47 protein-coding genes, 2 tRNA genes, 1 pseudogene and 1 riboswitch (2 of these 51 only partly in view) are annotated in these 57,671 nt (G+C 62.6%); of the genes and pseudogenes, 33 read left to right on the top strand and 17 right to left on the bottom strand.

The genetic code is table 11. The annotated features are described in order from the left end of the window. Positions 1-525, bottom strand: partial view of a valine--tRNA ligase gene (gene valS / locus A3M3_RS0117785; protein WP_028267466.1) — the beginning only. Its footprint begins 2,154 nt before the window's first position; only the first 525 of its 2,679 coding nucleotides appear in the window; its start codon is at positions 523-525; its stop codon lies beyond the left edge, outside the window. Positions 526-588: 63 nt separating this feature from the next. Between valS and A3M3_RS0117780 the strand changes: the two genes are divergently transcribed. The 6 genes from A3M3_RS0117780 (at position 589) to ndk (ending at position 7,729) form a co-directional block, all read left to right on the top strand. Beyond that, positions 589-966 carry a DUF488 domain-containing protein gene (locus A3M3_RS0117780; protein WP_028267465.1) on the top strand — a complete coding sequence of 126 codons (378 nt, stop codon included), beginning with the start codon at positions 589-591 and terminating at the stop codon, positions 964-966. A gap of 29 nt (positions 967-995) precedes the next feature. Further along, positions 996-1,754 (top strand): SDR family oxidoreductase, encoded by a 759-nt coding sequence (locus tag A3M3_RS0117775; protein ID WP_028267464.1) that lies wholly within the window; start codon positions 996-998, stop codon positions 1,752-1,754. A gap of 328 nt (positions 1,755-2,082) precedes the next feature. Continuing rightward, positions 2,083-5,436: an isoleucine--tRNA ligase gene (gene ileS / locus A3M3_RS0117770; protein ID WP_028267463.1), complete on the top strand. Its 3,354-nt coding sequence runs from the start codon at positions 2,083-2,085 to the stop codon at positions 5,434-5,436. A 3-nt stretch (positions 5,437-5,439) separates the two neighbouring features. Then, positions 5,440-6,801: a bifunctional folylpolyglutamate synthase/dihydrofolate synthase gene (locus A3M3_RS0117765; protein WP_028267462.1), complete on the top strand. Its 1,362-nt coding sequence runs from the start codon at positions 5,440-5,442 to the stop codon at positions 6,799-6,801. 2 nt (positions 6,802-6,803) lie between these two features. After that, entirely contained in the window at positions 6,804-7,256 is a 453-nt protein-coding gene (locus A3M3_RS0117760; protein WP_028267461.1) for a DUF4233 domain-containing protein, read from the top strand. A gap of 53 nt (positions 7,257-7,309) precedes the next feature. Beyond that, positions 7,310-7,729, top strand: coding sequence for a nucleoside-diphosphate kinase (ndk, locus tag A3M3_RS0117755; RefSeq protein WP_028267460.1), 420 nt, complete (start codon positions 7,310-7,312; stop codon positions 7,727-7,729). Between the two features lie 71 nt (positions 7,730-7,800). Here ndk and A3M3_RS0117750 read toward each other — a convergent pair whose 3' ends face one another. Then, positions 7,801-8,484 (bottom strand): vitamin K epoxide reductase family protein, encoded by a 684-nt coding sequence (locus A3M3_RS0117750; protein WP_028267459.1) that lies wholly within the window; start codon positions 8,482-8,484, stop codon positions 7,801-7,803. Between the two features lie 466 nt (positions 8,485-8,950). Between A3M3_RS0117750 and A3M3_RS0117745 the strand changes: the two genes are divergently transcribed. The 14 genes from A3M3_RS0117745 (at position 8,951) to A3M3_RS0117680 (ending at position 22,654) form a co-directional block, all read left to right on the top strand. Beyond that, positions 8,951-12,100 (top strand): Rne/Rng family ribonuclease, encoded by a 3,150-nt coding sequence (locus tag A3M3_RS0117745; RefSeq protein WP_028267458.1) that lies wholly within the window; start codon positions 8,951-8,953, stop codon positions 12,098-12,100. Between the two features lie 132 nt (positions 12,101-12,232). After that, positions 12,233-12,329: riboswitch (TPP riboswitch) on the top strand. Beyond that, positions 12,321-13,841 carry a bifunctional hydroxymethylpyrimidine kinase/phosphomethylpyrimidine kinase gene (gene thiD, locus A3M3_RS0117740; protein WP_028267457.1) on the top strand — a complete coding sequence of 507 codons (1,521 nt, stop codon included), beginning with the start codon at positions 12,321-12,323 and terminating at the stop codon, positions 13,839-13,841. (Overlaps the previous riboswitch by 9 nt.) Positions 13,842-14,260: 419 nt before the next feature. Beyond that, positions 14,261-14,569 carry a 50S ribosomal protein L21 gene (gene rplU / locus A3M3_RS0117735; protein WP_028267456.1) on the top strand — a complete coding sequence of 103 codons (309 nt, stop codon included), beginning with the start codon at positions 14,261-14,263 and terminating at the stop codon, positions 14,567-14,569. A gap of 60 nt (positions 14,570-14,629) precedes the next feature. Beyond that, entirely contained in the window at positions 14,630-14,893 is a 264-nt protein-coding gene (rpmA, locus tag A3M3_RS0117730; protein ID WP_003803426.1) for a 50S ribosomal protein L27, read from the top strand. 143 nt (positions 14,894-15,036) lie between these two features. Beyond that, entirely contained in the window at positions 15,037-16,626 is a 1,590-nt protein-coding gene (obgE, locus tag A3M3_RS0117725; protein ID WP_028267455.1) for a GTPase ObgE, read from the top strand. Beyond that, complete coding sequence (proB, locus tag A3M3_RS0117720) at positions 16,616-17,806, top strand: glutamate 5-kinase (RefSeq protein ID WP_028267454.1); 1,191 nt, start codon at positions 16,616-16,618, stop codon at positions 17,804-17,806. The genes obgE and proB overlap by 11 nt, the downstream gene beginning before the upstream one ends. Beyond that, entirely contained in the window at positions 17,803-19,173 is a 1,371-nt protein-coding gene (locus A3M3_RS0117715) for a glutamate-5-semialdehyde dehydrogenase (RefSeq protein WP_028267453.1), read from the top strand. Before proB ends, A3M3_RS0117715 begins: the two co-directional genes overlap by 4 nt. A 79-nt stretch (positions 19,174-19,252) precedes the next feature. After that, positions 19,253-19,492, top strand: coding sequence for a hypothetical protein (locus tag A3M3_RS0117710; RefSeq protein WP_028267452.1), 240 nt, complete (start codon positions 19,253-19,255; stop codon positions 19,490-19,492). A 46-nt stretch (positions 19,493-19,538) separates the two neighbouring features. Next, entirely contained in the window at positions 19,539-20,168 is a 630-nt protein-coding gene (gene nadD, locus A3M3_RS0117705) for a nicotinate-nucleotide adenylyltransferase (protein ID WP_269317316.1), read from the top strand. Between the two features lie 7 nt (positions 20,169-20,175). Further along, on the top strand, positions 20,176-21,420 hold the full coding sequence (locus tag A3M3_RS0117700) for a hypothetical protein (RefSeq protein ID WP_028267450.1): 1,245 nt from the start codon (positions 20,176-20,178) through the stop codon (positions 21,418-21,420). Positions 21,421-21,483: 63 nt separating this feature from the next. Further along, on the top strand, positions 21,484-21,882 hold the full coding sequence (gene rsfS, locus A3M3_RS0117695) for a ribosome silencing factor (RefSeq protein ID WP_028267449.1): 399 nt from the start codon (positions 21,484-21,486) through the stop codon (positions 21,880-21,882). A gap of 143 nt (positions 21,883-22,025) precedes the next feature. After that, positions 22,026-22,098, top strand: a tRNA-Ala gene (locus A3M3_RS0117690). A 187-nt stretch (positions 22,099-22,285) separates the two neighbouring features. Beyond that, positions 22,286-22,438 carry a hypothetical protein gene (locus tag A3M3_RS28205; protein ID WP_155854417.1) on the top strand — a complete coding sequence of 51 codons (153 nt, stop codon included), beginning with the start codon at positions 22,286-22,288 and terminating at the stop codon, positions 22,436-22,438. Positions 22,439-22,456: 18 nt separating this feature from the next. Further along, positions 22,457-22,654 (top strand): hypothetical protein, encoded by a 198-nt coding sequence (locus A3M3_RS0117680; RefSeq protein WP_028267448.1) that lies wholly within the window; start codon positions 22,457-22,459, stop codon positions 22,652-22,654. A gap of 372 nt (positions 22,655-23,026) precedes the next feature. Here A3M3_RS0117680 and A3M3_RS29595 read toward each other — a convergent pair. Further along, positions 23,027-23,230, bottom strand: a pseudogene (locus A3M3_RS29595) (recombinase family protein); the annotation flags it as partial. A gap of 423 nt (positions 23,231-23,653) precedes the next feature. Between A3M3_RS29595 and A3M3_RS28200 the strand changes: the two are divergent. From A3M3_RS28200 to A3M3_RS27065, 4 genes are all read left to right on the top strand, one after another. Beyond that, positions 23,654-23,863: a hypothetical protein gene (locus A3M3_RS28200; protein WP_155854416.1), complete on the top strand. Its 210-nt coding sequence runs from the start codon at positions 23,654-23,656 to the stop codon at positions 23,861-23,863. Between the two features lie 510 nt (positions 23,864-24,373). Beyond that, positions 24,374-25,864 carry a hypothetical protein gene (locus A3M3_RS0117660; protein ID WP_028267445.1) on the top strand — a complete coding sequence of 497 codons (1,491 nt, stop codon included), beginning with the start codon at positions 24,374-24,376 and terminating at the stop codon, positions 25,862-25,864. Positions 25,865-25,913: 49 nt separating this feature from the next. After that, a complete protein-coding gene (locus A3M3_RS27070; RefSeq protein WP_028267444.1) occupies positions 25,914-27,092 on the top strand; it encodes a hypothetical protein in 1,179 nt (392 codons plus the stop codon). Further along, complete coding sequence (locus tag A3M3_RS27065; protein WP_028267443.1) at positions 27,089-28,525, top strand: AAA family ATPase; 1,437 nt, start codon at positions 27,089-27,091, stop codon at positions 28,523-28,525. The genes A3M3_RS27070 and A3M3_RS27065 overlap by 4 nt, the downstream gene beginning before the upstream one ends. On the opposite strand, the gene A3M3_RS0117645 is transcribed toward A3M3_RS27065, so the two are convergent. From A3M3_RS0117645 to A3M3_RS25760, 9 genes are all read right to left on the bottom strand, one after another. Then, a complete protein-coding gene (locus tag A3M3_RS0117645) occupies positions 28,526-28,870 on the bottom strand; it encodes a hypothetical protein (RefSeq protein ID WP_197023289.1) in 345 nt (114 codons plus the stop codon). It abuts the gene before it with no gap. 158 nt (positions 28,871-29,028) lie between these two features. Continuing rightward, a complete protein-coding gene (locus A3M3_RS0117640) occupies positions 29,029-32,460 on the bottom strand; it encodes an error-prone DNA polymerase (RefSeq protein ID WP_028267441.1) in 3,432 nt (1,143 codons plus the stop codon). A gap of 40 nt (positions 32,461-32,500) precedes the next feature. Continuing rightward, positions 32,501-34,102, bottom strand: coding sequence for a DNA polymerase Y family protein (locus A3M3_RS0117635; protein WP_028267440.1), 1,602 nt, complete (start codon positions 34,100-34,102; stop codon positions 32,501-32,503). Continuing rightward, the gene (locus A3M3_RS25775; protein WP_051423258.1) at positions 34,099-34,755 is read right to left on the bottom strand and encodes a hypothetical protein; all 657 of its coding nucleotides are present in this window, start codon (positions 34,753-34,755) and stop codon (positions 34,099-34,101) included. The genes A3M3_RS0117635 and A3M3_RS25775 overlap by 4 nt, the downstream gene beginning before the upstream one ends. A 65-nt stretch (positions 34,756-34,820) precedes the next feature. Next, positions 34,821-36,539 carry an ABC transporter permease subunit gene (locus A3M3_RS0117625; RefSeq protein WP_028267439.1) on the bottom strand — a complete coding sequence of 573 codons (1,719 nt, stop codon included), beginning with the start codon at positions 36,537-36,539 and terminating at the stop codon, positions 34,821-34,823. Beyond that, on the bottom strand, positions 36,539-37,933 hold the full coding sequence (locus tag A3M3_RS0117620; RefSeq protein WP_231497300.1) for an ABC transporter substrate-binding protein: 1,395 nt from the start codon (positions 37,931-37,933) through the stop codon (positions 36,539-36,541). The genes A3M3_RS0117625 and A3M3_RS0117620 overlap by 1 nt, the downstream gene beginning before the upstream one ends. Before the next feature lie 221 nt (positions 37,934-38,154). Further along, positions 38,155-38,961 carry an ABC transporter ATP-binding protein gene (locus tag A3M3_RS25770; RefSeq protein ID WP_081736859.1) on the bottom strand — a complete coding sequence of 269 codons (807 nt, stop codon included), beginning with the start codon at positions 38,959-38,961 and terminating at the stop codon, positions 38,155-38,157. Further along, positions 38,958-39,782, bottom strand: a complete 825-nt coding sequence (locus A3M3_RS25765) for an ATP-binding cassette domain-containing protein (RefSeq protein WP_035741999.1) — start codon at positions 39,780-39,782, stop codon at positions 38,958-38,960. The genes A3M3_RS25770 and A3M3_RS25765 overlap by 4 nt, the downstream gene beginning before the upstream one ends. A gap of 101 nt (positions 39,783-39,883) precedes the next feature. Next, on the bottom strand, positions 39,884-40,729 hold the full coding sequence (locus A3M3_RS25760) for a phosphotransferase (RefSeq protein ID WP_155854415.1): 846 nt from the start codon (positions 40,727-40,729) through the stop codon (positions 39,884-39,886). Between the two features lie 358 nt (positions 40,730-41,087). Between A3M3_RS25760 and A3M3_RS0117600 the strand changes: the two genes are divergently transcribed. Continuing rightward, positions 41,088-41,642 carry a hypothetical protein gene (locus A3M3_RS0117600; protein ID WP_028267437.1) on the top strand — a complete coding sequence of 185 codons (555 nt, stop codon included), beginning with the start codon at positions 41,088-41,090 and terminating at the stop codon, positions 41,640-41,642. A 71-nt stretch (positions 41,643-41,713) separates the two neighbouring features. Beyond that, positions 41,714-42,085 (top strand): sec-independent translocase, encoded by a 372-nt coding sequence (locus A3M3_RS0117595; RefSeq protein WP_028267436.1) that lies wholly within the window; start codon positions 41,714-41,716, stop codon positions 42,083-42,085. 4 nt (positions 42,086-42,089) lie between these two features. Here A3M3_RS0117595 and A3M3_RS0117590 read toward each other — a convergent pair whose 3' ends face one another. Then, on the bottom strand, positions 42,090-43,811 hold the full coding sequence (locus tag A3M3_RS0117590) for an amidase (protein ID WP_028267435.1): 1,722 nt from the start codon (positions 43,809-43,811) through the stop codon (positions 42,090-42,092). Continuing rightward, complete coding sequence (locus A3M3_RS0117585; protein WP_028267434.1) at positions 43,808-44,854, bottom strand: agmatine deiminase family protein; 1,047 nt, start codon at positions 44,852-44,854, stop codon at positions 43,808-43,810. Before A3M3_RS0117585 ends, A3M3_RS0117590 begins: the two co-directional genes overlap by 4 nt. Before the next feature lie 137 nt (positions 44,855-44,991). Between A3M3_RS0117585 and A3M3_RS0117580 the strand changes: the two genes are divergently transcribed. Then, complete coding sequence (locus A3M3_RS0117580; protein ID WP_028267433.1) at positions 44,992-45,633, top strand: TetR/AcrR family transcriptional regulator; 642 nt, start codon at positions 44,992-44,994, stop codon at positions 45,631-45,633. Positions 45,634-45,797: 164 nt separating this feature from the next. After that, a complete protein-coding gene (locus A3M3_RS25755; protein WP_081736858.1) occupies positions 45,798-46,697 on the top strand; it encodes a ScbA/BarX family gamma-butyrolactone biosynthesis protein in 900 nt (299 codons plus the stop codon). A 1-nt stretch (position 46,698) separates the two neighbouring features. Here A3M3_RS25755 and A3M3_RS25750 read toward each other — a convergent pair whose 3' ends face one another. After that, positions 46,699-47,355 (bottom strand): ScbR family autoregulator-binding transcription factor, encoded by a 657-nt coding sequence (locus A3M3_RS25750; protein WP_231497298.1) that lies wholly within the window; start codon positions 47,353-47,355, stop codon positions 46,699-46,701. Between the two features lie 33 nt (positions 47,356-47,388). On the opposite strand from A3M3_RS25750, the gene A3M3_RS25745 reads away from it, so the two are divergent. From A3M3_RS25745 to A3M3_RS25740, 3 genes are all read left to right on the top strand, one after another. Further along, on the top strand, positions 47,389-48,339 hold the full coding sequence (locus A3M3_RS25745) for an NAD-dependent epimerase/dehydratase family protein (RefSeq protein WP_081736857.1): 951 nt from the start codon (positions 47,389-47,391) through the stop codon (positions 48,337-48,339). Positions 48,340-48,598: 259 nt separating this feature from the next. After that, positions 48,599-48,671 (top strand) — tRNA-Ala (locus tag A3M3_RS0117560). 282 nt (positions 48,672-48,953) lie between these two features. Beyond that, positions 48,954-51,626, top strand: a complete 2,673-nt coding sequence (locus A3M3_RS25740; protein ID WP_051423252.1) for a cation-translocating P-type ATPase — start codon at positions 48,954-48,956, stop codon at positions 51,624-51,626. Between the two features lie 95 nt (positions 51,627-51,721). Here the strand turns inward: A3M3_RS25740 and A3M3_RS0117550 are convergent, their stop codons facing one another. Together A3M3_RS0117550 and A3M3_RS0117545 are read right to left on the bottom strand one after the other, a co-directional pair. After that, positions 51,722-54,895: a beta-phosphoglucomutase family hydrolase gene (locus A3M3_RS0117550; protein WP_028267432.1), complete on the bottom strand. Its 3,174-nt coding sequence runs from the start codon at positions 54,893-54,895 to the stop codon at positions 51,722-51,724. Positions 54,896-55,035: 140 nt separating this feature from the next. Further along, a complete protein-coding gene (locus tag A3M3_RS0117545) occupies positions 55,036-55,413 on the bottom strand; it encodes a cupin domain-containing protein (protein ID WP_028267431.1) in 378 nt (125 codons plus the stop codon). Positions 55,414-55,626: 213 nt separating this feature from the next. On the opposite strand from A3M3_RS0117545, the gene A3M3_RS0117540 reads away from it, so the two are divergent. Next, positions 55,627-56,766 (top strand): class I SAM-dependent methyltransferase, encoded by a 1,140-nt coding sequence (locus tag A3M3_RS0117540; protein WP_442853122.1) that lies wholly within the window; start codon positions 55,627-55,629, stop codon positions 56,764-56,766. 310 nt (positions 56,767-57,076) lie between these two features. Further along, positions 57,077-57,671, top strand: the 5' portion of a protein-coding gene (locus A3M3_RS0117535; RefSeq protein WP_028267429.1) for an ROK family protein. The gene runs 659 nt beyond the window's last position; the window shows 595 of its 1,254 coding nt (coding positions 1-595); the start codon lies at positions 57,077-57,079; the stop codon falls past the right edge of the window.

The raw sequence follows: 57,671 nt of genomic DNA, 5'->3' as shown, positions 1-57,671 counted from the left end.
CCAATCTACCGACAGGCCGAGGGTCTGGAACAGGTTCTCGAAGACCTTCTCGTCCTCCACGGCGAGTTCCTCGCACAATTCGATGAAGTTCTGGCGGGAGACGACGTCGAAATCCCGCTGGTTCTTCGCTGGCTGTGCCGGCGGGCGGTAGTCGGAGTTGTACGGAATGGCGGGATCGCAGCGGACGCCGTAATAATTCTGGACGCGACGCTCGGTGGGCAGGCCGTTGTCGTCCCAGCCCATCGGGTAGAACACGTTCTTGCCGGTCATGCGCATGTAGCGGGCCTGGACATCCGTCTGCGTGAACGAGAACATGTGGCCCACGTGGAGCGAACCGGATGCGGTTGGCGGGGGAGTATCGATCGAATAGACCTGCTCCCGGGTGGTGTCCGGGTTGAACTTGTAGGTTCCTTCGTCCAGCCAACGCTGCGTAAGGGCAGCCTCGAGGCCCTCAAGGGCCGGCTTGTCGGGAACGTTGATGGGGGCGGTGGCGGGCGTGTCTGTACCCTGCGTTGATTCAGCCATGCGCCAATTGTTTCATGGCCCCCTTTGTTCCGCGGCACGCGGGCATGCAGTAGCATGCGGCTCATGGCGGAACTCAAAGATGTTTTGGTGATCAAGCGCATCTACGACGAGGCGGACGACGGCGACGGTTACCGGGTTCTCGTGGACCGGCTCTGGCCGCGGGGAGTGTCCAAAGAACGCGCCCGTTTGGATCTCTGGCTCAAGGACATCGCCCCGTCGCCGCCGTTGCGGACGGAATTTGCGCACATGCAGGAGCGGTTCGAGCACTTCCGCGAGGCCTACGAAGCTGAACTGGAAAAGAATCCCGCGGTGGAGGAGTTGCTGGAGTTGGCGGCGGGCAAGAAGCGCGTGACGCTGCTCTACGGAGCCAGGGATCCGGAGACCAACCACGCCCGGGTGCTGCTGGAGTTCCTGCTGGGCGCGGGCCAGGCAGACTCATGACCGGCAGCATCCCGCGTTAGGGTGGTGCCATGACTGAGGAAGCACAGACGAAGACCGCAGTAGTGACCGGCGCCAGCACGGGAATCGGCGAGGCCACAGTGCGGGCCCTCACCGCAGACGGCTGGAAGGTATTCGCCGTCGCCCGCCGTGCGGAGCGGCTTGCGGCACTCGGCGCGGAGACCGGCGCCGTGCCGTTCGCAGCAGATATCACCGACGACGACGACGTGGCCGCCTTGCTTTCTGCCGTCACCCAGGCCGGGGGAGCCGACACCCTCATCAACATTGCCGGCGGCGCACGTGGCGCAGACACCGTGGCGAACGCACAGAGCGAAGACTGGGACTGGATGTACCAAGTCAACGTCCTCGGCACCCTGAAGCTGACCCGTGCCTTCCTGCCGATGCTTCGGGCCCACGGCGAGGGAACCGTTCTGAACCTGACCTCGACGGCGGGATTCACCGCTTACGAGGGCGGCGGCGGATACAACGCGGCCAAATTTGCCCAGCACGGAATGACGGGCGCCCTGCGCTTGGAGGAAGCCGAGAACAACATCCGCGTGATCGAGGTGGCGCCCGGACTCGTCCGTACCGAGGAATTCGCGCTTAACCGCCTCGGCGATGCCGATGCGGCCGCCAAGGTGTACGCCGGGGTCGAGAAGCCACTCACCGCGGAGGACGTCGCCGACGTCGTCAAGTACGCGGTCTCGCTGCCGCACCACATCAACCTGGACGAGATCATTATCCGTCCGGTGGCGCAGGCCGCCACCCATAAGCTGATCCGCAAGGGCTAGATTCCCGGCGCCCCACGCTCCATGCTGCCAAGTGGAGCTCGCGGCGCCGCTGCCGCTAGACTTGTGGCACAAGCTTTGACCCGGACATCACCGGTGAGCTTCCGGAAGAACGCCCCCGGCACCGCGGGGTCAGTAGAACCGGACGGGTAAGCCCGTCACAGCAGCAATGAGCGGCCGTCGCCGGAACAGCTCCCTTCACATGGAGCAGCACCAGCGGCGGTAAGTGAGGTGGTACCGCGGTACCGGCGCTGTTGGAATCAACAGCCTGGGGCCGTCCTCGCATCCTGAATGAAACTTCGTGTTCACCGGCTCAACCCAGGATGAAGAGATGACGCATTACCCTAAGGCCTCCACAACGCCGTCCGGCACCTCCGCGGGGGTGTCCGCCTCCGTGAAGTTCCCGGAGATCGAAGAGCGCATCCTCAAGTACTGGGATGAGGACGGCACGTTTCAAGCCAGCATCGACCAACGCAGCGCCGATCTTCCCGGTGGGCACCCCGGCAGCAACGAGTTCGTCTTCTACGACGGTCCTCCCTTCGCCAACGGCCTGCCCCACTACGGCCATCTCCTCACCGGCTACGCCAAGGACCTGGTAGGCCGCTACCAGACCCAGCGCGGCAAGCGCGTCGAGCGACGCTTCGGTTGGGACACCCACGGCCTGCCCGCCGAACTCGAGGCCATGAAGCAACTGGGCATGACGGACAAGACCCAAATCGAAGCGATGGGCATCGACAAGTTCAACGACGCCTGCCGCGCCTCCGTCATGAAGTACGCAGACGAATGGAAGAGCTACGTCAAGCGCCAGGCCCGCTGGGTGGACTTCGACAACGACTACAAGACCCTCAACGTCGACTACATGGAGTCTGTCCTTTGGGCCTTCAAGCAGCTCCACGAGAAGGGCCTCACCTACAACGGCTACCGCGTCCTGCCGTACTGCTGGAAAGACGAGACCCCGCTGTCCAACCATGAGCTGCGCATGGACGACGATGTCTACCAGAACCGCCAGGACCAAACCGTCACAGTGACCTTCCCCATCAAGGCAGGAGAGTCGGAACTTTCCACGTCCCTCGCCGGCGTGCAGGCGCTCGCCTGGACCACGACCCCTTGGACGCTGCCCACCAACCTGGCGCTCGCCGTCGGGCCTGACATCTCCTACGCGGTGGTTCCGGCCGGTCCCAACGGCATCAAGGCCGCCTCTCCGGAGGCTCCGGTGACAGGCAGCTTCCTGTTGGCTGCCGATCTCCTCGGCACCTACGCCAAGGACCTGGGGTACGGTGATGGTGCCGATGGCGTAGCTGCCGCTACTGCCGCCGTCACCGCCAGCTACACGGGCTCCCAGTTGGCCGGCCTGGAGTACGAACCGCTCTGGGACTATTTCTCCGACACCGAGAAATACGGCACGCAGAACGGCTGGCGCTTCCTCGTAGCAGACTACGTCACCACCACCGACGGTACGGGCATCGTCCACCAGGCGCCGGCCTACGGTGAAGACGACCAGAGAGTCTGTGAGGACGCCGGTATCCCCGTGGTGCTTTCGGTCGACGAAGGCGCCAAGTTCCTCTCCCTGTTCGCGCATGGACCCCTTGCCGAAATCTCCGGATTGCAGGTCTTCGATGCCAACAAGCCGATCACCCAGGCCCTCCGCTCCGCCGGACGCTTGGTCCGCCAAGCCAGCTACGAGCACAGCTACCCACACTGCTGGCGCTGCCGCAACCCCTTGATCTACCGTGCCGTGTCCTCCTGGTACGTCGAGGTCACCAAGTTCAAGGACCGTATGTCCGAGCTGAACCAGGAGATCAACTGGATCCCCGGCAACGTCAAGGATGGACAGTTCGGCAAATGGTTGGCCAACGCCCGCGACTGGTCCATCAGCCGCAACCGTTACTGGGGCTCGCCCATCCCTGTGTGGCAGTCCGATGACCCGGAGTACCCGCGCACGGATGTTTACGGCTCGCTCGCCGAGATGCGGGCCGATTTCGGCCGCCTGCCGCTGAACAACGACGGCCAGGTTGACCTGCACCGCCCGTTCATCGACGAACTGACCCGGCCCAACCCGGACGATCCCCGCTCTCCCGAAGAGGGCCAGTCCACGATGCGCCGCGTTGAAGACGTCCTGGACGTCTGGTTCGATTCCGGTTCCATGCCCTACGGCCAGGTGCACTACCCGTTCGAGAACCAGGAATGGTTCGACACGCACAATCCGGCCGACTTCATCGTCGAGTACATCGGGCAGACCCGCGGCTGGTTCTACATGCTGCACATCCTGTCCACGGCCCTCTTCGACCGCCCGGCTTTCCGCAACGTGATCAGCCACGGCATCGTCCTGGGTTCCGACGGGCAGAAGATGTCCAAGAGCCTGCGCAACTACCCGGACGTCTCCGAGGTCCTGGACCGTGACGGTTCCGATGCCATGCGTTGGTTCCTGATGTCCAGCCCCATCCTGCGCGGCGGCAACCTTGTGGTCACCGAGCAGGGAATCCGCGACGGCGTCCGGCAAGTCATCCTGCCGCTATGGAACGTGTACAGCTTCTTCACCCTGTACACCAACGCTTCCGGCGCAGCCGGTGGGCAACCGTCCGGTTACGACGCCAAGCTGCGTTACGACGGCTACACGGACACCCTGGACCAGTACTTGCTGGCGAACACCGGGGACCTCGTTCGCAACATCACCTCCAGCCTGGACGCGTACGACATTTCCGGCGCTTGCGATGAGCTGCGCAGCTATCTGGACATGCTCACCAACTGGTACGTGCGCCGTAGCCGGCAGCGCTTCTTCGACGAGAACACCGACGCCTTCGACGCCCTCTACACGGCACTGGAGGCCGTCTGCCGGGTCTCGGCATCGCTGTTGCCTTTGGTTTCCGAGGAAATCTGGCGCGGCCTCACCGGCGGACGTTCTGTGCACCTGGCCGACTGGCCGGAGGCATCACAGTTCCCTGCGAACCCGGACCTCGTCGAGGCCATGGACCGCGTCCAGCAGATCTGCTCTGCCGGTTCGAGCCTGCGCAAGGCCGCCAACCTTCGCGTTCGCCTGCCGCTGCAGGAACTCACCGTGGTGGCACCCGGCGCGGATGCTCTGGAAGGCTTCGCCGCCGTCGTCGCGGATGAACTGAACTTGCGCTCCGTCCGGCTCCTGGACGCCGCGACGGCCTCGCCGGAGGAATTCGGCATCGAGCAGAAACTCGTGGTCAACGCCCGTGCGGCGGGCCCCCGCCTGGGCAAGAACGTCCAGCAAGCCATCAAGGGATCCAAATCCGGCGACTGGTCTGTGCAAACAATCGACGGCGTTGGGGGAGTCGTTGTTTCCGGCGGCCTTGAGCTGGAACCGCAGGAGTACACCCTGGAAACCGTCGTCGCTGAAGCGGCTGACGGATCCTCGACCGCTGTCGCTGTCCTCCCTCACGGGGGCTTCGTGGTCCTGAACACCGAGGTCACTCCGGAACTGGCCGCTGAAGGCTTGGCGCGCGACATGGTCCGTGCCATCCAGCAAGCCCGCAAGGACGCCGGACTCAATGTCAGCGACCGCATCCACACCACGGTTCTGGCCAGCCATGACGTTGTTGACGCCCTGCGCGCCAATGAAGACCTGGTCAAAACCGAAACCTTGTCCCTCAAGCTCGACCCCGTCGTCTCCGGCGACGCCGCCGAGCCGCAGATCACCGTTACCAAGATCGAGGCCTAGTACATGAGCGACGAATTCTCCGTGGAAAGCGTCTACGCCGAACTCCTGGGCCGCGCCCCGGAAAACAAAATGGAACCGCGGCTGGCACCCCTGTACAGGGCCATGGACGTGCTGGGGGAGCCCAACAAGGCGTTCCCGATTATCCATATCACCGGTACCAACGGCAAGACGTCGACCGCCCGCATGATTGAGGCCGGGCTGCGCGCACACGGCCTGAGCACCGGCCGTTACACCAGTCCGCACTTGACCAAGGTCACCGAGCGAATCAGCATCGATGGCGAGCCGGTGTCGGATGAGACCTTCGTCCGGATCTGGGACGAGATCCACCCGTACCTGGGGATCGTGGACAAGGAACTCGAGGCAGAGGGCCAGCCCCGGCTCACTTACTTCGAGTGCCTGACCATCCTGGGATTTGCGATCTTCGCTGACCAGCCCGTCAATGTGGCCGTGATGGAGGTCGGTTTGGGCGGCATCACCGATGCCACCAACGTGGGCGACGGACAGGTTTCGGTGATCACTCCGATCTCCCTGGACCACACCGATCTCCTAGGGGACACCACGGAGGATATCGCCTACGAGAAAGCCGGAATCATCAAGCCCGGTGGCTTCCTCATCAGCGCCGCCCAACCGGTGGACGCCGCTCAGGTGCTTCTGGAGAAGGCACGCGAAGTCGGTGTGCCGTTCCGCTTTGAAGGCGTCGAATTCGGCGTGGAGTCCCGCACCGTGGCCGTCGGGGGCCAGGTCCTGACCATCCAGGGACTCGCCGGCCGCTACGAGGACCTCATGCTGCCCTTGCACGGCGCCCACCAGGCAGAGAACGCCGCGGTCGCCGTCGCCGCCCTGGAAGCGTTCCTCGGGGGCGGCGAGAAGGAGCTGGATGCCGATGTGCTCCGCGAGGCTTTCGGCAATGTCACCTCGCCGGGCCGTCTTGAAGTGGTGCGCACCGCTCCCACGATCATCGTGGACGCCGCACATAACCCTGATGGCATCCGTGTCTCCGCCGAGGCGATCGAGGAGGCCTTCAGCTTCAGCAAGCTGGTGGTGGTCATCGGGATCCTGAAGGAGAAGAACGCGGAGGAAATCCTGAGGCAGCTCAAGGAGTCCCTGGGTGGACTGGCAGAGGAGTTCTGTTTCACCCAGTCCAACTCACCGCGGGCCATCCCCGCCGCGCAGCTGGCCGATCTCGCCGTCGATCTGGGCTTCGGCGCGGACAACGTGCATATTGCCGAGAAGCTCGACGACGCCATCGAATGGGCCGTGGAAAGGGCTGAAGCCAACGATGACCTGGCGGGCGGCGTGCTCGTCACGGGCTCCATCACGGTGGTGGCCGAAGCGCGCATGCTCCTCGGAAAGACAGGTGCGTGAGCATGGCTAAACTCACCAAAGCGCAGCGGGAATGGCGCCCGGGGATGCCCAAACAGCGCCGGTCCACCAAGGTGATGTTCGCTTCGACCGTGCTCCTCCTGGAAGCGTTCGTCGCGTTCTTCGCCACCTTGGCGGTCTTTGGCCTGAAGCGCGGAGAAGTGCCGCCGGCGCTGATCCTGAGCTTCGGCATCGCTTTGAGCGTCGTGCTGGTCCTGGCCTGTGCTGTCCTCAGCAAGCCGTGGGGCATCGGCACCGGCTGGGCATTGCAGCTGGTGCTGGTTCTCACGGGAATCGCCGAGCCTACGATGTTCGTCGTAGGGGTCCTGTTCGCGGCGTGCTGGTGGTATGGCATCCGGGCCGGCATGAGGATTGACCGCGAAAACGCCCAGCGTGATCGCGAGCAAGCCGAGTGGAACGCCGCGCACGGGGAAGACCCCACCGGGCAGTCCGCCTAAGCCGAACCCCGTAAACTAGCTGGGAAACCCGCACACTCAACATTGGAGCAACCGTGAGCATTGAGCGCACCCTTGTACTGATCAAGCCCGACGGCGTCGCCCGCAACCTGAGCGGCACCATCCTCGCCCGCATCGAGTCCAAGGGGTACTCCCTGGCCGAATTGAAGAAGGTCACCGCCACCCGCGAACTGCTGGAACAGCACTACGAAGAGCACGTCGGCAAGCCGTTCTACGAGCCGCTGCTCGAATTCATGCTGAGCGGCCCGGTTGTCGTGGCCATTTTCGAGGGTCACCGCGTCATTGAAGGCTTCCGTTCGCTCGCCGGTATCACGGACCCGACGACCGCGGCGCCTGGCACCATCCGCGGCGACTTCGGCCGCGACTGGGGTCTGGCCGTGCAGCAGAACCTGGTGCACGGATCCGACTCGGTGGATTCCGCCGAGCGTGAGATCAAGATCTGGTTCGGCGCGTAGTTTCACGCCAAGACCAATGCCGGAAGGGGCCCATGTTCACGCGAACATGGGCCCCTTCCGCTGTGTAGCGCTCAGTAACCGGACGTTCCGATGAAGACATTGATGAAGGCGAAGAAAATGCTCGCAATCACGCCGACGTAGAGCAGCGCGGAAATGATCCAGCCGGATTCGCCCAGGATCTTCGCCAGGCGGGCGGGCGCCGGAATGACACCATGCACCACATTCCTGACGGTCACGAACACGAAAAGCGGAATCATGCAGGCCCACACCACCATGCAGAACGGGCACAGGATGTGGATGACATACAGGGCCTGGGACCAAAGCCAGACGATGAAGATGAAGCCCAGGGTCACGCCGGTCTGCAGCCCGATCCAGTACCAGCGGGCAAATTTGGCCCCTGCAAAGATCGCCATGGCAGTGGTGATGATCACTGCGAAGGCGACAATACCGATGAACATGTTGGGAAAACCGAAGACCGAACTCTGTGGAGTCTTCATGACGCTGCCGCAGGACACCCACGGGTTGACGTCGCAGAGCGTGACGTGGTTGGGGTCGATAAGAACCTGCAGTTTCTCCAGGACAAGTGCGCCGGATGCCAGCCAGGCAACAGCACCCGTGAGGAGCAGGAGCCACGCAAAGGGCCGGTCGCGAAGCATCCGCGGCACGGTCGCCTCGGATGGGTCACTCCCAGCCGAGGTTTTTCCCTCGCGACGGGCATCGTTGTTGGCCAGGTTCGGGCTGGCGGGGCTCGGCATGATGGGTGTCCTTTTCTGGAGAAAGCGGCACAGGGCCGGGGACTGCTCTTGGGAGGATTCTAGCCGCGGCGGCTGGGGGACGCCGCCAGGGAAGCTTGCGGCTCGGAAGCTTTTACAGCGTGGTTCCTCCCGGCAGTCCGGGCGTGTGAGAGAATAAAAATGGCCGGAAGCCGATCCACATGCGGAATCCGGTCCGGTATCTTGTTCCCAAGACCGCCAGTCACAAGCAGGGCATGCCCAGGATCCAATGATTCCGGTAGGCCCGCAGAGGCAATGGACGGCACCTGGTTGTGGCAATAGAACAACGGGTTTGGAGCGAGGCCGGCTTTCCGTGGATGCCGCCCCCCATGCTGGTGCGAACCGGAAAGACCACTACTGACTTCTGTCAACGCCTGCGGGTTTTGACAATATTGCCCCTCTGGGCGCCGGATGTGGCGGTTGCGCAAGGGCAGGAGTGTTGCCACATATGGATATTGAGCAAGTTGTAGCCGCCGCCGAAGATGCGGCGTCCACCGAGACCACAGAAGCACCCAAGAAGGTCACCCGCACCCGCCGCAAGGCGGCGCCGAAGACGGCCGCCGCAGAGGAAGCTCCCGACGCCGGAGCTATCGCAGCGGAAGCGGAGCCGCTTGCCGCGGCCGCGGACACCGTAGAACCCAAGGCCCCTGTCCGGCGCAGCCGGACTCGAAAGAAGGTCGAATCTCCGGAGCCGTTGCCAGGTTTCGCGGAGGGAGGTTCCGCGGAAGCCGCCGAGGCTGCTGCGGTTGTCGAACCTGAAGGAGCAGCAGAGGCCGAAGCTGCTCCCGAAAAGCCGGTCCGCCGTCGTCGGACGCCGAGGGCAAAAGCCGCCGAGGAAACGCCCGCCGAAGAAGCGGCGGCCCCCGCTGAAGCTGCCGAAATACCGGCCAGTGAAACCGTAGCCAGTGAAATACCAGCAGAAGAACCGGCCGCTGAGGCGGAAGCTACAAGCCCGATGGCTTCGCTGTTCCTTGAACCAGGCTCGATCACGTCAATGATCTTCCAAGCACCTGACCTGAGCACCGTGGTCAGGCCTGCCGTTGCCGAAGAGGCACCCGAAGCCGATAGCGGCGAGGACGTTGCGGAAGACAACGAATTGGACGACGCCGGCAGCCGCCGTCGTCGTGGCCGTCGTGGCCGTCGTGGCCGCCGGGGCAACGAGCGCGAGGAAGCCGCGGGCGAAGAAACGTCCGCCGAATCCGAATCCGAAGACGAGACCGAGACCGGAACCGAGGAAACCCTCGAAGAAGGCGTGACGTCGCGTCGTCGTCGGCGCCGTCGCCGGGGCGACCAGGACCTGGAGCTGACAGGCGGTGGAGACGACGATCCCCCCAACACGGTGACCCGGGTCCGCGCCCCGCGCGCACATGTGGAGTCCACCAGCAGCTCCGACCGCGTCACCAGCGTCAAGGGCTCCACCCGCCTTGAGGCCAAAAAGCAGCGCCGCCGCGAGTCCCGCGAAACCGGCCGCCGCCGCCAGGTCATCACCGAAGCCGAGTTCCTGGCGCGGCGCGAGTCCGTCGACCGCCAGATGATCGTTCGCCAGCGCGACGACAGGATCCAGATCGGTGTCCTGGAAGATGGCGTGCTCGCGGAGCACTTCGTGTCCAAGACACAGCAGGATTCCCTGATCGGCAACGTCTACCTGGGCAAGGTCCAGAATGTGCTGCCATCCATGGAAGCTGCATTCGTCGACATCGGACGCGGACGCAATGCCGTGCTGTACGCCGGTGAAGTCAACTGGGATGCGGTCACCTTGGAAGGCAAGCCGCGCCGCATCGAGAACGCCCTGAAATCCGGTGATTCAGTGCTGGTGCAGGTCACCAAGGATCCCGTGGGTCACAAGGGCGCACGCTTGACGAGCCAGATCTCGCTTCCCGGCCGTTACCTCGTATACGTCCCCGGCGGTTCCATGACAGGCATTTCCCGCAAGCTGCCCGACGTCGAGCGCAACCGCCTGAAGAAGATTCTCAAGGATCGCCTCCCGGAGAACGCGGGCGTTATTGTCCGCACTGCCGCCGAGGGTGCTTCCGAGGAAGAGCTGACTCACGATATCAACCGCCTGCGAGCCCAGTGGGAAGGCATCGAAAGCCAGTCCACTTCCACCAAGATCCTCGCTCCCGAACTGCTGTACGGCGAACCGGACCTGACCATCAAAGTGGTCCGCGACGTTTTCAACGAGGACTTTTCCAAACTCATCGTCTCCGGCGACGAAGCATGGGACACGATCGAGGCCTACGTCACCTACGTGGCGCCGGACTTGGTGGGCCGCCTTGAAAAATGGACCTCCGATCAGGATATTTTCTCCGCTTGGCGCGTGGACGAGCAGATCCACAAGGCCTTGGAACGCAAGGTCTTCCTGCCCTCCGGTGGTTCGCTCGTGATCGACCGCACCGAGGCCATGACGGTTGTTGACGTCAACACCGGGAAGTTCACCGGCAGCGGTGGCAACCTTGAGGAAACCGTCACCAAGAACAACCTTGAGGCCGCTGAAGAAGTGGTCCGCCAGTTGCGCTTGCGCGACATCGGCGGAATTATCGTCATCGACTTTATCGACATGGTCCTGGAATCCAACCGCGATCTCGTGTTGCGTCGCTTGGTCGAGTGCCTTGGCCGGGACCGCACGAAGCACCAGGTTGCCGAAGTGACCTCGCTGGGCCTGGTCCAGATGACCCGCAAGCGCATGGGGACCGGCCTGCTTGAGGTCTTTGGAGAACAGTGTGAAACCTGCGCTGGCCGGGGGATTGTCACCCACGACGAGCCCGTGGAACACCGTCGGGCCAACGTAGTGGCCGCGGAGCACCACCACCCGCGCACCGAATCACAGCCGGCCACCCGCCCGGAGCAGCGCAAGCGCCGGCGCGGAAGGAGCGCAGGGCCTGCGGAGCTCCCGATGACCCCTCCTGCAGTGGTCCATACTGCCGAATCGACGGATCCGAGCCGACAGGCGGCAACCCGCGCCGCCCTGGCCACCATCGCAGCTGCGGCCCACGCTGCCCACCTGCACGACGACGAGCTGCACCACGCCGCGGAATCGCCGGCGGAGGGGCGCGGGACTGAAGTCCGGGGCCCTGCGGCCGGGGCGGCTCCCGCCCAGGCACCTGCTGCATCCAGTAGCGAGGAACGTTCGAAGCCGGTGTTGCGCTTTGGTGGCGAGGAAGTGGCGTTGCCCTTCGTTCACCACGAAGAAGAACCAGTGAGTCCCGCGCCTGCCATGAGCTTGGATCTCTTGGCACAGGCGTTTGCGGGCCTCGGCGAGGCTCCCGACACCGAAGCTCCCCATAGCGAAGCCCGCAATACTGAAGCCCGCCAGACTGCGGTGACGGCCCAGGAGGCGCCTCCGGCGACCTCCGTGGCCGGTGTCACTGCAGATTCCTCGGATGCAGGATCGCGTGGCCGCCGAAGCCGCCGTAACCGTAGTGCCAGCCGGGCCCAGGGTGCAGCCAACGCCACCAACGTGGAGCACCACGAGGTGGCCGCAGCTGCCTCCGGCGGGGCCGCGCACGAGGCCAAGGCGCCCGAAGCGGCTCCGGCCAAAGCGACGGCGGCAGCAGAGCCGATCATCCTCGGCGTCGGCGTGCCGAAGTCCGAGCTCTAAGAGCACGCCCTCTCCGAGGCCCCGGCCGTTACCGTTCCTGCGGTAGCCGCCGGGGCTTCGGCGTTCCCGGGCTCTTGACCGGACTTTTCACCGGACTTTTCAGCCTGTATCGCATGATCCGGGTTAAGCTGGGTGACTGACACGGGGTGCCGCGCACCAAGCCGGCTGAGACCAGACCCGTAGAACCTGTCCGGTTAGCACCGGCGAAGGGATGTCTCCTATGACTTCTTCAGCGCATTCAGCTGTTTACCCGCTCAAGGTCATTCAACGTTCCGTTCCCAGGGTCCTCAGCATTGCCGGCTCGGATCCTTCGGGCGGCGCCGGCATCCAAGCCGATCTGAAGAGCATTGCGGCCAACGGCGGTTACGGCATGGCTGCCATCACGGCGCTCACGGTACAGAACACTCAGGGAGTCACCGCGGTCCATGTGCCTCCCGTGGAGTTCCTGCGCCAGCAGCTGGATGCCATTAGCGATGACATCACGGTCGACGCCGTCAAAATCGGCATGCTCGGCGACGCGACCGTCATCGCCGAGGTCCGCCGCTGGCTCGGCGAGGTGCGGCCCGCCGTCGTCGTCCTGGACCCGGTGATGATCGCCACCAGCGGGGACCGGCTTCTGGCGGAGTCCGCTGAAGCTGCGCTTCGGCAACTTCTCCCGCTTGCGGATCTGGTGACCCCCAACCTTCCCGAGCTGGCAATGCTGCTCGGAGAACCGGAGGCAAGCGACTGGGCTACCGCGTTGGAGCAGGGCAAGCGCTTGGCTGCTGCCTGCGGAAACACCGTTCTGGTGAAGGGCGGCCATCTGCAGGGTGCCAGCTGCCCCGACGCCCTGGTCAACACCGGGGGGCTCCTGAGCCAGGACGTGGTGGAAATTCCCGGCGAGCGGGTGGAGACCCGAAATAGCCACGGCACGGGGTGTTCTTTGTCGTCGGCGATGGCCACGGCCATGGCGCGGCTTGGCGATTGGGAATCCGCCCTGCGTGTCGTCAAGCCTTGGCTTCAGGAGGCGCTGGCCCAGTCGGCGGTGTTGGAGGTGGGGAAGGGCAACGGGCCGGTCCACCACTTCCACGCGTACCAGCACTCGCTTCGGCCGGGAGATTTTGCGGTCCGGATGTGGGAGGCCGCCCAAACGGAACTTGCCGCCATTTATGGCCTGGACTTCATCCAGGGCCTGCAGTCCGGCGGGCTCGACGAAGGGCAGTTCACCTACTACTTGGCCCAGGATGCCCTCTATCTCAATGGCTATTCCCGGGTTTTGGCGAGGGCAAGCGCCCTTGCCCCGAGCGAAGCCGAACAGCTGTTCTGGGCCCGCGGCTCGCAAATGTGCCTTGAAGTCGAATCGGAGCTGCACCGGAACTGGCTCAACGGACGTCAGGCAAGCGGAGAACGGGGTCCAGTCACCAAAGCCTACGTGGACCACCTGATGGCGGCGTCGGCGTCGGGCAGCTACCCGGTGCTTCTGGCGGCGATCCTGCCTTGCTACTGGTTGTATGCCGAGGTGGGCCAGCAGCTCCATCACGGCTATCTTGCTGCGGGAGCCTCGGCCGAGCATCCTTACGCGGAGTGGCTGCGAACCTACGCAGACGAGGAATTCGCCGAGGCAACCCGCAAGGCGATCGACATCACAGATGCGGCCGCGCAGGCCGCTTCCCCGGCGGAGCGCACGGCGATGATGGAGGCGTTTTCCGGGTCCTGCCGCTACGAAACCGCGTTTTTCGATGCTCCTCGGCTCCACGGCTGAGCCTGGTTCGTTGCGCCCCAAGACTCGGTGAGGGGCTATTTCGCCGGGCGCTGCAGCGTGTTGGACTGAGGATCCAAGCTTTTCCCGGCCGGCAGGGTATGGTGGACGGGCACGGTAGCGGACGGCGGCATAGCCTGTCTGTGGCAGCCATCACATGGCGGCCTCCGGGCCTGGCCTCATTTGCAGCCGAAGGCGAAACTAGCGTAATCTAGATCTTCGGTGCTTACGCCAACACTTGGGTTATGCCCCTAGAGACTTTTCTGTGAAACTAGCCTTTCATTCGGAACTGTTCGAGGGATGACTCATGGATTCCGTACCGGAGTCCACGGCGTTGAGGCACAGCGTGAACCAGGTCCGTTTTCGGATCGGGGTTCCGCACGCAAATTTAGTAATAAACGTCGAGAGAAGTGAGTGCCCAAGTGGTGTACGCGATTGTCCGCGCAGGCGGCCGCCAAGAAAAGGTTTCCGTTGGAGACTACGTAACCCTGAACCGCGTCCCCGGTGGAGCCGGCAGCACCCTTGAGCTGCCCGCACTGCTCCTGGTGGACGGTGACAAGGTCACCTCCGCCGCTGCGGATCTGGCCAAGGTCAAGGTTACGGCTGAGATCCTCGAAGACCTCCGTGGTCCGAAGATCGTCATCCAGAAGTTCAAGAACAAGACCGGCTACAAGAAGCGCCAGGGTCACCGTCAAGAACTGACCAAGATCAAGATCACCGGTATCAAGTAACCACTGGTTGTTCTTCAGGTTTTCAACAGATTCCCCAGAATTTAAAGGCAGGCATTTCAAATGGCACATAAAAAAGGCGCGAGTTCCACTCGCAACGGTCGTGACTCCAACGCCCAGTACCTCGGCGTAAAGCGCTTCGGTGGCCAGGTCGTTTCCGCAGGCGAAATCATCGTCCGCCAGCGGGGTACCCACTTCCACCCGGGCGCCGGCGTCGGCCGCGGTGGCGACGACACCCTGTTCGCCCTGCAGGCAGGTGCGGTTGAGTTCGGTACTCGCCGTGGCCGTCGCGTAGTGAACATCGTTGCTGCTGCAGCTGCAGAGTAATAACACGTTCTGAACGGGTGGAGCGGGCCGTATGGCCCGCTCCACTTGTCTTTTTAACCGCACTAGAATTTACTAGGGCGCGCGGTGGCGCAAAGCTTGCACCACGCATTTCAAGCAGTACTTTCCACACAGAGGAGAAACACGTGGCGACCTTCGTAGACCGGGTAGTACTTCACGTATCCGGCGGAACAGGCGGCCACGGCTGTGTCTCTGTTAAGCGCGAGAAGTTCAAGCCGCTCGGCGGACCCGACGGCGGTAACGGCGGTAACGGCGGCGACGTCATCCTGCGCGTTGATGCCCAGACCACCACTTTGCTTGATTACCACCACGCACCGCACCGCCACGCAACCAACGGCGGCCCGGGCATGGGTGACTGGCGCGGCGGCAAGAACGGTGAAACCCTGGTGCTTCCGGTTCCGGATGGCACCGTGGTCAAGACCAAGGACGGTGTTGTCCTGGCCGACCTCGTAGGAGAAGGCACCGAATTCATCGCCGCTGCCGGTGGCCAGGGCGGCCTCGGCAACTCCTCCTTGTCTTCGCAGAAACGCCGGGCTCCGGGTTTCGCGCTCCTCGGTATTGAAGGCGATTCCAGCGACATCGTCCTGGAACTGAAGTCCATTGCCGACATCGCGCTGGTCGGCTTCCCCTCGGCAGGCAAGTCCAGCCTCGTCGCAGCGATGTCAGCGGCTCGGCCCAAAATCGCCGACTACCCGTTCACCACCCTGATTCCCAACCTTGGCGTGGTCCAGGCCGGTGACGTCCGATTCACTATTGCCGACGTTCCCGGGCTGATCGAAGGAGCAAGCGAAGGAAAGGGCCTCGGCCATAACTTCCTGCGCCACGTGGAGCGTTGTGCTGCGCTGGTGCACGTGCTGGACTGTGGAACCTTGGAAGCGGAAAGAGACCCGCTCTCTGACCTTGCGATCATCGAGCAAGAGTTGGACAAGTACGCGGTGGACATGAGCTACGCCGGCGTGGACGGCGAAGTGGTCCCCCTGAATGAACGCCCCAAGCTTGTTGTACTCAACAAGGTGGACCTGCCGGATGGCCGGGACATGGCGGAGTTTGTCCGTCCGGAACTGGAACAGCGCGGCTACCGCGTCTTCGAAGTTTCCGCCACGAGCCATGAAGGCCTGCGCCAACTGAGCTACGCCATGGGCGAGATTGTCATGGCCGCCCGCAAGGCCGTTGCCACTGCGCCTCCCAAGGTTGTTGCTCCTGTGCTCCGCCCGCGCGCGGTCAATGAGTCCGGCTTCAAGATCCGCCGCGAGGAAAAGAACCTCGAGCCGCTCTTCCGCGTGTTGGGGGAGAAGCCGGTCCGCTGGGTCAAGCAGACTGATTTCACCAACGAAGAAGCCATCGGCTACTTGGCAGATCGCCTGGCCAAGCTCGGCATTGAAAACGAGTTGTTCAAGATGGGCGCGATTCCGGGTGACACCGTGGTGATCGGCGAAGAGGACGGCGTCGTGTTCGACTGGGAGCCCACCATGATGGCGGGCGCCGAACTCCTGGCAACGCCGCGAGGCACCGACATCCGTGTTGCCGACATCGGCGATCGGCCCACCCGTTCGCAGAAGCGCGACGAGCAGATCGAACGCCGCGAAGCCAAGGCCGCCGCGCGCGCCGAGCTGGAAGCCGAGCGCAAGGCGGGCATCTGGACCGAGTCCGTGAGTGGCCGTCGGCTACCCAGGCCCCTGAAGGAAAGCGGCCTGGAAGCCGAAAATGACGACTAGTACGGCCCGCATCGCTGAAGCCACTGATGGTGACGACGCCGCCGAACGCCAAGCGTTGGCCGGCGCCAAGCGGATCGTGGTCAAGGTGGGTTCGTCCTCGCTGACCAGCATCAAGGGTGGCATCTCGGAGAAGGCGCTGACTGCACTCGTCCACGCTCTGGCCGAGAAGCGCAACTCGGGGACCGAGATCATTCTGGTCTCCTCCGGTGCCATCGCGGCAGGTCTCGCACCGCTCGGCCTTGCCAAACGTCCGAAGGATCTCGCCACACAGCAGGCTGCCGCCAGCGTGGGGCAGGGGCTGTTGATGGCGCGTTACTCGCAGGCTTTTGCCGCGCATGGAGTCACCGTCAGCCAGGTCCTGCTGACCGCGGATGACTTGATGCGGCGCACGCAGCACAGCAACGCGTACCGGGCGTTGGACCGTTTGTTGAACCTCGGCGTGGTGCCGGTCGTGAACGAAAACGACACCGTAGCCACGCACGAAATCCGCTTTGGCGACAATGACCGCTTGGCCGCCTTGGTGGCGCACCTCGTGCGTGCGGACGCGCTGGTCCTGCTTTCCGACGTCGACGCCCTCTACGACGGTCCGCCGTCGTTGGGCGCCAAGCGCATCCCGCTCGTTAGCGGTCCCCAGGACCTCGTCGGCGTGACCATCGGCAAGGCGGGCAAGGCAGGAGTCGGTACCGGTGGCATGACCACCAAGGTGGAGGCTGCGTCCATCGCCGCGGGCTCCGGCATCCACGCCCTTGTGACGTCGACGGCGAATGCCGCAGCCGCCCTCGCGGGCGAAGACGTGGGCACGTGGTTCGCCATCAATGGCAACCGCAAACCCGTCCGTCTGCTCTGGTTGGCCCACCTCGCGTCGGTTCGGGGCCGTTTGGTGCTCGACGACGGCGCTGTCAAGGCTGTGCGCGACCGCCACACTTCGCTGCTGCCCGCCGGGATTTCATCCGTGCAGGGGGACTTTGAGCCCGGCGACCCGGTGGAGATGTTTTCCCACGAGGGCACTGTCATTGCCCGGGGGCTGGTGAACTATTCCTCGGAGGAGCTTCCCCGCATGCTTGGCCGCTCAACCAAGGAGCTCGCCAAGGACCTTGGCAGGGGATATGACCGCGTAGTTGTTCATGTTGACGACCTCGTACTGGTCCAGTCGTCCCGCTCCACTAAACTTGGAGAATGACTGAGGCTCTTACCCCCGATGCTCCCGTGATGACCGACGCCCTGACTTCCGGCCATGCCGCCCAGGCGCCGGAAACCCGGGAGCCGGGAACTGCGCCACTCACCCCCGAGCAGGTCGAAGCTGCCGTGCACTCGATTGCCGACCGCTCGCGACACGCCACGCGCCGTATGGGACACGCGAACCGTGCCTGGAAGGACCGCGCCCTGCGTGCCATTGGCTCCGCCCTGCGGGAACACGAAGCGGAAGTTCTCGCAGCCAACGCCAAGGACGTCGAGGCAGGCCGCATCAACGGAACCTCCGCCGCCATGCTGGACCGATTGACCTTGACCGCGGCGCGTATTGAAGGCCTTGTGGCGGCACTTGAGAACCTCGCGGGCTTGCCTGACCCCGTGGGTAATGTGGTCCGCGGCCAGACGCTTCCGAATGGGCTGCGCCTGCGCCAGGTGAACGTGCCCATGGGAGTGGTCGCAGCGATCTACGAGGCCCGCCCCAACGTTACTGTCGATATCGCGGGACTTGCCTTGAAGAGTGGCAATGCCGTGATCCTGCGCGGCGGCTCGGCTGCTGCGCACACCAACGCGGCCTTGGTGGCGATCCTTCGTGATGCCCTGGAATCCGTGGGGCTGCCTGCCGACGCTGTCCAGACCGTGGACCAGTTCGGCCGCGAGGGCGCTGCTGTCCTGATGCGGGCCCGCGGCAGGGTGGACGTGCTGATTCCCCGCGGTGGACGCGATCTGATCCAGACTGTGGTGAACAACTCTTCTGTGCCCGTTATCGAGACCGGCGAAGGAAATGTTCATATCTTCATCGACGAATCCGCCAGCGAAGAGATGGCTGTCAATATCCTGCTCAACGCCAAGACCCAGCGCCCCAGCGTCTGCAACACGGTAGAGACCCTTTTGGTGCACTCGAAATCCACCGTGCTGCCCGCCGTCGCCGCCGCTCTGCGCTCCGCCGGCGTCACCTTGCATGTCGACCCGCGGATCCAGGCGGCGCTGTCCGGCGCGGTGGAGACGGTGCCGGCCGACGACGTCGATTGGGCCACCGAATACATGGATCTTGACCTCGCCGTAGCTATGGTTGACGACCTCGACGAGGCAGTCGCCCACATTCGGAAATGGTCGACGGGTCACACCGAAGCCATCCTGACGAACAATCTGGCGAACGCCGAGAAGTTCATCGCAGATATCGATTCTGCGGCTGTCATCGTGAACGCTTCGACGCGTTTCACGGATGGTGGCGAGCTCGGCTTGGGTGCCGAGGTGGGCATCTCTACCCAGAAGCTGCACGCACGCGGTCCGATGGGCCTCACTGAGTTGACCACTACCAAGTGGATCGTCCAGGGTGAAGGCCAGATCCGAAGCTAGCAACGCTGTAACATAGAACAGAAGTCCTGAACGGTGGGAGGATCCGCCGTCGAAATCCTTTGAACCGCTAGGGGAGAAAATGCAGTTTCAGCAGATCGCCATTTCCGTTCTCACCCAAGGGGGCGAGAGCGGAGCTGAAGCACCGGCTCCGTTGTGGGCTGAACCTTGGGTCTTCGGTGTCTCCATGTTCTGCATCTTGCTGGTGCTGATGTTCGTGGCAGTTTCCTACACGAATCTCGGCAACCGCCACGACGCCGTTGAAGAGCACTCGGATCCGCACCGCCAGCACCCGGCGAAGCACCCAGGGCTGGGTCACTAACATTTCCGCCGCAAAACCTTTCGAGGAAACGGGGCGCCGGCTTCGCTTGGGCGTGATGGGTGGGACATTCGATCCCATTCATCACGGCCACTTGGTTGCTGCCAGCGAGGTCGCTGCGAAGTTCCGCTTGGACGAAGTGGTCTTCGTGCCCACCGGACAGCCATGGCAGAAGTCGCACAAGCAGGTCAGCGAAGCGGAGCACCGGTACTTGATGACCGTCATTGCCACTGCTTCCAACCCCAATTTCACGGTGAGTCGCGTGGATGTGGACCGTCCCGGCCCCACGTTCACGATAGACACCTTGCGTGACCTCCGGAACCAGCGGCCGGATGCAGACCTTTTCTTCATCACGGGCGCGGACGCCCTGGCGCAGATACTTTCCTGGAAAGATGTCGACGAGCTCTGGTCATTGGCGCACTTCGTGGGTGTCACCCGGCCTGGTCACGTCCTTGATGGCATGGGCAGGGAGGACGTCAGTCTCCTGGAAGTGCCCGCCATGGCGATTTCCTCGACCGATTGCCGCGCCCGGGTGGGTGCCGGCAACCCGGTCTGGTACCTCGTACCTGACGGAGTAGTGCAGTACATCGCCAAATACAGGCTGTACTCGGGCAAACCCGGCATGGGGGAGCCCCTGCATGCTATGACCGGATCAGACCGCCAAGCCCGTACTGAGTGAGTTTTGAATGAGCCAGGAACAGCCCCCCATCCGTAGCCGGCGCGAGCTTCGGCGAGCCCGGGACGCCCGCCTGGGAGACACTGGCGGACGCCCGGCAGTAGCCGGGGCCGTTACTTCCAACGACGCCGAGCAGGCCCCTGCGGGAGCTTCGGCCAATCGGGTGCGCCGGGTGGCGGATGCTCCGGTGGACGCGAAGCCCGCCGCGGAACGTTCTTCCCAAGCGCGTGCCCGCGATCGTGCCGCCCTCCGCGCTATCAAAGAGCTCGCGGACAAAGAGCAGCAGCTTTCGCGCGGCGGTCCGCCCACACGCCGCCAGCTGCGCCTGCAGCAGTTACAGGAGGAAGTTGCCCCGGGAACCTCGGCGATCCCGATTGTGGCGACGCCCGCATCCGGGTCCAGGACCTCCAGCGTTCCCGCGCAAACCGCCGGCAAGCAACAGGCCGGTGACGCCCCCATTGGCACATCGCCCGACGGCAGTGTCAGGGTGACGGCAGGACCGCCTCCCGGTGCACCGGATATGACCGTGGAGCAGGCCTTGATGGCCCGCGAGCTGCTGGCTGCCCAGGCCAGGAATCAATCCAGCAAACTTGAGCACATTGCGGCCATGGAATCAGCGGTGGAGAAGGTTGGGGGACCTGGGCGCGACGTCGCCGGTTCGGACGACGAGCCGGCCGATCCTGAGGCTTTGGCTGAGCAAATCGCCCAGGCTGAACGCGAGGCGGTCCTCAACAAGAGGGCCATGGACAAGCAGAAGCTCGCCGAGCGGAACAGCCGTCCTCCGGCTGCGGTCCGGGTGGAGCCTTCTGCGGCCAGTAACCTCGCGATGGTCACCCCTTTGGAATTCGTGAAGGTTCCGGGACTTGACCGTCCTGTCATGAAGCCGCCCAGCACCAGCTTTGTCCCGCTGGTGACCTCGCCTGGAGCGAAGTTGAAGCCTGGGCAGTCGGCGTCGGGCAAGCCACGCAGCTTGCGCGGCAGGGCAGGAGTCCTTGCCCGCGCGGAAGCGGCCGCGAAAGCGGCCGGTCGCCGCCCGGCGTCGGGCCCTGCACCCGAGGGGGAGGCGTTCGCTGAAGCGGCCGAACATCCGCCCGTTTCTGCAACTTCGGCATACGGACTTGAACCGCTCGACGCCGCGACGGCAGGACTTGGACGCGCGCAACGTGCCCGCCTCTTGGTCCTGGGACTCGTCGGCATCGGAGTCATCGCCCTCATTACGGGCATCATCATGATCACCAGCGGACTGTCCCGCTGACCATAAAGGCTTTTGCCACCCAACAGGCTTCGTCCATTCTCGGAGCCGCATACAAGGAGTCCCGTGACTGCACATGAACAATCCGTCCTCTTGGCCCGCCATGCCGCCCGCGCGGCAGCGGACAAGCTGGCCGAGGACATCATCGCTCTGGACGTCAGCGAACGCCTGGCCCTGACCGACATTTTCCTGATCGCTTCCGCCCCGACTGAACGCCAGGTCAACGCCATTGTTGACGGCATTGAAGAGGAACTGCTCAAGCAGGATCTGCGCCCCGTGCGCCGCGAAGGGCGTTCCGAGGGCCGCTGGGTTCTGCTGGACTATGCCGACATCGTGGTGCACGTCCAGCACTCCGAAGACAGGGTGTTCTACGCGTTGGAACGCCTATGGAGAGACTGCCCGGTAGTTGATCTGGACCTCGGCGACGACGCTTCGGCGAAGGCTCCTGCCGTAGAGGAATCCTAGCCTCACAGCGGTAAAAGAACTGAATATGCCGGATTTGGAATTTTCAGAAACGCTGTTCTAAGATATTTGAGTTGCTTCGGAGGAATCCGAAATCGAGCTTGGGTTTCAAAGCCTTTGCGAGGTTCATGAAGCAGCAAGAATATGGGGCTGTGGCGCAGCTGGTAGCGCACCTGCATGGCATGCAGGGGGTCAGGGGTTCGAGTCCCCTCAGCTCCACCCTGGAGGCCTTATTCGAACCATCGACATCGTGGATGCCGTCGAGTAAGTTTTCAACGGTTACCAAAAGGGAACCACCAGATCTGGTGGTTCCCTTTTCTGTGTCGCTGTGGACCGCGTGGCGCGCCTGTGCGCGTCTCAGCGCGTCCGGGCGGCTTGCTCCTGCTCGGAGGGCCTGGTGGCCTGCGTGAGCGGCAGCCAGCGTCGAAACCGGTTCGGCCAGGAATGTCCCTGTTACTTCTTCGTCTTCTACCAAGACTTTGACGAAGAATGCTTGGTTGAGCTGGCGGCGCTCCTGGTCGCTGGCGGCCCGGTACAGGGCTTCCGGATCCGCCAGTAGGTCCAGATAGATTTCGAGATGGCGGGCTCCCGCTTCCAGATTGGATTCGACGCTGTCGAGCTGCTCGCGGACCCTGGTGCGCTGGCGCTCGATGTCGGTCAGTCGTGTGCGGATCCTGTCCTTGGTTATCGTGCCGTCGGCGGCGAGATCGAGCAGGTTCTCTTCTTTTGCGTCGCAGTCCTGCAGTGTGGCTGCCAGCTGCTTTTGAAGGAGTAGATTGGCGGTCTCTTTTTCGCGGAGGGCTTCGCGGATTCGGGTTCGAGCGAGGTCGATGAAGTCCGGTGTGAAGCGGAGCTTGCCGTATTCACGGATCATGGCATCTTCGAGTCTGGCGGTGCTTATGTGGCTGGTTGAACAGTCCTTGACTGTTCGTCCGGCGCAGAAGAAGTAGAAGTATTCGTTGCCACTCCTTCCTATCGAGCGTTGGATGACCATGCGGTGGACGATGCCCCGTTTATGGCAGTTGTCACAGTAGAGCGTGCCCTTGAGGTAGTGGTCGTGGATGCGGCGTCGTTCCCCGGCAACGCCGCGGCTGTCCAGTAACTGCTGGACTTTGTGAAACAGGTCGTCGGGGACGAGGGCTCCGTGGCGTCCGGGATGTTCGACACCATCCAAGGTGATGATTCCGCAGTAGTAGCGGTCGCGCAGCAGCCTCGAGAAGTGTGTTGGGGCAATTGCCTTGGCCGGACGCTTGGCGCTTGGTTTGGTGGTGAGACCGTGGTCTTCCATGGCTTCGGAGAGGTCTGCGAACGTGTAGTTGCCGGTGGCGTAGAGCTCAAAGGCTTGCCGGATGAGCGGGCGCCGGATTTTTGGTCGGCGGCGCCTCCCGACAAGCCCGCACCCACAGCACTGCCGGCCTCGAAGGCCTGCGCATATTCATCGAAGGCGTCTGGGGCGGTCGCCAGTGCATCTATGAATTCCAACACGCGCCTGTGTGCTGCTAGGTAAGTTCGAGCGTCCTTGACTGTCGTGCCGCGGAGATCAATGACGTCTCGAAAGTTGCCGAAGCCTTCGTCATCGATCTCCGACGGCTTGGGAGTCTTGAACGTCGCTCCGGGAGGAAAATCCGATGACAACTCGGTAAGGAAAACGGGATGCATGGGTTATCTCTACCATGTGTCCGGAGCTGGGCCGGGGACGAATCGGCCCGGGGCGGCGAACCGTGAGCGGGGTGCAGCATATGCTGGCAAAGCTTATGCCGCGCAGGTGCGGAACATGGCTACCGCTGTTTCCGCGGCTCGGCCAATCCAGCCGCCGCCAGCTGGCCGCAAGCAGAAGGTGCTGACCGTCCGGAGCATCGTAAAACCGCAAGTGGATATGGATCTTTTTGTGGATACGGCTGGGCAGATGATCGTGAGACTTGCCAAGGAAAAGTCTGATCGCCTCCAGATGGAGGAATGCGGAAGTCGGCGCGAGACACGCTGAGATTGCGAAGACTCTAGGCTGGACCGGATATACGATGATGCGCGAAGACGGCTTCCGCGATCTTGGGCGACTAAGAGGTTAAAGCATAAGTGTTATGTATCGAACTAATAAATTAGACCATTGCAGAAATAGATGGTACTGAATTATAATTCAGACAGATAGGTTCATAGCGAAGAGGTGAAGCTATTGAGGGGCAATCCTTATATCTAGGGTTGCAATCAAACGTAACTAGGGGTTCGCTATCAACACAATACTTATTGGCTATGACCTGAATAAGGCGGGTCAGAACTACGACGAGCTTATATCAGCGCCCAAGGGCTACGGTACGTACTGGCATCATCTGGACAGTACGTGGCTTATTCGTACGGAAGAGTCTGCGGCAGACGTTCGCAATAAGCTAAAGGGTCATATTGACAGCAATGACGAGCTCTTGGTCATTAATGTGACTGGTGATGCGGCTGCGTGGTATGGGTTTTCCGAGCGTGGCAGTAAGTGGATCAAGAATAATCTATGAAAGTCGATGATACTGGCGTTACGGCAAGCAACCTCTATTTTTCTGAATATTTCGGTGTCTCCTCTGACGTTCTAAATGACTATGGAGCGTTCGATATATCGGTAGTGTCTGACCTTCCACTGTTCATTGACCCGTTCCTCCTGTTCAACAGTGAGCGAGATGAGTATCAAAAGCTTCATGAGCAGATCATCGAGTACCTCGTGTTTTTGAGGGACAACGCGAGGCCAGACTTAGATCCGGGATTGATCAAGGCGTGGTACAGATTCAAGGAAGTGAAGGAGAACTGGCTAGGGTTTACGCTCTTCGGAAATGGAGGTCGCGCTCTTGGTGATGACTTCGCTCGGGCCTTGCATGCGTCACTGGGGAGTATTCTTAACGATTTCGGCAATGAGAAGATCACTCAAGGTAGTCACCTTGAAAAGCTGTCGCTTATTAAGCCTGGGGTTGGTCGGGATAGTATTAGTGATTTCACAACTAACCTTATAAAGGATTATTTACTGGAATATACGCAGGCATTTGCGCGGAAGCATATCGATCCGAGCCTGTGTGACACCTTCTCTGTAACGCGAGCGAAGTTCAACTACCAGACCAAGTCTTGGATGACGATCAAGTACTATCTACCGAGGCGTGGTAATGAATTTGTCGTGCTGACGCCAAGTGACCTTCTTACAAAAGACGAAACCTGGATCAATCACTCGGATATGATCAACACTTTCGACCATCTTCCGGGCGCCATTGAGGACGACTCTCTACGCGGGCAAATCAACGCGTATTTCATGTCACGCATGGGCGATAAGCCTTCTGCGCAAGAGCGTGCAGCAGCTGCGCAGGCAACGATCGGAAAGTTCAAGGAACTCATCGATGTCTACATCCGACAGAAGGAAGATCGCGGCGATGAAGCGGCAGCGACGAGTACTGAGAAGACTCAGAACACCTATGACACGCTGGTCGCACAAGTTCGAACGCTGATCCCAGACCTCGCGGAGAAGACCAAGTTTTACGACAAGCCTTGGTCGAGTTATGACGAAGCGCGGGCGCGTGTCCTTGATTTCAAGAACTACGTCGAAAACCAAGATGGCTACCAACTCATCAATCCGTCCGGGGACACGCAGAGACTGTCACAGGAGAAAGAAGTTCAGCTATTCTTCGGTCTGATATGGTGTGCGACTGATTTTGACGTGAATCGTGAGCCGAACAACGGGCGCGGTCCGGTCGACTTCAAGGTTAGTTATGGAGCGAAGGACAAGTCGCTAATAGAGTTCAAACTGGCCAAGAGTTCAAGCCTGAAGCGGAACCTGGAGAAACAGGTCGAAATTTACGAAAAGGCTAACGGCACACGTAGTTCTGTCAAGGTGATCATCTGCTACACCGAGGCAGATCAAAGCAAGGTCGCTAGAGTACTGACGGCGCTGAACTTGAGCAAGGAAGAGGCCGTGATAGTGATCGATGCGCGGAATGACAATAAGCCATCAGCTTCAAAGGCGTAGAGCGTCAAGCTATAATCAGTTATATTTTGAGCAAAAGAATAGTGTAAAAATGGGGGATCGTAGCCAGATGGTATTACTCGAACAAGCAATTATCGATTGGGTCAATGACAGGCCGATGTGGCAGCGTGCCATTTCGGCCAAGATTGTCGCCGGTGAGAATGTCGATCAAAGTTGGATCGACTCTTTCGCTGAAAGCGTGGTCATAGGCGAGGTTACCGACGTAGAGCGGGAACTTACTGTCAAGGATTTGCCGAGTTCTTCTAGTGCTGGCTCACGCGTTGTTCTCAAATCGATCGGCCATCTTGAGAATGTGAACGCTATCCTCGCCGGGGAGATGCTTACTTTTGGCGCGGCTGGACTCACTGCAATCTACGGTGATAACGGCAGTGGAAAGTCGGGCTACGCACGTCTGATCAAGGAAGTTGTTGGAGCTCGGCATCATCAGGATGTGCTGCCGAACGTCTTTTCTTCAAAGCCGAATCAGTCCCAAGCGGCGAAGCTGTCGTACGAGGTTGACGGCGACGAGCGAGAGGGCGGCTGGCCGGCACTTTCCGACTTAGACCTACGTCAGATTCACTTCTATGACGAGGCGTGCGGCGATGACTATCTTGCGACGGAGACGGAACTTGCCTATCGACCGTCTGCCTTGAATCTATTTGATCGACTCATTGCCGTAACCGATCAGGTGCGAGCAGCTGTCGATATCAAGCTGTCTGAGAACGCTGCGCGCGCTGTAAAGCTGCCGGCTCTAACACCAGGCACAGAGGCTCAGCTTTTTCTCGCTAAGTTGTCTGCGAAGACGACCGATGCAGACATTGACGCTAGTGTTTCAATCGCGGGTACCGCTGAAGAGCAACTGGCTGACCTGATTCAGGAAGAAGCTCGCCTGAAGAGCACTGACCCGACGAAGGAGAAGGCCCGTCTCTTGGCCGGTGCTACTCAGATAGAGCAGATTGCCGACAGGTTCGACGACATCGACGGAACCCTGAGTGCCACTCAAGCATTGCATGTGGAGACCATGCTTCGACTGCTCGAACGCTTCGAGGAGCGGCGGAACTCGCTTCAACGACTAGCTTTGCGGATCAGCCCCTTCCCGGTGTTGGCTCTGAAACGTGGAGAGCGCTGTGGGAGGCTGCGGAGTCCTATTCCGTCACGGAGGCGTATCCGGAGCGTGATTTTCCTGCGGCAGGAGCTAGTGACCACTGCGTTCTATGTCATCAGCCATTGACCTCCGATGCTCAAGACCGACTGCATCGCTTTCATGCCTTTGTTCACGACAAGACAGCTCAGAAGGCTGCAAAGGCGGAACGAGAGGCAAAGTCTGAGACCTCCAAGATTTCCGAGATTGCCATAACGACCAGCAAGACCACCGAGGCGTTGGCGTTTCTTGCAACCGAAGACCGCAAACTGGGTACCCGATTGAGTGATGCTCTTGCGAAGGCCGAGGACGCACGGGTGCGCATTGGGCAGAGACTTCGGGGTGAGTCGAATGAATCGCCAGTCGAACTTAACCCGGTTGATACGCACCAGCTTCGATTGCTGGCGACCGGTATTCGCGAGCGGGCGAACAAGATCAACGATGCAGCGTTCCGAACGAGCCTTAAAGCGGCGACGGATGCGAAGAATGAACTCGCGGATCGCATCGAGCTAAATCGCCATGCGGACGCTTTGAAGGCCGAAGTGCAGCGGCTTCGGGGGCATGCTGGGATTTCGGCCGCACGGAGATCACTATCTACGGGTCCGATGACAACAAAGTCGAATGATCTCGCACGGACCTATGTAACGGCGACGGTCAGCGATCGCTTCACGCGCGAGACTGATCGCCTAGGTCTGGAACAAGTAGTTCTTGGCGACAAAGGCGGTAACAAGGGCAAGCTCAAGCACAAACCGGCGCTCCTCGGGGCAACAGCGTCAGGGGCTTCCGTTGAAAACGTTCTAAGCGAAGGCCAGCAGACCGCGCTCGGCCTTGCTGGCCTTTTCACAGAAATCCGGCTCGACGAATCGAAATCAGCAGTTGTCCTTGATGATCCAATTACCTCCCTCGATCACGGGCGACGTGAGCGCGTCGCCAGGCAGATTGCCTCTCTTGCAACTGATCGCCAGGTGATCGTATTCACCCACGACCTGACCTTCCTTGGCGACCTGATCAAAGCGGCTGAAGAAGAGGGCGTTCAGCTCGTGGAGCGGTGTATCACGAGAACAGGCGCTGGTGTGCCCGGAAAGATCTTGGAGGCTCACCCTTGGAAGGCAAAGGATGCCGCCAAGCGCCTAAACGACCTGGACGGCCTCCTCGCCCAATTGAAGAAGCGCCAAGGTGAAGAGTCGGTCGAAGACTACGAACGCTTGGTCAGCGACTGGGCTGGTCAGCTGTCTGAGACTTGGGAGCGAATCATTCGAGGAGAAGTTGTTAACAAGGTAGTCGATCGGGGCACTACAGAGGTTAGGCCAAAAATGGTGCGCATGCTTGCCTTGATCACAGATGACGATAATAGGGAATTTCAGGCGGGATATAGCCAGGTTTCGAAATGGGCTCGACGGCACGACAAGAGCGAGGAGGTCAATTTCACCGCGCCAACACACGCTGAAATGAAGGCCGAACTGGAACGAGCTAAGGCCTGGCTCAAGCGCGTCAAGGCCTATGCGTCGAAGACTAGCTCGTAGCTAGAGCAAGTGCTCGTACGAACTCCGCATCCTCACTCCAACCTCAACCAACCGTGACCGCACCGTATGGGCGGTCACGCCCATCCGCTTACCAATCGTCGCCAGTGAGTCGCCTTGTTCGTAGAGTCTGATAGCTTCCTTGATCTGCCGTTCATCCAAACCGACCTTGCGCGGAGTAACCTCATGCCGGCGTAGGTGCTTACTCACGGTCTCTCGGCTGATCCGATACTTCACAGCCAGTTCCTTGACTCGCGCACCTGTCTGGTAGTCAGCTACCACTTCCTGGCTCTGCTCAGCACTAAGCTGGGTGCAGCGGCGGGGGATAGGCGGTGCGGCACGCGTCACTGCTGGCCGAGCCTTGATCTTGCGTATTAGGGAACCAAGTTTGACGGAATCGCTACTTTGTTTCGAATAGGTATGTAAGACCTCCACCATGGAGGCCTTACCCGGAACGTGGACCAAGTTCACGTTCCGGGTAGGGCCTCATTTTTTTGAGATCTTGGCTACCTGAAGTCGCGGGAGCTGGACTTCGCTACCAGGACCAAGGGTTCCAGCTTGTCTGCCACGAGGTTAGTGACGCCTTCCGGCGTGCGTTCGAGGAAACCGCGGACGATCAACGCGGATGATTCGCGGGCTACCCGGCGATACCTCTTCCAGAGGCCAACGCTGCAGATGACGTTGAGGATGCCGCTCTCGTCTTCCAGGTTGACGAAGGTAATTCCTTGAGCGGTCTGGGGCCGTTGGCGATGGGTCACGACGCCGGCCACTTCAACACGGGTGCCGGACTCGACGTGGGAGAGCCGTTCCACCTGCAGCACCCCTCTGGAATCCAGACTGCCGCGTGCGTGCCGCATCGGGTGGTCATCTGTGCTGATGCCGGTCGCCCACATATCGTAGGCAACATTTTCCAGTGGGGAGAGCTCCGGCAGCAACGGCGGTTGGACAGCCACGTGCGTCCCCGGCAATTGTCCTTCCCGCTCCAGCGCGGCATCTCCGGCCTGCCACAGTGCTTCGCGGCGGTTCATCCCGAGCGAATCGAGCGCGCCGGCTGACGCGAGTGCCTCCAGCTGGTCAGCGCTGAGATTCGCGCGGCGGGACAGATCCGCCAACTCCCGGTACGGGCCGTGTTCCTCCCGTTCAGCCACGATGCGTTTCGCCACTTCGGTCCCGATGGAGGTGACGCCGTCGAGCCCCAACCGCACGGCGTGTGAGCCATCCCGGCGGTGCAGGTGGTCCTCTCGCGGAAGATCCTGCCGGAAGAGCCCGATCTCCGGCTGGTGGAAGGCCAGGCAGGAATCCATGCCGCCCACCGGGCCCACGCCGGCCCCCGTAGGTTCATCGAGCACTTCCAAGGTTGCTTCGGCAAGGGAACGGAGAACATCCGGGCGCAACACCTGGACTCCGTGCCTGCGGGCATCCGCGACGAGGGTTTGCGGGGAGTAGAAACCCATGGGTTGTGCCCGAAGCAGGGCTGCGAGGAATGCGCCCGGGTAGTGCAGCTTCAGCCACGAGCTGGCATAGACCAAGACCGCGAAGCTCAGGGAGTGGGATTCGGCGAAGCCGAAGTTCGCGAAGGCTTGGATCTTGGCGTAGATGGCGTCGGCGTCGTCCTTGCTGATCCCGTTTGCTGCCATTCCCGCATAGAGTTTGGCCTCAAGTGTCTCGATCTTCTCCCGGCCCCTCTTGGAACCCATGGCACGGCGGAGCAGGTCCGCATCCTCGGCAGTACACCCACCCACGGCAACCGCCATCTGCATGAGCTGCTCCTGGAACAGGGGCACGCCCAGTGTCCGCTCAAGGACCGGCTCCAGGAGCGGATGAAGATACGTGATTTTTTCCGTGCCTGCACGGCGCCGGATGTACGGGTGGACTGCGCCGCCTTGGACGGGGCCTGGGCGGATCAGCGCGATTTCGACTACCAGATCGTAGAACTTCCTGGGCTTCAGCCGTGGCAGCGTGCTGATCTGGGCCCGTGATTCCACCTGGAACACTCCGATCGAGTCGGCCCGGCAAAGCATGTCATAGACCGCCGGTTCCTCCCGCGGGATGGTCTCGATTGTCCAACGTTCACCGAAATGCTGATCGATCAAATCAAAGGAATACTGCAGGGCGGCGAGCATGCCCAGGCCGAGTAGATCGAACTTGACCAGGCCCATCCATTCGCAATCGTCCTTGTCCCATTGCAAGACCGTGCGGTTTTCCATCCGGGCACGCTCGATGGGGACCACCTCGCCGACAGGCCGTTCCGTGAGGACCATTCCGCCTGAATGGATGCCAAGGTGCCGGGGGAAACCCAGGATCTGATCAGCAAGGTCCAGGACAGGGGCGGGGATGTTGTTGGTCTTGCCTTCGCTGAGACCGCCCCAATGATCCAGCCGCTTAGACCAGGCGTCCTGCTGGCCCTGGCTATAGCCGAGCGCCTTGGCGATGTCGCGGACAGCGTTCTTGGGACGGTAACTGATGACATTCGCTACCTGGGCCGCGTTGAACCGTCCGTACTTGCGGTAGACGTATTGGATGACCTCTTCCCGCCGGTCCGAATCGAAATCGACGTCGATGTCCGGTTCTTCCTCCCGGAGGCTGGAGAGGAAACGCTCAAACGGAAGGTTGTAGAAAATACTGTCGACGGCGGTGATCCCCAGCGCATAGCAGACAGCCGAGTTCGCCGCTGAACCCCTGCCTTGGCAGAGGATCCCGCGGGAACGGGCAAATTGCACGATGTCGTGCACAATCAGGAAATAGCCCGGGAAATTCTTCGCCTCGATCACTGCGAGTTCCTGCTCGATCCGGCGATGGACCCGTTCGCCGGCGTCGGGGTACTTGTCCCTGACACCTTGGCCGACGAGCTGCCGGAGCCAGGTGATAAGGGTGTGCCCTGCAGGAACATCGAGCTTCGGGAGCTTCGGGCGGGCAGCCCGCAACTGGAACGCAAGCTCGTCGGCGATCTCGACTGTCCGTTCGACCGCGCCGGGGTAGCGGGCGAACCGCACTGCCATCTCGGAACCGCTCCGTAGATGTGCGCCGCTGCTTGCGGGCAGCCAGCCGTCCAGTTCCTCCAGGCTGCGGCGAGCCCGGACAGCCGCCATTGCAGTGGCCAGCGGATAACCCTCCGGAGTGGCGTAATGTACGGCGTTGCTGGCGATGAAAGGTATGCCCGCACGGTCGGCAATACGGACCAGGGCATCGTTGTGGCTGCTGTCGAGGGGATTCCCGTGATCGAAGAGTTCCACCACCACATTGCCCCGCCCGAATCGCTCGATCAGGGCATCCACTTCCCGTGCAGCGGCTTGCTCGCCCTCGCCCAGGAGGGCTCTCCGGACTGAGCTTTTGCGACACCCGGTCAGTACTACGCAATGGTCCCTGAGAGAGTGCGCCAGCGCATCGAGGTCGTAGATGGGATGGCCCTTTTCGGCGTCAGCCGCCAGATGCGCAGACGTCATCGCCCCTGCCAGCCGGTGGTATCCCTCTTCCTTGCGGGCGAGGACCAGCAAGTGATCGCCTTCAGGATCAGCTTCGCCTTGCTGGGGTTTACTGAGTCCGAGCGAAAGCTCGGCGCCGAACACCGTCTTGAGCTCATAGGCTTCGGCCGCCTCCGCCATGCGCACGATCCCGTAGAAGCCGTCGTGATCGGTCAGCGCAAGGGCATGCAGGCCCAGCCGGACAGCTTCCTCCACCAATTTCTCGGGCGAGGAGGCACCGTCCAGGAAGCTGTAGTGCGAGTGGGCGTGCAGCTCTGCATAAGGCACGACGGCGGCACCCGCCCGCGATGCGACCCTTGCGGGATCGAGGGGGACCGGACGGTATGGTCCGCGTTTCCTTGACCAGGCGGGGCTGTCACCGCCGTCCCCTACGCTCTTCCCGGAGTCCGGGCCGCGCCGGTCTGACAGCGTGCGTTCGAACTCCGACCATGGGATTGACGGGTTGTTCCAAGCCATATTGTCTTCCTGCCTAAAGATCAGTGCTCCTTCTGGCTGTTCAGTCGTAGCGGGCCTCTGCCCACCAGTTCTGCTCGTCCAGGAGAAGGAGCCAGGCCTCTCCGTTTCCGTCCACAAGCTGGAACCGATCCGCTTCAAGACCATGGTCGGCGTCCCACCATCTCTGTCTCAGCGGCCAGGGGCCGGCCCACTGAGCGACCAGCCGCCGTCGTACGGGATCTCCGGTGGGACAGAACCACATCGGCGGGGCAATCAATCCGCCACGATGATCTGTACGGACTTTTTCCTTATTCGCGTCGAGCAACAGGACCGGGATGAGGGAAGCGAATACCGTGGCCGGTTGTGGGTCTGGAATCCTGCCGGGCCAGGGCCTGGACGCCAAGGCGGCCGTTCCTGAAGGCAAGGCATCTCCCCAGGGCACCAAACGGCGCCGCTCGGCCAGCAACCGTCCTCCGGAGATGGCAGGCACTACTACGGCTTCATGTCCCAGCATGCTTTGGATCCGGCTCAGTCCATGATGGATCTGTTCCTCTGCTCCATCTCCAAAGAGCGCGCTCCCATGATGGGCGATGGAGTCCACCCGGACGGGAACGAACTCTACCCGGATGACCGGTGAGGAGGGCCCGCCGCGAGCCGATCCGCCGTCGCGCATTCCGCCGTCGGCAGGGGCTTGCGACTGAAGCTGCCAACGCACCCTGTCCACGGCGTCGCTGGCTGTGAAGTGGCGGGGGTGGCCCCACGTCCGCTCGGAGCGGTTGCCCGCTTCGTCGGTGATCAGAACCCTGAGCTCCGTGCAGACCAAGCCTTCCGTCTGCAGCCCGGTCACGAAGGTGTCAGCCGTTGCACGGAGCTGGAAAGCGAGTTGGTCAACCCGGTCCAGGCCCGGTTCGAACTCCGCCTGCTGATTCAATTTCCGCGGGGGCGTACGGGGGATGATCCGGCGAGGATCCTGGCCGCTTGCCAAGGCATGTGCGCTGATTCCGACAGCTCCGAAACGGGCACGCACATCTGCGGCCGGGAGATTGGCGAAATTCCCCAAGGTGAGAATTCCAAGGCGCTTGAGTAAGGAGGCAAGCTTCGCTTGTCCCAATACTTCCACCGGAAATGGACTCAGGAAATCCCGGGAAGAACCCGGCGGCAGCACAAGAAGGGCAGTAAGTTCGCTGGTGCTCCGGGCTGCCTGTTCAGCCGCAAACACGGAGTCTGCGATCCCTACCCTGGCCTCCATGCCGAGGCGGTCGGCCGATTCAAGCACAGCACCTGCGGCCTCTTCCTCGCCGCCGTAATATCGGGCAGCCCCCCTGGCCCGGAGTGCGCATAGGCCCGGGCGAAGTACTTCCACCCCGGGAGTTCGTTCTTCAAGCGAGGAAATCACAGGTTCGAATTCCCGCGCGTCCCGCAAAGGATCAACGGCGCATACCACCAGCTCGGGACAACGGGTCTGCGCTTCCCTTAGCCGCAAGCCCCGGACGACTCCCTCTGCCCGTGCCTCCGCAGAGCAAGCAGCAATGACACCTTGGCCGATGACCGCCGCGGGTACATCGGGCGGCAGTGCATCTGCCAAACGTGCGGCGACCAGCGGCCAATCCGGGAACCAGGCCACCAACGCGCGCACCGGGGTCTCAAGCTGAAACAGCATCATGCTCCCATCCGATGGCGGGACAGATCTACCGGACCGCTGTCCGCAAGATCCACGGAAGCCCGGCGGGAACTGCCCCGCAGGGCGACTTCGAGCTCAAGTTCCTGCCTATTGAAATGTCCGTGGCCCTGCCCAAGCCCGGCCCACTCATATCCATTCACTTGCAAAACGGCTTCGCTCTGCGGCCACGGTCCCAAGACAAGGAGGACGGAACTACGCTCCCGGAGCCTGGCTCCCAGACGGGCGGCCTCGGCGGGTGCGACTCTTTCCGGAGCGCATGCAAGCACTACCGAGAGCACGTCCGCCATGGCGGCGATTACCGCAGTCCAACTAATACCGGGGTCAGGTACCAGGACCAGTCGATCAAGTGCAATGCCGAAACCTGCTGCCGCCTCGACTCCGAAGTCAGGAAGCCCTGCCACTCCACACCAGGAGCCATCGCGTGAGGGGCCGGCCAACAAAGCCATGGCCAGTGACATGGACCCCTGTATGGAATACGCCGCACCCGGGCGCAGCCCGCCCGGCAAGAGCCTGCTGAGCGAGGGGAGCACGGGCAGCGAGCGTTCGCTGCTGCGTTTGCCCTGCATGAGGTGGATTCTCGCCTGTAAGTCATCGCGCAGCGAAGCTGGCGAGGCGGAAGTCAGGCGGGAAGGCATAATTCAATTTTCGAACATATATTCGAATGAGTCAATTGGGGCTACTCTGCCCCAACTCGCCTCGTTTACCTTCGCCACCTCACGCTAGACAGTGAAACTGCCAGAATCGAGGCGAAGATCAACGCCGACGCCGGAGCGGCGACGGTCCAGGGGGCACGCTCCACATAGTTGATTCCTTCAGCGAGGATGAGGCCCCATTCCGGCGACGGCTGTTGGGGGCCGAGGCCGAGAAATCCCAAGGCAGCCAGGGCGAGTGCGATTCCCGGTATCCGGAGCATCGAATGCCGGAACACCGGCCCAAGGATGGCCGGGAGGAGGTAGCGCCACAGGACGCGGAGCCGTCCTACGCCCAGGACCGGAAGGATTCTCACGTGGGGCTGCGCCCTGGCCTCCTGCGCCAAGGCCGCCGTGTGCGCAGCCAGAGGTGCCCAACTGACCAAGGTGACGGCTATCGCCGCCCCTTCAGCCGAGGGACCTGTCATCACTGCCACGATCAGGCCGGCGAGGATAGGCGGAGCGGCGTTGGCTACTTCAAGCGGACCGGTCGCCGCGAGGGGGAAGAGCCCGACGACCATCCCGATCACAAGGCAAGCCAGCACCACAAGCAAAGCCGTTCCCAAGGTGGAGACGGCACCGTGTCCAACCCGGGCGAGGAGGTCCCGTCCGCTGGCATCGGCCCCGAAAGGCAGTCCGAAGCCCGGGCTGGCAAGCCGCGCATGGCTCGAAGTGAACGGGTCGCGAAGCAATCCCGCGACGACGACGAGAATCAACGCTCCCGCAGCGACGAGCGGGACGGCGGAATCCCGCCGTCGTGATCTTCCCGGCGGTTCCGGAACGGGAACTGTCCCGGAACGCAATGCCGCACCCAACAAGAGATACCGGGCCGCCGCGCTGAGGGAACCCGCCCCGACGGCCAGCACGAGAAGGGCCAGTACTCCTGCCTGCAGCGCAGGGATGTCTTGCGCGCTCGCCGCGACCAGGACTGCACGGCCCAAACCGGGAATCGCGAAGACCTTTTCCACGACAACCGCCCCGCCGGTGAGGCCAATGAGGACAAGCCCGATCTGACTCATCACCGATGGCAGGGCACGGCGGAGCACCGCCGCGGTGAGCCTGGCGCGGCTCGCCCCGGCCATGGCCCAAGTACCCACCCATTTCTCGGCGAACGCCAGGCTGATGGCGTCCGAAAGCAGCCGCCCGATCAGGCCACCGGCAGGCATGCCAAGGGAAAGCGCCGGCAACACCGCGTGGCCCACTCCCTGCCAGCCATAGGGTGGGAAACAGCCTAGCCATACGGCACCGATGACAAGCAGCATGGCCGCCAGGAGGAACTCGGGGAGGGCCGTCGTAGCCGCGGCTACGATCCCGGAGCCTCGCCCCGGGTTCCCGGCCAGCCCGCGTAGCACGCAAGGAACGCAGAGTGCGGTAGCCACCAAGCTTGCAACGACCATGGCGCAGGCCATTAGGGTGACGGACACTCCCAGGGCTTCCACAATGCCGGGGCCAACGGGCGTGTTGGTAATCCAGGAATTTCCCGTGTCCCCGCGCAAAAGGCCACCGGCCCATTCGAGGAAGATGTGCACTGGCCCTCGATCGAGCCCGAGTTCCGCGCGGATCATGCTCAGCGTTTCATCAGTCGCTTCCCGATCGGCATACCGGGCCCGCAGGACGGTGTACTCCGGGCGTTGTCCCGAAAACCATGGCAGGAGCCCGATCAGGACAACTATCGAGAAGAGTGCCACGGCTCTGGAGGCCGTAGTTTTGATGAACGCCCTGCCCCGCATCAGCCAACAATTCCTGTTTTGCTGGTGATCAACGCGCGCTCGCGGGGATCGCGTTCCACGTGGCGTATCCCGGTCGATTCGCCTTGGATAACGCGTTCATGCAGCAGCGGCACGGCCGCATCCTTCGAGAGGATGAGCGCCTCGGCCGCGGCAATTGCCGACCGGCGCTCCGGGCCTGGAGGAATGGCGGCTGCCCGGCCCAGCGCTGCGTCCACTTCGGCATCGCAGAACTGGGAGATGTTGAAGGAGCCTTTGCAGGAGAAATCACTGAACATGTAGGCCACAGGGTCCCCTGAGTCCAAGACCGTGGCACGGGAAAGGATGAAGGCATCGAACTTGCCGGCCAGTGCGTCTGACTCGATGTGCTGGTACTCCCGGACCACCTGCTCCACGATGAAACCGGCGGCCTCGAGCTGCTGCTCAAGCTGCACGGCGACCTCGGGCAGCTCGGCCCGATCCGTGAACGTGCCAAGTTTGATGCGGCGACCGCCGGCCGGTGCTGCTTGTGCCCGTTTCTTCAGGGATTCAATGTATGTGGCGTTTTGCCTTTCCTGGGCCGCCCAGTGAAGTGCAGGACCCAGGAGGCCTTCTGCAACGTCCGCACGTCCTTCGTAGGCCTGTTCAACAATGGCGGCCCGATCAATCGATGTCCTTGCCGCTGCCCGAACTGACGGATCCGCAAAGGCGCCCGTTTTGGTGTTCAGGTAGAGGGTGTTGGTCCGGGGCATGGGGACTTCGTGAATCAAGTCGGCTTTGATCTGGGCGACTTGGCCTACGGGAATAGCCTCGACGACGTCGGCGGTTCCGGTCCTCAGCGCGGCTGCGCGCGCCGTGCCGTCGGGAACGTATTGGACGTCGACGCCGCTGCTCGCCGCTTTCTCGCCCCAGTAGTCTGCAAAGCGGTTGAGGGTCGCTGATGTGGTGCCTTCCGCAGACGCAAGGACAAAAGGTCCGGTACCTGCGCTGATGGGGCTGACCACACCTCCGGGTTTGTAAGCGGACGCGGCAAGGATGGAAAGCTGGGGGCTCGACAGCCGCTGCGGAACCAGTGGATCGTCCGTTTGGGTGCTAACGACGACGGCGTCCCCACCGTCCGTGCGGACGCTCAGCTGCACGCCGTCGAGAATTCTGGGCCGGGGTTTTGCGCTCGCCGCCGCCGTCAACGACGACGCAACTTGCTCCGCGGTCAGTGGCGTTCCGTCATGGAATTTCACGCCTGTACGGAGTTCGAAGCGCCAGGTCTTGCCGTCCAGTTGCTTCCAGGCCGTTGACAGCGATGGCTGGGCATCGCCGAGGGCATCGAGGACAACCAGTGTCTCGGCGGTCTTCCAGCGTGAGAGCTTGAACGCGTCGTCGCTTAAGGGGTTCAGTCCGGATCGGGGTGGCTGCAACATTGCCACTTTGATTCGGGAGTCAGCGCTGCTGCCGGCCGCTGGAGTGTTGCCTGGAGCGAAGCAACCGCTGAGGCTTGCGGCCATCGCGGAGCTAAGGAATATGGCGGCAACTGCTTTTGGGCGTGGAATAGCCACGGATGGGTACCTGTCTTTCGTGGGTGTGAGTGGATGAGTCGGGGTGGAGTCTTGCGAGTGTGGCTCCGTGCGGGGGTTCACAGTCTTCACGGCTTGTCTTTGTCCAGCTCCTTGTCTCTGTGCAGCCGGGGGAGGGAGGCTACGAGCTCCCTGGTTTCCCGGGTCTGTGGCTTGGTGTACACCGCCGCGGTGGGTCCTTGTTCCACGATGCGTCCCCCCGAGAGGACCAACGTCCGGGAACACAGCCGGGCGACGGCCGCCAGATCATGGGAGACGAACAGGAGTCCAAGCCCGTCCCGATGTACCAGGCGTTCCATGAGGGCCAAGACCGTGTTCCTGAGGGGAAGATCGAGCCCGCTGACCGGTTCGTCCGCGAGAAGGATGTGCGGCGAGGGGACCAAGGCCCGGGCAATCGCCACGCGCTGGTTCTGCCCGCCGGACAGTTCTCGGGGCCGACGCGAAAGCAGGCCGGGATCGAGCTCGACCCGGTGCAGGGCGTTCAGGATCATCCCGTGGTGGTCTCCGCTGACGCGCAGCTGCCTCAGGGGTTCCAGGAGGAGGCGCTCCACGTTCATGCCCGGGTCAAGGGCTGCCGCCGGATTTTGTGGAATGTATTGCACCGCGCGGCGGTACCACCTCAAGGACGAGGCAGGACCGGGCAGAACCGGATTGTCATTGAACGTCACGGTTCCGGCATTCGGCTTCTCCACAGCAAGCAGGATCCTCAGGAGCGTCGATTTTCCGGCGCCCGATCCGCCCACCAGGCCGATGCTGTCTCCGCCGGAAATACTGAGGGAGACATCCTGCACTGCGGGCCAGGCTGCGCGTCGCTTGAGGAGCCCCCGTTGTGGGTAACTGAGGCCCAGATTGTCGGCGCACAATCGTGCGTTCATACAGTGGCTTCCCGGGGAAGGGAATCAAAACCGAGATGGGCAGCTTCCACGAGCTGCTTCGTGTAACGGTGGCTGGGCCGCTCCACCAACGACTCCATCGATCCTTCTTCGACGAGCCGGCCGGAAACCAAGACAAGGGCTCGATGGCAAAAAGCCGCAGCGACAGCGAGGTCATGCGTAATCACCAATACGCCTGCGGCAGTGGAATCCGCGGCAGTGGAATCCGCGGCAGTGGAATCCGCGGATGTGGAGTACAAGGACAACGCGTCGAGGACCTTGGCCTGGCTGACCATATCCAGCGCGGTGGTGGGTTCATCCGCCACCAAGACGGCGCTACGGCAAGCAAGCGCGAATGCGATGCAGACCCGTTGCAGCTGACCGCCGGACAATTCGCCGCTGAAGCTTTCCAGGGTCCGTTCGGCTTCCGCTATCCCCACCGACGAGATCAGCTCAAGTGCCCGTTGCCGTGCCATGGAAGCCGAAAGGCCGGCACGCCGTAGCGGGATCTCAAGCTGTTTGCCCAGACGAACCAACGGGTTAAGTGCCGACATCGGGTCCTGATGGATCGCGGCAATCCCGTCGCGCTTGGTTCCCGTGCTGGACAACGGCACGTCCATGCCGTTGATCTGCAACCGCCCGGAAGCGCTCATTGCGGCCGGAAGCTGTCCCAGCAGAGCAGCCGCGGTGAGGGACTTACCTGAACCCGAGGCTCCGAGGAGGGCCAATCTTTGACCTGGGTCAAGTGCGAAGCTGACGCCGTCAATCAGGGCGCGTCCCCGGAGGGACACCCTCAAGTCTTGAACCAGGAGTGCGGGGCGCATGGGAACCTTCGGATCGGCGTGAGAGCGTGAATTGGATAATGCTATCAATACTCATTCGCATTAATGCGCATTAGCGCCGCTTCACGCTGCCGCTGCCTCCGTCACGTTATTGCGGTGTGGAGAGCTGTGGCGTTTTCGGCCAGCCACGCTTGGCGGCGAAGAATCTTGTCTCCGATTCCTTCGTCCCACATCCTTTTCCAGCCTCCCCCCTTGGTGAGCGCCCTGCTCCGCATCAAATGCCAGGAGCGGTCCGCGGAGTTTCGGGCCACGTCAACTATCTTGGCGCGGTCAACTGGAGCCAGGCCATAGGCGTCGAGCAGCACGGCGCCCCTGAAGGCGGCGTCTACCTTGCGCATCACCGGCTCACGGTCGGCGACGGGCATCCATGCGCCCCACCAAAGGAGTAGGTTCGCGGCTTCTTCCGTACGAGTTGCGGGGCGCGCCAGATCGAAGTCGATCAGCGCGACAGCGGCACCGTCCCGGAAGACGACATTCTCCGGGGTGATGTCCATGTGGGCGAGCAAAGTTGCCGGCCCCGCAATCGAGGGCGGGCACCCCGGGGGATCGGCGCCGTCGCCAGCATGTGCCCAGTCCGGTACGCCAAGCGGCTGCACAGCGTCATCGTAAGCCCGCACCAAACGCGCCACGCTGACGGCGCTCGATTCGTCGGCGATCCAGCTTGGCCAAGGGCGGCCGGCGGTGTCACCGGGAACGAAGCTCAGGGTGTCCCTGCCGCTTTCGTCGATGCCCAGGAAGCGGGGCGCTCCCTGGAATCCGGCCGATTGGAGGAAATCCAGGACGCGGCGGACCCGCGGCGAAGAGTCGCTTACAGGGCGCCGCACTGTATCGCCCACCCGGACGAGCCCCTCCGTCACGTCCCCGCCAAGCAGCGGAACGGCAGGTTCCGGCTGGCCGCACCCGACATACGGACGGGCATCGCTAGTCATCTTCTGATGCTGCCACGGCTGTGCCGATGGTGCCAGCCGGGGCGGTCCGGGCAAGAGCACCCGCTCCAAGCGGTAATGTCAGCAGCAATGGAAGATCTGGGCGGCACCGTACTGACAGCGGCCGGAGCCTTTGCGGCGACAAACCTCGATGACCTCCTGGTCTTGTCCGTTCTTTTCTTGCCAGGCAGGACGCGGACGGTGCCAAGACTCTGGAGAATCCGGGTTGGCCAGTACATCGGCATCGGAATACTGACCGTGTGCTGTTCCAGCGCTGATGCGCGGCATGCAGGGTTCTCCCATTCGGAAGTGATAGGACTACGGATGGAATTCAACCGGCACGCAGGAGGATTGACAGGGTATGTTCCGAAGTTGGTTTGTGGTGGGCGCCCTGGTGCTGCTTTTCGGGGCGGCGGCTGTGCTGGGTGTCGTTGCCATGTTCCGGGCCAAAAGTGTGGCTGCCCGGGTGGACGCCGCCGCCGCCGGTCTATTGGCTGCGGTCATGGTGGCGGTAGGGCTCGGTTGGGCGCCGTACTCAGTAGTCCTGTTTGGGGCAGTGATCGGTGTCGTCTTCCTTTGGTTCGTTGTGAGAATCGTGTACCAAGGGACACGGCTGGGCCAGGCCGGGCGATGGCCGGCGATCTATGGCGCAGCGACGGCGGCCCTTTCGGGATGGGTGGTGCTGTCCGCGGCAAGGGGGACTGGATCGCCGTCGGATCACCCGGCGCACCAACTGGCCGTCATCCTTGCTGACATCTTGGGTGGGCTGCTCATGCTGTTCGCGGCCACGGGGTGGCTGCTGGGCACGTTTGCCATGCCGGCAGAGAGCAAATCGCACGCCGTTCCCCGCTTGAAGGGGGTCCGCGAGGCCCTGATGGCTGCCGGACTCGCGATTGCGTTCTATGCAATCTCCTAGGACGGACTGAGGATGAAGGCTTGTCTTACTGACCACCGGGAACGGCCCGGCGGGGGCTTTAGAATGGAGCCATGATCGATATTTCGGTCGAGAAGGTCGCGCTTCTCCTGATCATCGCGGTTTTAGTCCTTGGACCAACCAAGCTTCCCGAGTATGCGCGGAAGCTGGGGCGAATCATCCGCGAATTGCGGCGAATGGCCTCCGGCGCGCAGGAGAAGCTGCGCCAGGAGCTCGGCCCCGAATTCGAAGACATTGATTGGCGCAAGATGGATCCACGCCAATACGATCCGCGCCGGATCATCCGGGAAGCCCTCCTGGACGAGGAGCCCTTCCCGAAGCCTGTCACTCCCGTCCAAACGCCGCCGCCGGCGTCGCCTCCTGCCCGGCCGGCGGTGCGGTTGGCTGCCGGGCAGCAGGCCCCTTTCGACGACGAGTCCACTTGATCAGTCAGTCGAGGCGCGGTGTGCGCGGGGGAGCGGTACGACGCTCGCCTGTTGCCTCGAACGCCGCGGCTAGCGTCAGGAGCCGGGTGTCGTCATAGGCGCGTCCGGCGAACGTGAGTCCAACGGGCATGCCGATATCGGTCATCGTTCCCATTGGTACCGTGACGGTCGGGATGCCCAAGTGCCGCGGCACGAGGTTGCCGTTGGCCACCCAGACGCCGTTGCGCCAGCCCAGATCGGCCGAGGCTTCGTTGACGTCCATATCGGCAGGTCCGACGTCGGCGACGGCAGGGAAGACGACAGCGTCCAGCCCGAGGCGGTCCATCCATTGTTCGAGGTCCACTCGTCGGGTTTCTTCGAGCCCTCGGATGCCTTCTGCGAGATGCGGAATTTCGGTGACGGACGGGACGCGGTGCGCGCGGATGTGCCCCGGATAGTCGGCAATATCGTCGTCGAAACCGTCATAGCGATCCCGAAGCGCGCCTTCGGGGTGGGGGAAGATCCTTGAACCGTCGACGTCGGCCAGGCTGCTGAGTGCCGGATCCCCGTTTGCCGCGAGGAAGTCATCCCATGCCCAGGCCGAAAGGTCCACGATTTCCCGTTCGAGGTATTCCGGGCTCACCAGTCCGCGGGTGGCTATGGTGGGTGCGCCGGGACGGTCGCCTTCGTAGTTGGAGACGGCCGGGAAGTCCACCAACACCACCTCGGCCCCTGCCGCTTCAAGGTCCCGCCGCGCGGCCTCCCACAGTTCGATCACGGAGCCGCGTGTCTGGATACGCCGACCAGTGGGGCCGCCGATACCCGGGGCCGCGCTGGTCCCCGCATCGGGGTCTGCATTGACGTACATACGCGGCACCCCGAAGCGCTTGTCCTTCAAGGCCAAGCGGGCGCCGTCGTTGTCGGTAGGTGCCAGTGCGGAATAAGAGGCCGGACGGACCTCCGAGGCGGGCGGGATTTCAACCCATGGCTGCGTGCGCCAGAAATCGCCGCGGTTGTCTGCGTCGTCGGCGACGATCACATCCAGCAACTCCAAAAGGTCGGCCATGGACCGGGTATGGGGCACCACGACGTCCATGGTGGGCACGAGCGGCCAGTTGCCCCGCACCGAAATGACCCCACGCGAGGGCGTGTAGGCGCACAAAGCATTGTTCGACGCCGGTGCGCGGCCACTTGACCAGGTTTCCTCGCCGAGCCCGAACGCAGCGAAGCTTGACGCCGTCGCGGTTCCCGAGCCGTTGGAGGAACCGGAACCGAAGGCGGCGGTGAGGAAGTTCTCGTTGTACGGGCTCTCGGCGCGCCCATAGGCGCCGCGCTGCATGCCGCCGTTGGCCATGGGCGGCATGTTGGTCAAGCCGATGAGCACGGCGCCCGCTGCGCGGAGGCGTTCGATGGTGAAGGCATCGCGTTGCGCGACGAGGTGTTCGAAGGCGGGGGAGCCGGCGGCGGCCGTGAGCCCTTTGGCCAGGTAGCTGTCCTTGGCGGTGTACGGAATGCCGTCAAGGGGTCCGAGGGTGGCGCCGCTTGCCCGGCGTTCGTCCGAGGCCCGGGCATCTGCGAGTGCCTCAGGGTTCATCACTACTACCGAGTTCAGCGTGATGCCGTTGCGGTCGTAGGCTTCGATGCGGTCCAGGTAGGCCCGCGTGAGCTCCTCGCTGCTCGTCTGGCCTGCTTCGAGCGCGACGCGCAGTTGTGCAATCGAGGCCTCGACGACGTCGAAGCGGCTCATCGTGCCACCTGGCCGTTGAGTTTGGGCTGCTGCTGGGTGATGCAGTGGATTCCTCCGCCACGGGCAAGGATTGGCCGGGCGTCCACGGTGACGATGCGCCTGCCCGGGTAGGCCTCCGCCAGGATCTCTGCTGCCAGCGCATCGGCCCGCTCTTCGCCATAGCCGCAGGCGATCACGCCGCCATTGACCACGAGGTGGTTGACGTAGCTCCAATCGAGGAATCCTTCTTCGTCCCGCAGGGACTCAGGGGCAGGAAGCAGGGTGATTTCGAATGGCTTGCCCGACGCGTCCTCCTGGGTTTCGAAGAACCTTTGCAGGGTGCGGCTGACCTCGAAATCTGGATGCTCCGGGTTGCTCTGTGAGTGCAGCAGGATCCGGCCGGGGGAGGGCAGGGCGGCCACCATGTCGATGTGGCCGCGGGTGCCGAAATCCTCGTAGTCGCGGGTGAGCCCGCGCGGTACCCACACGGTGTGGGTGGTGCCCAGAGCGCGGGCCAGTTCTGCTTCGACGCGTGCCTTGTCCGCGAAGGGGTTTCGGCGCGGATCCAGCTGGACGGTTTCGGTGACGAGTACGGTGCCTTCGCCATCGACATGGATGGCTCCGCCTTCGTTGACCAACAGCGAGTCGATCAGTTGGGCACCGGCCCTTTCCGCGACAAAGCGGGCCATGCCGGCGCTCTTCTCCCATTCGGACCAGGCGGGGGCGCCCCAACCGTTGAAGATCCAGTCCACTGCGCCGAGCACGCCGTGACGTTCATCGTCGACGACGAAGGTGGGCCCGACGTCGCGCATCCAGAATTCGTCGAGCGATGCCTCCAGCTGTTCGATTCCGGCGCCGAGCATATGGCGGGCCCGGTCGCGTTCGCTAGGGTCCACCACCATGGTGACGGGTTCGAATTCGGCGACGGCGTGGGCGACGGCGGTCCAGGTTGCGTAGGCTTCTTCCGCCGAGGCGGCGTCGTCCCCAAGGGTCAGGCCCGTGCGGGGGAACGCCATCCAGGTGCGCTCGTGTGGTGCTGTTTCGGCTGGCATTCTCCAGGCCATGGAAGTCTCCTCCGTGTTTTGAGGCGGTAGCCGCAAAGGCCCTGGGCGTCCTTGCCCAGGCATGCAGGGAAAGTATCTGTGAGTACTTATTGATCAGATGATCAATAAACTGGAAAGCTACTTTAGACTGGGGTGTGATGTCAAGCACCTTACAGAAGCGCGCTGCGCGGAAGACGCCGTCGGAACGTGCGGCCGAAATCACCGAGGCCGCCAAGGAAATAGCCCTTGAGCAGGGGCTTTCCGCCATCACGCTGCGCAACGTGGCAGCGCGGGTGGGAGTAGCCTCGGGCCTCGTTGCGCATTACCAGCCCAATGTGGAGGCCCTGGTGGCGGGTATCTTCACGAGCATCGTCGCCGCGGAAACCGAGGAGGTTTCGGGCCTGCTGGATCGGCTGCCGACGCCCTTGGAGCGGCTTGGTGCCCTCTTGGAGACCCTCTTGGATGACAGTCGTCTCGACGTCACGGCTATCTGGGTGGAGGCATGGACGCTGGGCCGCCGGAACGAGGCGCTCGCAGCCTGCGTCCGGGAACAGATGGACGCGTGGCAGGCTGTCGTGGAGCGCGTCGTCGAAGCCGGTATCGCGGCAGGCGAGTTTGAGAGCTACGACGCTCCATCCGTCGCGTGGCAGATCCTCGGCATGGTGGATGGACTGAATGCCCAGGCCCTGGTGCGCTGGGACGGTGTCAGCGGCCGCGGTACGCACCTGGCCCGCGCAGTGGAAGGCATGGTGGGCGCAGTCCGCGGTTCCCTGGTACCGGGCAGTCGCCCGCAGTCCTGAACGGGGAGCCGGGAACCATTCGTGCTGGACCGAACGTTATAGCTCTAAACCCGCCAGCCGTCCACCCCGCTCCGATAACTGAGCGGCCTTCTTGCCGATAAGATTTGGGCACTTCAATAGTGACGAAACCGCAACGGTGGCCGGTCTGGCAGATCCTGGGATGAATGGGGGACCCAATGGATGAGGTAGCGCTCTTTGAGGCGTCCGTCAGTCGGGAGCTCGTTCATAAGCGCTCGGTTTCGGAAGTCTTCTTGACTGATTTTGTTCAATCAAGTTCGCGACGATTCGTTGCGGGGGCACAATGGCCCCGGTGGCATGTTTTCTATGGATCGCACGATGGTTCACCGGATTCGGCGCTCATGGCTGAGACATTGAGACAGGCGGTCATCTTTCTGTCACATCTGTGCGGAGTGCCTTTGACGCACAAGTTCCTCATGCCGCACATGAGCATCTCCGTGGAGGCCGCAACGCTCGATCCCATGGTGCCCGCGCATGTTGCGGTTGAGCTTGACGTCAAGGATATGAAACTCAGTGCCGGTCAACTATCGGCCCTGACGGTGGTTGCGCGGTTCCTTGTTGACGGGGGCGCCATAGGAGAGGGAGTCGCGGCCGCCCGCATTGTGAATCCGTCGACATACGAGCGATTTCGTGGCGTGGTCCCCACGGGCGCGACCGCAACCCGCGACGACCTGCTGGCGTGTGCCGACGTCGGACATTCCACCCAGCGGAACGTGATGCTGGGGCAAAGCCGGCGTCCGCTCGTCTGGCCGTTGCGGGTCGATCCAAGCCACCCCATTTTCTTTGACCATCCCCTTGACCACGTCCCGGGAATGCTCCTGGTTGAGGCCGCACGGCAGGCTGTCCGCGCCGCATACTCCCGGCCCGATGCGGATTTTGCCCTGTTTGACGCCGAATTCATGAAGTTGGTCGAGTTCAGCTATCCCGTGGATGTCTCGGTGACCCAGATTGAGCCCAAAATCGCGCCAAGTATGATCAGGGTCCGGTTGGTGCACCAGGACGAGCCTCTGATGTCCTTGGTGGCCCGGGTCAGGGACCCGCGATAGTTCAGGGAGTTCCTGAATCCTGCGGCCGAACCGGCGCGATGGCGGGCATCATGAAACGCCACATGTCGTCAATCCTTTTGAGGACATCGCGTCGTTCAGTCAGTACGTTGGAAACCATCTGGACTCCCGTGAAGGACGCAACCAGGTACCGTGCGAAGTCCGCGGCCACGACGTCTGGACGCACGTCACCCTCCAGTTGGGCTTGGCGCGTCAGCATCTCCATGGTGGCGACCCAATCGGAGTACGGACCTTTGACGTCCGCATTGAATGCCGAGGCCTCAAACGTCAGCCGGATTCCAGCCCGCACAATCGGTTCATCGAGCAATTGTTGCCCGAAAGTGCGGCACATAGCGATCATGGTCTGCAATGCCGGAAGCCCCGCGGCGGCGATCTTCTCTCCCGCAACGCGCACAATATTGTGCTGTTCGGCGATGACTGCGAGCGCCAGGTTTTCTTTCGACTTGAAATGGAAGTAAAGGGCGCCTTTGGTGACCGAGGCGCGCTCAGTGACGTCACTGAGGCTCGCATTCCCGTAGCCGACCTCTTCAAAGATCGACGCTGCTCCCTCAATCACTGCAGCTCGGGTGGCTTTGGCACGTTGTTGCATGATCAGCGCGGTGACCTCTCCGGTTTCTACGTCCGGGATACTTGGGTACATGAATCTGACGGACTCGGAAGATCGGTGAGGGCAATGCCAACGGTTGTTGACCGCCCACCCCGGATTCTCGTCCTGGGTTCGTCAGGCTTTATTGGAAGTCGGGTTGTAGCCTCACTTTCCGGATCCGGAGGGGCGCACGTTGTTGCACTCTCACGAAGCCCGGTGGCAAGGCGACGAAACAATAACGTTATCATTGCGGCCGCCGATATTTCCGTCCCGGGGAGCCTGATCCCTTTCCTGGCCAATATGGATGTTGTTGTCCACGCCGCATCCTATGTAGGTTCCGACCGCGGGCTCGCCCGGGAGGTCAATGAGAGGGGCACCGGAAACCTCATTGAGCAGTGCCAGCAGGCCGGTGTCCGTCGAGTGATCTATGTCAGTACATGCAGTGTTTACGGTACCGGCCCCCACCGTGGTCTCCGCGAATCGGAGGCCGACTATCACCCTGCTTCCGTGACCAGTGCCAGCCGCGCCGTGGCCGAACGCATGATTCTCGGCTACGGCGGTGAAGTTGTTCGTCCAAACCTCGTCTTCGGGGCCGGAGATCGCTGGTTCGTTCCGGGCTTGCTGAGGATCATCAAGGTCGCGGGCGGGTGGCCCGGTGACGGCTCGGCGTTGCTCTCGATCATTAGTGCGGAGGCGTTGGGAAGGCTGGTTTCCGGGCTTGCCCTGGCGCCTCGGCAATCCGGACAAGCGTTCCACGCCGCTTATCCGGAGCCCGTTCCGGTGTCCACCCTCCTGCAAAGTGTGGCTGAGGCATTCGGTATGGAATCCCCGAGGCTCCTGGGGGACGACGAACGTGCCAGCGAGGCTTTGCGAACTGCCGGATTCAGCAGGCATCAGCTTGCCCTGGTGACGAAGGATCACTGGTATTCCTCTCAAGGTCTTTGGCGGACCGCGGGGCACGAACAAGAGACTTTCGGCGGGGCACTTGCAGATTTTTGTGCTTCCTATCGAGCCTCCCCGCGACAGGGTCGATCATAAACCGGTTGAATGGTTTGTTTTATGGCCATTAAACCCCTAGACTCAGTTCAATGGCTCGTTGAGTAGTGCTGTGCTGTGTAGTGCTGTGTAGTGCAGAAACGAGTTGAAGGGCAGTAATGGGGGGAGGTGCGGTCGAGCAATCGACCGCACCTTTGCTGTCTCCGGAGTCAAGAGTGATCGATTTCCTATCTCACATCGTTGTGGTTTAGTATTGACGAGTTGCTCCGACGGGGATGGAAGTTCCCGGCAAGCAAAGTTTGGGGCTGTGGCGCAGCTGGTAGCGCACCTGCATGGCATGCAGGGGGTCAGGGGTTCGAGTCCCCTCAGCTCCACTTTGGAGGCATTGCCTGAAACGTGAATCTGGTTCACGTTTCAGGCAAGGCCTTATTTATTCGCCGGGCGCTCGTGTGGCCAGTGGCGGGGTTACGGTCCCTGCGGCCCGAACCAGTCAGGGCATAAGCCCGCTTCCGGGGTCACTGGCGCCCTGCGCTGATTCGCGCTCTACTAGCTCCATGGAACCGTATGTCGATCCATTCGCGCCCGAAACGTCCTCTTCCCCAAGTGGCACGGGCGAGTTTCGTGGGGCTTCGGACCCGCGGGCAACCGCTCAGAGGATGCTTCGTGACCTGCGGGCGAGCCGTACGGGGTTGTCGGAGCGGGAAGCGGCACGGCGCCTGGTGGCATACGGGCCGAACGAGCTCACCCGACATGGAGGGCGGCAGTGGCCGCGCCAGATCGTGCGGCAATTGGCACACCCGCTCGCGCTGCTGCTCTGGCTTGCGGCGCTCCTGAGCTATTTCAGCGGATCAGCCGCTTTGGCAGCGGCAATCATCGCCGTCATCCTTCTTAACGCCGGGTTCGCCTTCCTCCAGGAACGCCACGCGGAACGGGCTGTCGAAGCCCTGTCCGCTTACCTTCCCCCGCAGGCCCGTGTCCTGCGGGATGGCGGGGAGAGGCAAATCCCGGCCGGACTGCTTGTCCCCGGCGATGTGCTGGTGGTGCGCGAAGGCGATCGTGTCAGCGCCGATGCCCGGCTCCTCGAGGGTTCGGTGGAAATGGACCTCTCCACCCTGACCGGGGAATCCCTCCCTGTTCCCCGGAGCGCAGAGGACCGGCCGCCGGAGGGTCCGCTGCTTCAGGCCACGGACATGGTCTTCAGCGGCACCAGCTGCACCGGCGGGGAAGCCCTCGCCGTGGTTTTCGCCACTGGAATGCACACCGAACTCGGCCGGATTGCCGCGCTCTCCGAACGCGTCGGCCACGACCAAAGCCCTCTTGAAAAGCAGGTCACCAGGGTGGCGCGGATCATAGCCGTCGTCGCCGTCGGGATGGGCATCGCGTTCATCCCGGTGGGCACCCTTCTCGGCGGTCTTTCGCTGAGCGACACCTTGAACTTCGCGATTGGGCTCCTTGTCGCCAATGTCCCCGAAGGCCTGCTTCCCACCATCACCCTTGCCTTGGCCGTAGGCGTACGCGTCCTGGCGCGTCGGGGAGCCTTGGTGAAACGGATCTCCGCGGTCGAAACCCTGGGCTCTACCAGCGTCATCTGTACGGACAAGACCGGTACCTTGACCATGAACCTGATGCGCGTCACCACCATCTGGACTTCAGGCGGTTACCTCGGCCTGGATACGCCACCACCTCCGATAATGCCCGGCTCCCCGCCGTGGAGGTTGGCCGCGGCCTCGGCGGCATGCAATAACGCCGGTATCGACGGCGAAGGCAATGAACGCGGCGACCCCACCGAACTGGCCCTGCTGCACGCTGCCAACGCCCTCAGGGTGGGCGCGGACCCGCACACCGTGGAACGGTTGACCCAGTTCCATTTCGACCCCGCGCTGCGGCGCATGTCCACTATCGATCGCACCCCCGACGGTATCCGCGTGCATTGCAAGGGCGCCCCCGAGGAGCTGCTGCCCCTGTGCACCGGGATCGCAACAGCCGGGGGCACGCGGCCACTGACCAGGGTGGAGCGCGACGCCGCGGCTTCGATCGTGGACAGCTGGGCCGGTCAGGGCCTGAGGATCCTGGCAATTGCAGAACGGGACCTCACCCCTCAAGAGGACACTGCGCTGCTCCGGGAGAAAGCCGAACAAGGCCTGACTCTCCTGGGACTCGTTGCCATGTTCGACCCGCCGCGCCCCGAAGTCCCTGACGCCGTCGCGCGGTGCCACACCGCAGGAATCCGGCTCATCATCGTCACCGGCGACCACGGACTCACCGCCCGCGGCATCGCCTCCCGGGTCGGTATCGGAGACGGAGGCACACGCATCATCACTGGCGCGGAGCTGGACCTGATGCCCGAAAAGGCCCTCGACGACCTTCTCAACAACGGCGAAGAATTGATCTTCGCCCGCAGTTCGCCCGAAGCCAAACTGCGCATTGCCGATGCCCTGCGCGATCTGGGAAAGGTCGTCGCCATGACCGGTGATGGCGTCAACGACGCCCCTGCCCTCCGACGGGCCGATATCGGCGTGGCCATGGGAAGATCCGGAACCGACGTCGCCCGCGAAGCCGCCACCATGATCCTCACTGACGACAATTTCGCCTCCATAGTCAGCGCCGTCCAGGCCGGACGACAGGTCTACGACAACGTCCGCAAATTCATCGTCTACATCTTCGCCCACGCCACCCCCGAGGTCATCCCATTCTTGATCTACGCAGCTTCCGGCGCCAACATCCCCCTTCCCCTCACCGTCATGCAGATCCTCGCGATCGACCTGGGCACCGAAACCCTCCCGGCCCTTGCGCTCGGACGCGAACGCGAAGAACCCGGAACCATGACCCGGCCACCCCGTCAACGGGGACAAAACGTCATCGACGGACCCATGCTTGCCCGGGCCTGGGGCCTGCTGGGCGGTGTATCAGCGGTGCTCGTGACGGCGGCGTTCTTCACCACATTGCTCATGGGCGGCTGGTACTACGGCGCAGACACCCGCACAGGCCCCCTTCACCTGGTCGGGATGCAGGCCACCACCATTAGCTTCCTGGGGATTGTCGCCTGTCAGATAGGCACTGCCATGGCCGCCCGGACCCAGACTGCATCGCTGGCTCAAATCGGGCTTTTCAGTAATCGCCTGTTGCTTTGGGGCATCGCTTTCGAAATCGCCTTCACCGCCGCAGTGGTCGCTCTGCCACCACTCCAGGGAATTTTCGGTACCCGTCCACCGGAGCCATGGCAGATCCTGGCCCTGGTCCCCTTCCCCTTCATCGTGTGGGGGACGGACGAACTGTGGCGATATAGGCGGCGATGGAAGACACAACAGCAACGATCGGACCCGGGCTGACCCGTATCTCCGATAGCCGGTATGCCGGGTTGAACCATCGCGACATCCGGTCGCCTTCTATCCTTGGCCTGCTGCTGCTGCTGCCGGCGACGAGTTCAGGCGGCCGTGGTGCCTGGTTCGCCCAGCACGAATTTCCGCACGCTCCCCGCGCCCAAAAGGACCTCGTCGGAACCGACCCGTATGCAGACCGCTGCTGAGTCTCCGGGTGCTGCTGAAACAGTCAAGGTGGCGTGGTCCAGGCTGACCTCGAGCAATTGGTCCCGGTACCGGACACGGAAGGACACTGCGCGTATCCCTTTGGGCATCTTCGGGGAGAAAAGGAGTGCATCCTTGGTGATTCTCAGTCCGGCGAAGCTGCGCTGGATCACATCGATCGTCCCTGCCATGGCGCCAAGGTGAATACCCGTGTGCGTGGTGCCTCCCTGCGTGTCGTCAAGGTCGGCAGTGAGCGCTTCTCTGAAGGTGTTCCAGGCCCGGTCCGGGTCCATTGCCGCCAGCACCGAGGCATGGGCCACACGGCTGAGGGTGGAGCCATGCGCCGTGCGCGCGAGGTAGTACTCAACTGTCGCAGCGAGTTGCTCTGCGCTCACTGTGTAACCCAGCCGGGCCAGGAAAAGCACCAACTCCTGCTCCCCCAGCACGTACAGGAGCATCAGCACGTCAGCCTGTTTGGCCAGCCGGTACCGGTTAGTGCTGTCGCCCTCGGCTTCCAGGATCAGGTCGAGGCGTTCAATGTTCTTGTATTTGCCCCGGTAGTGTTCCCAGTCGAGTTCCTCCAAGTCTTCATAGCCATCGAACTGGCTAATGATGATGTCTCCGCTAAAGAACGGTACGAACATCCGTTTGCTGACGTGCAGCCAGTCTTCCATCTCGGCCGGATCTATTGACAGGCGTCCGCGAAGATCTTCCAGGTCGTAGCCGTGAAGCATCGTCATGATCTCGTGGGCCTGTTCGCAAACCCATGCGGCCATGACGTTCGTGTACGCATTGTCGTTTAATCCCCCGCCGGGATTGTCCGGGTAGCCTGTGTGGTATTCGTCAGGGCCCATGACTCCGCGAAGATGGAAGCGGTCCTCTGCGTCGTCGTATTCGGACATGGAGGCGACCAGCCGCGCTACCTCCACCACGAGTTCGGCGCCATGATGCAGGAGCCACCCCCGGTCTTGCGTGGCCAGAAAATACTGCCATGCGTTGAAGGCCACGGCCATGCCGGCATGCCGTTGAAGATGGGAATAGTCTGGTACCCATCTGCCGGATCGCCGGTTGAAAAGCCAACGGGGAGTCTCGTCCCTGCCGTCGCTGCCGCTCTGCCAGGGGAACAGCGCCCCCTGGAACCCCGCTGCAGCGGCTGCATCCCTTGCCGCGGGCAGCCGGCGCCAGCGGTAGTCGATGAGGGAGCGGGCAACAGAGGGCATACGGGAAGTGAGAAGGGGCAGGACGAAGAGCTCATCCCAGAAGATGTGGCCCCGGTACCCTTCTCCATGCAGCCCGCGGGCCGGCACACCGGCGTCCAGTTGAGTGGTGTGCGGGCTAAGGGTCTGCAAAACGTGGAAGACATGAAGATTCAGGATCAGCTGGACCTGAGGGCTCCCGTCAATGCATATAACGAACAAATGCAGCAATCTTCCCCAAGCAGCCTCATGCTCGGCGAGCATGAGGTCAAAGCGGTGCCCGGCGGTACTGAGCACCAACCTCGCCCCGGATGCGGGTGAGGAGATAGCGCCGTCGCGGGAGGTCACGATTGCTGCCGTCTTGGACACAACGAGGGGCGTGGCATCGCTCAGCGGGACCTCGAAGGAGCGGTAATACAATCCGGCTTCCTCCCCGGGTGCGCCATTGCTTTCCAATCCTGAAACCCGGGTCTGAAGCGCTGTCGCGATCCTGATATGACTTTGGCTGGTCTCAACTTCTATCACCGGGATCGGCTCTGCTGGTCCGGACACGTTGAGGACCGCTAGATGACGGTGGGAAAGGAGAGCGTCCTCCGGGACATTTTCGTTGGTCACGCCGGTGTCCACTCCGCTGCGGATACTGACGGACGCGCTCCAGCCCCTGGCCGTAAGAGTTGTCTCCAGTGCCATCAGATGAGGGTGGGCCATCGATACGAACCGGCGCTGAACCAGTTCCAACCGCCGCCCGTCATCCGCCTCCAGCACGACTTCCCGCTGCAAGGTAGCCCGACGAAGGTCGAGCACACGCCTCTCACGACGGATCTTCAAGCCGCCTCCGGACCACCAGTCCGTCCCATCCAGCCGGACGTCCAGGATCAGCCAGTTGGGAACATTGACCATATGTTCGTCTTCAATCGACTGGCCTTGCACGGTACTGACCAATCTGTTGTAGACACCGGCAAGGTAAGTGCCTGGATACCGGACCTCGCTCATCCTGCTCTCCGGAGCCGCACCGCGCACTGCCAAGTACCCGTTACCGAGCGTGGTCAGTGCTTCCCGGTGGCCTTCGTGGGCTGGATCGTACCCCTCATAGACAAGGCGCCATGGGTCGGTGAGAACGCGGCCCAGATCCAGCTGGCCAACGTCGGTCAGTACGACGTCGGCACCGGCCGCCTCGAGCTCGGACCTCCTGACATCCGCCCTGTCGATCCCGACGACAAGCCCAAAGCCCCCACTGTGGGCCGCTTCAACCCCGGCCACGGCATCTTCAATCACGACGGCGCGGGCGGGCGGGACTCCCAAACGATGCGCGACCTCAAGGAACAAGGCCGGGTCAGGTTTGCCTGCCAGCCCCAACTCGCCGGCCACGGCACCATCAATGACCAGGTCGAAAGCATTCGACAGCCCGGCGGCGGCCAGGACAGCGGAGGTGTTCCGGCTTGACGTTGCCAGGACCACGGGAATCCGCCCTGACCGCAGCCGTTCAAGAAGCGCCACTGTCCCGGGGAAGGGTGCCGCCCCTTCGCGTCCAAGCCGCTTCCTGAACAGCTGGTTCTTCCGTTCGGCCAGGCCGTGGACCGACCATTCGCCGGCAGGATCCAAGGCATCACTCGCAGGCAGTTCGATGCCACGGGAACCGAGGAAGGCCCTTACACCGTCCTCCCGTGGTCTGCCGTCTACGTACTTCAGGTAGTCACTGCTGCTGAAGGGGTCCCTCCGCGCCGTCGGCGGCACACGGCGGTCCTTCAACACCTCGTCGAAGAGGTCCCTCCACGCTGCCTCATGCACCGAAGCCGTGTCCGTGACCACGCCATCCAGGTCAAAGATCACAACGTCAAAAGGTGACAAAGCGGCCGCGGCCGTAAGTGACTCCGTCATGACACATCCCTACCAGCTATCAGTCCGGGCGGCCAGTGACGATGGTCCCGGTGACCGATTTCCGGCACGTCAGGATGACCTGCAGGTTCTGTGTTCAGGGATTAGGTTCGGCGGTGCGCGCCCGAAGAGGGCGCAGACCGCTACTCGGTCTTGACGCCATATTCCGCTGCGCTGACGAACTCGATGGCCGAGTAGGTCTCCTCGCCCACCACCCAAGCATTGTGTCCCGGTGGAATGGTGTATGAATCTCCTGCGGAGATGCTGATCTTCTTGCCATCGGTAGTCTCGACTTCCAGTGCACCGGCAACGCAGTACCCTACGTGGTTGAGCTGGCAGGAATCGGTGTGTACCACGGGCTTGATGCAATCCGCCCACGTCCAGCCCGGCTCGAAGCTGAAGCGGCCAATGGTGTAGTCACCGACAGTGACGACTTCCACCAAGGTTTTGTCCGGACGGCGGGTTTCATCGGGGGAATTGTGTGACTTTACTTCAAGCTGCGTGACGACGTTTACGGTCATGATCTGCTCACAAGGGGGAGTGGGAGCCTGGTCTTCGGGGTCCGCAACGTGGCTCGCCCTTCGCGGCGGACCCTGGGGTGTCTGGGCTGCTCGCGGCGCGTGCCGTGGCCTTGAGCAGCGGGCAGACGGTCGGTTACTTGCAATCTCTACCATCCTCCGCAGACCTCGTGTTGTCGAGGGTTCCTGGGGAGGATAGATTGGTGCACCGTGACCTTGACCGAGCTGGATGCACACCTTGAGACGCTGTTCGGCACCCTGCGCCGGTTCCCCGACGTCGAAGCGGAGAACTTGCAGGCGCACGACGCCACCGACAGGCTCCTCCTCGAGACCGCCGCAAGCTACATCCGCAACCCGGACGCTCGCGTCGCGGTGATAGGCGACCGCTACGGCGCCCTGACCGTGGGCACTTTGGCCGCTCTCGGCGTCGGGCACGTTCGCGTGAACCAGGATTTGTACGTCAGCCGGCTCGCCCTCCAATCGAACGCCGGGGCGTCAGGGTTGTCCGGCCGCTTTGAAGAGTTCGAGCTCGGAGCCGACTTGCTCGACGGCGCCGAGCTAGTGATCATGCAACTCCCCAAGGCGCTCGCCGAGCTGGAGGAGATCGCCGACGCCGTCGCCCGCTTTGCGGCTCCGGGCGCAGTCCTGCTGGCGGGAGGGCGCGTCAAGCACATGTCCCTGGGCATGAATGCCGTCCTGGAACGCAATTTTGAGTCGGTGCAGCCGCAACTCGCACAGCGGAAGTCGCGGGTCCTGCTTGCCACGGGTCCCAAGCGTCCGGCCGGTCCGGAGACCTTTCCCGTCGCGGAGCAGAACACCGAGCTAGGTATCACCGTCTGTGCTCACGGGGCTGCGTTTTCGGGTACGAAGCTGGACATCGGCACACGCTTCCTTTTGGGTTTCCTGGACCGGATCCCTCCTGCGCACCACGCGATTGACCTCGGCTGCGGAACCGGGATCCTCGCCACGATATATGCCCGGAACCGGCCCGATGCCCGCGTGACTGCGACCGACCAATCGGCCGCAGCGGTTGCGTCCGCGAAGGCAACCGCGGCGGCCAATGGGCTGGGCGGCCGGGTCACGGTAGTGCAGGACGACGCCATGTCCACTTTCGAGCCTGGCAGCGCCGACCTCATCCTGCTGAACCCGCCGTTTCACCTCGGCGCCAGCATCCACGCCGGTGCGGCCACGAAGATGTTCGAGGCCGCTGCACGGGTCCTGGCTTCCGGCGGGGAACTCTGGACTGTGTACAACAGCCACTTGCAGTACCGCCCCGGGCTGGAGCGGCTGATCGGGCCCACTACCGAGATTGGCCGGAACCCGAAGTTCACGGTGACCCGCAGCATCAAACGTTAAGCAGCATCAAACGTTAAAGGGGCAGCTCTGTTCCAGTGAGTGGCCCGTTCCCGGCAATTGTTCAACCCCGACGTGCCCGATCTTCGACATCTGCGGGTTGTCATCCGGGAAACTGACCATCGCCGGCGCCAGGACCACAGCCCAACCCCGGGCTCGGGTCCGCGTACCGGCATTCGAGCCATTTCCCGGGCCTCGCGTTCGCAATGTCGGCATGCATTACCTCCGGGCAGCGTGTGGGCATACCGAGACATGCACAGGTGCCGTACGATGCAAATGCAACAGCATTATCCGAATGATTTTAGGGGATTCCGTGACTGAGATCCGCCAGCCGACTCCGAGGCGCGGAACTAATCTGCCACGCATGGGGGACTTCAACCTGACCGTCATTCTCGACGCAATTAGGCGCTCATCGGGCGGCCTGAGCCGCGTGGAACTGGCCCAGATCGTGGGCCTCTCGCCGCAGACCATCTCGAATATCTCCAGGCGGCTGCTGGACCAGCAGCTCATTGTGGAGGCAGGCAAGGAAGGCAGCGGTCCGGGCAAGCCCCGTACCATCCTGCGCCTGAACCCGTCCGGAATGTACGCGTTGGGCGTCCACGTTGATCCCGCAGTCATCACCTCCGTGGTCCTGGATCTGGTGGGCGCCGTCGTGAAACACTCGCGGATCCCCACTCCGGCCGGCGGCAATCCACAGCACGTCATCGCCGCCATAGCGGAGGAAATCAAGTCACTGATCCAAGAGTCCGGTGTAGTTCCGGGGAAGATCGCCGGACTCGGCGTCGCGGCGCCGGGCCCGATAGACCTCGATGAGGGTGCCGTGGTGGATCCGCCCCTCATGATGGGGTGGGACCGGGTTCACCTGAGGGACGCCCTCGCGGAGGCCACCGGACTGGAGACCCTCGTGG

Source organism: Arthrobacter sp. MA-N2 (assembly GCF_000517125.1).
GTDB classification, from domain to species: Bacteria; Actinomycetota; Actinomycetes; order Actinomycetales; family Micrococcaceae; genus Arthrobacter; species Arthrobacter methylotrophus.
Note: the sequence above shows the minus strand (reverse complement) of the source record. Positions and strands in the feature narration are given on the sequence as shown.

Bases quoted from the DNA above. Each gene is read 5' to 3' on its own strand.
- A3M3_RS0117780 (WP_028267465.1), top strand. From the start codon at position 589: ATGGCGGAACTCAAAGATGTTTTGGTGATCAAGCGCATCTACGACGAG.
- A3M3_RS0117775 (WP_028267464.1), top strand. From the start codon at position 996: ATGACTGAGGAAGCACAGACGAAGACCGCAGTAGTGACCGGCGCCAGC.
- ileS (WP_028267463.1), top strand. From the start codon at position 2,083: ATGACGCATTACCCTAAGGCCTCCACAACGCCGTCCGGCACCTCCGCG.
- A3M3_RS0117765 (WP_028267462.1), top strand. From the start codon at position 5,440: ATGAGCGACGAATTCTCCGTGGAAAGCGTCTACGCCGAACTCCTGGGC.
- A3M3_RS0117760 (WP_028267461.1), top strand. From the start codon at position 6,804: ATGGCTAAACTCACCAAAGCGCAGCGGGAATGGCGCCCGGGGATGCCC.
- A3M3_RS0117750 (WP_028267459.1), bottom strand. From the start codon at position 8,484: ATGCCGAGCCCCGCCAGCCCGAACCTGGCCAACAACGATGCCCGTCGC.
- A3M3_RS0117745 (WP_028267458.1), top strand. From the start codon at position 8,951: ATGGATATTGAGCAAGTTGTAGCCGCCGCCGAAGATGCGGCGTCCACC.
- thiD (WP_028267457.1), top strand. From the start codon at position 12,321: ATGACTTCTTCAGCGCATTCAGCTGTTTACCCGCTCAAGGTCATTCAA.
- rpmA (WP_003803426.1), top strand. From the start codon at position 14,630: ATGGCACATAAAAAAGGCGCGAGTTCCACTCGCAACGGTCGTGACTCC.
- proB (WP_028267454.1), top strand. From the start codon at position 16,616: ATGACGACTAGTACGGCCCGCATCGCTGAAGCCACTGATGGTGACGAC.
- A3M3_RS0117715 (WP_028267453.1), top strand. From the start codon at position 17,803: ATGACTGAGGCTCTTACCCCCGATGCTCCCGTGATGACCGACGCCCTG.
- A3M3_RS0117710 (WP_028267452.1), top strand. From the start codon at position 19,253: ATGCAGTTTCAGCAGATCGCCATTTCCGTTCTCACCCAAGGGGGCGAG.
- A3M3_RS0117700 (WP_028267450.1), top strand. From the start codon at position 20,176: ATGAGCCAGGAACAGCCCCCCATCCGTAGCCGGCGCGAGCTTCGGCGA.
- A3M3_RS0117680 (WP_028267448.1), top strand. From the start codon at position 22,457: ATGGCGGGCTCCCGCTTCCAGATTGGATTCGACGCTGTCGAGCTGCTC.
- A3M3_RS28200 (WP_155854416.1), top strand. From the start codon at position 23,654: ATGGCTACCGCTGTTTCCGCGGCTCGGCCAATCCAGCCGCCGCCAGCT.
- A3M3_RS0117660 (WP_028267445.1), top strand. From the start codon at position 24,374: ATGAAAGTCGATGATACTGGCGTTACGGCAAGCAACCTCTATTTTTCT.
- A3M3_RS27070 (WP_028267444.1), top strand. From the start codon at position 25,914: ATGGGGGATCGTAGCCAGATGGTATTACTCGAACAAGCAATTATCGAT.
- A3M3_RS0117640 (WP_028267441.1), bottom strand. From the start codon at position 32,460: ATGGCTTGGAACAACCCGTCAATCCCATGGTCGGAGTTCGAACGCACG.
- A3M3_RS0117635 (WP_028267440.1), bottom strand. From the start codon at position 34,102: ATGATGCTGTTTCAGCTTGAGACCCCGGTGCGCGCGTTGGTGGCCTGG.
- A3M3_RS25775 (WP_051423258.1), bottom strand. From the start codon at position 34,755: ATGCCTTCCCGCCTGACTTCCGCCTCGCCAGCTTCGCTGCGCGATGAC.
- A3M3_RS0117625 (WP_028267439.1), bottom strand. From the start codon at position 36,539: ATGCGGGGCAGGGCGTTCATCAAAACTACGGCCTCCAGAGCCGTGGCA.
- A3M3_RS0117620 (WP_231497300.1), bottom strand. From the start codon at position 37,933: ATGTTGCAGCCACCCCGATCCGGACTGAACCCCTTAAGCGACGACGCG.
- A3M3_RS25770 (WP_081736859.1), bottom strand. From the start codon at position 38,961: ATGAACGCACGATTGTGCGCCGACAATCTGGGCCTCAGTTACCCACAA.
- A3M3_RS25765 (WP_035741999.1), bottom strand. From the start codon at position 39,782: ATGCGCCCCGCACTCCTGGTTCAAGACTTGAGGGTGTCCCTCCGGGGA.
- A3M3_RS25760 (WP_155854415.1), bottom strand. From the start codon at position 40,729: ATGACTAGCGATGCCCGTCCGTATGTCGGGTGCGGCCAGCCGGAACCT.
- A3M3_RS0117600 (WP_028267437.1), top strand. From the start codon at position 41,088: ATGTTCCGAAGTTGGTTTGTGGTGGGCGCCCTGGTGCTGCTTTTCGGG.
- A3M3_RS0117595 (WP_028267436.1), top strand. From the start codon at position 41,714: ATGATCGATATTTCGGTCGAGAAGGTCGCGCTTCTCCTGATCATCGCG.
- A3M3_RS0117590 (WP_028267435.1), bottom strand. From the start codon at position 43,811: ATGAGCCGCTTCGACGTCGTCGAGGCCTCGATTGCACAACTGCGCGTC.
- A3M3_RS0117585 (WP_028267434.1), bottom strand. From the start codon at position 44,854: ATGGCCTGGAGAATGCCAGCCGAAACAGCACCACACGAGCGCACCTGG.
- A3M3_RS0117580 (WP_028267433.1), top strand. From the start codon at position 44,992: ATGTCAAGCACCTTACAGAAGCGCGCTGCGCGGAAGACGCCGTCGGAA.
- A3M3_RS25755 (WP_081736858.1), top strand. From the start codon at position 45,798: ATGGGGGACCCAATGGATGAGGTAGCGCTCTTTGAGGCGTCCGTCAGT.
- A3M3_RS25750 (WP_231497298.1), bottom strand. From the start codon at position 47,355: ATGTACCCAAGTATCCCGGACGTAGAAACCGGAGAGGTCACCGCGCTG.
- A3M3_RS25745 (WP_081736857.1), top strand. From the start codon at position 47,389: ATGCCAACGGTTGTTGACCGCCCACCCCGGATTCTCGTCCTGGGTTCG.
- A3M3_RS25740 (WP_051423252.1), top strand. From the start codon at position 48,954: ATGCTTCGTGACCTGCGGGCGAGCCGTACGGGGTTGTCGGAGCGGGAA.
- A3M3_RS0117550 (WP_028267432.1), bottom strand. From the start codon at position 54,895: ATGACGGAGTCACTTACGGCCGCGGCCGCTTTGTCACCTTTTGACGTT.
- A3M3_RS0117545 (WP_028267431.1), bottom strand. From the start codon at position 55,413: ATGACCGTAAACGTCGTCACGCAGCTTGAAGTAAAGTCACACAATTCC.